Annotated in this window: 47 protein-coding genes, 1 tRNA gene and 1 riboswitch (2 of these 49 running past the window's edge); of the genes, 28 read left to right on the forward strand and 20 right to left on the reverse strand. The window is 65.5% G+C overall.

Annotated elements, in window-relative coordinates; translation table 11 throughout:
• Positions 1-112, reverse strand: partial view of a C45 family autoproteolytic acyltransferase/hydrolase gene (locus AC07X5_RS19145; protein ID WP_494771417.1) — the 5' end (the start) only. The gene continues 1,049 nt to the left of window position 1, outside the view; 112 of the gene's 1,161 nt are visible here — the first part of the coding sequence; its start codon is at positions 110-112; the stop codon falls past the left edge of the window.
• Between the two features lie 81 nt (positions 113-193).
• On the opposite strand from AC07X5_RS19145, the gene AC07X5_RS19150 reads away from it, so the two are divergent.
• The 3 genes from AC07X5_RS19150 (at position 194) to AC07X5_RS19160 (ending at position 3,938) form a co-directional block, all read left to right on the forward strand.
• Positions 194-1,069 (forward strand): GntR family transcriptional regulator, encoded by an 876-nt coding sequence (locus AC07X5_RS19150; RefSeq protein WP_494771418.1) that lies wholly within the window; start codon positions 194-196, stop codon positions 1,067-1,069.
• 64 nt (positions 1,070-1,133) lie between these two features.
• Complete coding sequence (aptA, locus tag AC07X5_RS19155; protein WP_494771419.1) at positions 1,134-2,492, forward strand: omega-aminotransferase AptA; 1,359 nt, start codon at positions 1,134-1,136, stop codon at positions 2,490-2,492.
• Positions 2,493-2,501: 9 nt separating this feature from the next.
• Positions 2,502-3,938: an aldehyde dehydrogenase family protein gene (locus tag AC07X5_RS19160; protein WP_494771420.1), complete on the forward strand. Its 1,437-nt coding sequence runs from the start codon at positions 2,502-2,504 to the stop codon at positions 3,936-3,938.
• Positions 3,939-4,192: 254 nt separating this feature from the next.
• Here the strand turns inward: AC07X5_RS19160 and AC07X5_RS19165 are convergent, their stop codons facing one another.
• The 4 genes from AC07X5_RS19165 to AC07X5_RS19180 all read right to left on the reverse strand — a co-directional run bounded on the left by AC07X5_RS19165 (position 4,193) and on the right by AC07X5_RS19180 (position 11,290).
• Positions 4,193-5,830, reverse strand: coding sequence for a SpoVR family protein (locus AC07X5_RS19165; protein ID WP_494771421.1), 1,638 nt, complete (start codon positions 5,828-5,830; stop codon positions 4,193-4,195).
• Positions 5,827-7,098 (reverse strand): YeaH/YhbH family protein, encoded by a 1,272-nt coding sequence (locus AC07X5_RS19170; protein WP_409960613.1) that lies wholly within the window; start codon positions 7,096-7,098, stop codon positions 5,827-5,829. Before AC07X5_RS19170 ends, AC07X5_RS19165 begins: the two co-directional genes overlap by 4 nt.
• 79 nt (positions 7,099-7,177) lie before the next feature.
• A complete protein-coding gene (locus tag AC07X5_RS19175; protein WP_409960614.1) occupies positions 7,178-9,100 on the reverse strand; it encodes a PrkA family serine protein kinase in 1,923 nt (640 codons plus the stop codon).
• A 333-nt stretch (positions 9,101-9,433) separates the two neighbouring features.
• Entirely contained in the window at positions 9,434-11,290 is a 1,857-nt protein-coding gene (locus AC07X5_RS19180) for a M48 family metallopeptidase (RefSeq protein ID WP_494771422.1), read from the reverse strand.
• Positions 11,291-11,592: 302 nt separating this feature from the next.
• Between AC07X5_RS19180 and AC07X5_RS19185 the strand changes: the two genes are divergently transcribed.
• Positions 11,593-14,490 (forward strand): valine--tRNA ligase, encoded by a 2,898-nt coding sequence (locus tag AC07X5_RS19185; protein WP_494771423.1) that lies wholly within the window; start codon positions 11,593-11,595, stop codon positions 14,488-14,490.
• Positions 14,491-14,571: 81 nt separating this feature from the next.
• Positions 14,572-15,459: a UTP--glucose-1-phosphate uridylyltransferase GalU gene (gene galU, locus AC07X5_RS19190; RefSeq protein WP_494771424.1), complete on the forward strand. Its 888-nt coding sequence runs from the start codon at positions 14,572-14,574 to the stop codon at positions 15,457-15,459.
• Positions 15,460-15,584: 125 nt separating this feature from the next.
• Here the strand turns inward: galU and AC07X5_RS19195 are convergent, their stop codons facing one another.
• The 3 genes from AC07X5_RS19195 to cysM form a co-directional block, all read right to left on the reverse strand.
• The gene (locus AC07X5_RS19195) at positions 15,585-15,824 is read right to left on the reverse strand and encodes a sulfurtransferase TusA family protein (RefSeq protein ID WP_409956413.1); all 240 of its coding nucleotides are present in this window, start codon (positions 15,822-15,824) and stop codon (positions 15,585-15,587) included.
• 5 nt (positions 15,825-15,829) lie between these two features.
• Entirely contained in the window at positions 15,830-16,396 is a 567-nt protein-coding gene (locus AC07X5_RS19200; RefSeq protein ID WP_494771425.1) for an NUDIX hydrolase, read from the reverse strand.
• A gap of 90 nt (positions 16,397-16,486) precedes the next feature.
• Positions 16,487-17,389: a cysteine synthase CysM gene (gene cysM, locus AC07X5_RS19205; protein WP_494771426.1), complete on the reverse strand. Its 903-nt coding sequence runs from the start codon at positions 17,387-17,389 to the stop codon at positions 16,487-16,489.
• 41 nt (positions 17,390-17,430) lie between these two features.
• On the opposite strand from cysM, the gene AC07X5_RS19210 reads away from it, so the two are divergent.
• The 7 genes from AC07X5_RS19210 to AC07X5_RS19240 all read left to right on the forward strand — a co-directional run bounded on the left by AC07X5_RS19210 (position 17,431) and on the right by AC07X5_RS19240 (position 27,842).
• Positions 17,431-17,515 (forward strand) — tRNA-Leu (locus AC07X5_RS19210).
• A 294-nt stretch (positions 17,516-17,809) separates the two neighbouring features.
• Positions 17,810-20,269, forward strand: a complete 2,460-nt coding sequence (locus AC07X5_RS19215) for a type I restriction-modification system subunit M (RefSeq protein ID WP_494771427.1) — start codon at positions 17,810-17,812, stop codon at positions 20,267-20,269.
• Complete coding sequence (locus tag AC07X5_RS19220; protein ID WP_494771428.1) at positions 20,262-21,476, forward strand: restriction endonuclease subunit S; 1,215 nt, start codon at positions 20,262-20,264, stop codon at positions 21,474-21,476. Before AC07X5_RS19215 ends, AC07X5_RS19220 begins: the two co-directional genes overlap by 8 nt.
• Positions 21,473-23,149, forward strand: a complete 1,677-nt coding sequence (locus tag AC07X5_RS19225; protein WP_494771429.1) for a DNA glycosylase AlkZ-like family protein — start codon at positions 21,473-21,475, stop codon at positions 23,147-23,149. Before AC07X5_RS19220 ends, AC07X5_RS19225 begins: the two co-directional genes overlap by 4 nt.
• Before the next feature lie 261 nt (positions 23,150-23,410).
• The gene (locus tag AC07X5_RS19230; protein WP_494771430.1) at positions 23,411-26,710 is read left to right on the forward strand and encodes a type I restriction endonuclease subunit R; all 3,300 of its coding nucleotides are present in this window, start codon (positions 23,411-23,413) and stop codon (positions 26,708-26,710) included.
• Entirely contained in the window at positions 26,707-27,402 is a 696-nt protein-coding gene (locus AC07X5_RS19235; RefSeq protein WP_494771431.1) for a M48 family metallopeptidase, read from the forward strand. The genes AC07X5_RS19230 and AC07X5_RS19235 overlap by 4 nt, the downstream gene beginning before the upstream one ends.
• A gap of 215 nt (positions 27,403-27,617) precedes the next feature.
• Positions 27,618-27,842, forward strand: coding sequence for a hypothetical protein (locus tag AC07X5_RS19240; RefSeq protein ID WP_494771432.1), 225 nt, complete (start codon positions 27,618-27,620; stop codon positions 27,840-27,842).
• 12 nt (positions 27,843-27,854) lie between these two features.
• Here the strand turns inward: AC07X5_RS19240 and AC07X5_RS19245 are convergent, their stop codons facing one another.
• A complete protein-coding gene (locus tag AC07X5_RS19245) occupies positions 27,855-28,526 on the reverse strand; it encodes a GntR family transcriptional regulator (protein WP_494771433.1) in 672 nt (223 codons plus the stop codon).
• 175 nt (positions 28,527-28,701) lie between these two features.
• Between AC07X5_RS19245 and pcaC the strand changes: the two genes are divergently transcribed.
• Positions 28,702-29,100, forward strand: coding sequence for a 4-carboxymuconolactone decarboxylase (gene pcaC, locus AC07X5_RS19250; protein ID WP_184856678.1), 399 nt, complete (start codon positions 28,702-28,704; stop codon positions 29,098-29,100).
• A 33-nt stretch (positions 29,101-29,133) separates the two neighbouring features.
• Here pcaC and AC07X5_RS19255 read toward each other — a convergent pair whose 3' ends face one another.
• The 3 genes from AC07X5_RS19255 to AC07X5_RS19265 form a co-directional block, all read right to left on the reverse strand.
• Positions 29,134-29,340 (reverse strand): hypothetical protein, encoded by a 207-nt coding sequence (locus AC07X5_RS19255; RefSeq protein ID WP_409955174.1) that lies wholly within the window; start codon positions 29,338-29,340, stop codon positions 29,134-29,136.
• 121 nt (positions 29,341-29,461) lie between these two features.
• A complete protein-coding gene (locus AC07X5_RS19260) occupies positions 29,462-29,695 on the reverse strand; it encodes a hypothetical protein (protein ID WP_409955175.1) in 234 nt (77 codons plus the stop codon).
• A 227-nt stretch (positions 29,696-29,922) separates the two neighbouring features.
• Entirely contained in the window at positions 29,923-30,849 is a 927-nt protein-coding gene (locus AC07X5_RS19265; protein ID WP_494771434.1) for a LysR family transcriptional regulator, read from the reverse strand.
• Between the two features lie 208 nt (positions 30,850-31,057).
• Between AC07X5_RS19265 and AC07X5_RS19270 the strand changes: the two genes are divergently transcribed.
• The 3 genes from AC07X5_RS19270 to AC07X5_RS19280 all read left to right on the forward strand — a co-directional run bounded on the left by AC07X5_RS19270 (position 31,058) and on the right by AC07X5_RS19280 (position 35,411).
• The gene (locus AC07X5_RS19270; protein WP_305745166.1) at positions 31,058-32,257 is read left to right on the forward strand and encodes an acyl-CoA dehydrogenase; all 1,200 of its coding nucleotides are present in this window, start codon (positions 31,058-31,060) and stop codon (positions 32,255-32,257) included.
• A gap of 105 nt (positions 32,258-32,362) precedes the next feature.
• Positions 32,363-33,616 (forward strand): CaiB/BaiF CoA transferase family protein, encoded by a 1,254-nt coding sequence (locus AC07X5_RS19275; protein WP_409955179.1) that lies wholly within the window; start codon positions 32,363-32,365, stop codon positions 33,614-33,616.
• Positions 33,617-33,818: 202 nt separating this feature from the next.
• Positions 33,819-35,411, forward strand: coding sequence for a methyl-accepting chemotaxis protein (locus AC07X5_RS19280; RefSeq protein WP_494771435.1), 1,593 nt, complete (start codon positions 33,819-33,821; stop codon positions 35,409-35,411).
• Between the two features lie 46 nt (positions 35,412-35,457).
• Here AC07X5_RS19280 and AC07X5_RS19285 read toward each other — a convergent pair whose 3' ends face one another.
• The 3 genes from AC07X5_RS19285 to AC07X5_RS19295 all read right to left on the reverse strand — a co-directional run bounded on the left by AC07X5_RS19285 (position 35,458) and on the right by AC07X5_RS19295 (position 37,983).
• Positions 35,458-35,955, reverse strand: a complete 498-nt coding sequence (locus AC07X5_RS19285) for a 6,7-dimethyl-8-ribityllumazine synthase (protein WP_494771436.1) — start codon at positions 35,953-35,955, stop codon at positions 35,458-35,460.
• 182 nt (positions 35,956-36,137) lie between these two features.
• Positions 36,138-36,311, reverse strand: a riboswitch (FMN riboswitch).
• 83 nt (positions 36,312-36,394) lie between these two features.
• Entirely contained in the window at positions 36,395-36,880 is a 486-nt protein-coding gene (locus AC07X5_RS19290) for a hypothetical protein (protein ID WP_494771437.1), read from the reverse strand.
• Between the two features lie 125 nt (positions 36,881-37,005).
• The gene (locus AC07X5_RS19295) at positions 37,006-37,983 is read right to left on the reverse strand and encodes a LysR family transcriptional regulator (protein ID WP_494771438.1); all 978 of its coding nucleotides are present in this window, start codon (positions 37,981-37,983) and stop codon (positions 37,006-37,008) included.
• Between the two features lie 146 nt (positions 37,984-38,129).
• Between AC07X5_RS19295 and AC07X5_RS19300 the strand changes: the two genes are divergently transcribed.
• The 6 genes from AC07X5_RS19300 to AC07X5_RS19325 all read left to right on the forward strand — a co-directional run bounded on the left by AC07X5_RS19300 (position 38,130) and on the right by AC07X5_RS19325 (position 44,565).
• The gene (locus AC07X5_RS19300) at positions 38,130-39,140 is read left to right on the forward strand and encodes a TRAP transporter substrate-binding protein (protein ID WP_494771439.1); all 1,011 of its coding nucleotides are present in this window, start codon (positions 38,130-38,132) and stop codon (positions 39,138-39,140) included.
• 56 nt (positions 39,141-39,196) lie between these two features.
• Positions 39,197-40,978 carry an IlvD/Edd family dehydratase gene (locus AC07X5_RS19305; RefSeq protein ID WP_494771440.1) on the forward strand — a complete coding sequence of 594 codons (1,782 nt, stop codon included), beginning with the start codon at positions 39,197-39,199 and terminating at the stop codon, positions 40,976-40,978.
• A gap of 52 nt (positions 40,979-41,030) precedes the next feature.
• Positions 41,031-42,245: a fumarylacetoacetate hydrolase family protein gene (locus AC07X5_RS19310; protein WP_494771441.1), complete on the forward strand. Its 1,215-nt coding sequence runs from the start codon at positions 41,031-41,033 to the stop codon at positions 42,243-42,245.
• 24 nt (positions 42,246-42,269) lie between these two features.
• Complete coding sequence (locus AC07X5_RS19315) at positions 42,270-42,854, forward strand: TRAP transporter small permease (protein ID WP_494771442.1); 585 nt, start codon at positions 42,270-42,272, stop codon at positions 42,852-42,854.
• The gene (locus tag AC07X5_RS19320; protein ID WP_494771443.1) at positions 42,851-44,131 is read left to right on the forward strand and encodes a TRAP transporter large permease subunit; all 1,281 of its coding nucleotides are present in this window, start codon (positions 42,851-42,853) and stop codon (positions 44,129-44,131) included. The genes AC07X5_RS19315 and AC07X5_RS19320 overlap by 4 nt, the downstream gene beginning before the upstream one ends.
• 113 nt (positions 44,132-44,244) lie before the next feature.
• Positions 44,245-44,565, forward strand: a complete 321-nt coding sequence (locus AC07X5_RS19325) for a hypothetical protein (protein ID WP_409959417.1) — start codon at positions 44,245-44,247, stop codon at positions 44,563-44,565.
• Between the two features lie 2 nt (positions 44,566-44,567).
• Here AC07X5_RS19325 and AC07X5_RS19330 read toward each other — a convergent pair whose 3' ends face one another.
• Positions 44,568-45,515, reverse strand: a complete 948-nt coding sequence (locus AC07X5_RS19330) for a class I SAM-dependent methyltransferase (RefSeq protein WP_494771444.1) — start codon at positions 45,513-45,515, stop codon at positions 44,568-44,570.
• Between AC07X5_RS19330 and AC07X5_RS19335 the strand changes: the two genes are divergently transcribed.
• The gene (locus AC07X5_RS19335; RefSeq protein WP_494771499.1) at positions 45,493-46,428 is read left to right on the forward strand and encodes a CPBP family intramembrane glutamic endopeptidase; all 936 of its coding nucleotides are present in this window, start codon (positions 45,493-45,495) and stop codon (positions 46,426-46,428) included. The genes AC07X5_RS19330 and AC07X5_RS19335 overlap by 23 nt on opposite strands.
• Before the next feature lie 199 nt (positions 46,429-46,627).
• On the opposite strand, the gene AC07X5_RS19340 is transcribed toward AC07X5_RS19335, so the two are convergent.
• Genes AC07X5_RS19340 through AC07X5_RS19355 form a run of 4 tightly spaced genes read right to left on the reverse strand, consistent with a single transcriptional unit; the run spans position 46,628 to position 51,955 of the window.
• Positions 46,628-48,370, reverse strand: a complete 1,743-nt coding sequence (locus AC07X5_RS19340; protein WP_494771445.1) for a carboxylesterase/lipase family protein — start codon at positions 48,368-48,370, stop codon at positions 46,628-46,630.
• A 7-nt stretch (positions 48,371-48,377) separates the two neighbouring features.
• Positions 48,378-49,397, reverse strand: a complete 1,020-nt coding sequence (locus AC07X5_RS19345) for a Bug family tripartite tricarboxylate transporter substrate binding protein (protein WP_494771446.1) — start codon at positions 49,395-49,397, stop codon at positions 48,378-48,380.
• A gap of 39 nt (positions 49,398-49,436) precedes the next feature.
• On the reverse strand, positions 49,437-50,720 hold the full coding sequence (locus AC07X5_RS19350) for a DUF1254 domain-containing protein (protein ID WP_494771447.1): 1,284 nt from the start codon (positions 50,718-50,720) through the stop codon (positions 49,437-49,439).
• The gene (locus AC07X5_RS19355; protein ID WP_494771448.1) at positions 50,717-51,955 is read right to left on the reverse strand and encodes a CaiB/BaiF CoA transferase family protein; all 1,239 of its coding nucleotides are present in this window, start codon (positions 51,953-51,955) and stop codon (positions 50,717-50,719) included. Before AC07X5_RS19355 ends, AC07X5_RS19350 begins: the two co-directional genes overlap by 4 nt.
• Positions 51,956-52,035: 80 nt before the next feature.
• Here AC07X5_RS19355 and AC07X5_RS19360 point away from each other — a divergent pair, with 80 nt between their 5' ends.
• The 5 genes from AC07X5_RS19360 to AC07X5_RS19380 form a co-directional block, all read left to right on the forward strand.
• Entirely contained in the window at positions 52,036-53,001 is a 966-nt protein-coding gene (locus AC07X5_RS19360) for a LysR family transcriptional regulator (RefSeq protein ID WP_494771449.1), read from the forward strand.
• A gap of 186 nt (positions 53,002-53,187) precedes the next feature.
• Positions 53,188-53,853, forward strand: a complete 666-nt coding sequence (locus AC07X5_RS19365; RefSeq protein WP_409959431.1) for a GntR family transcriptional regulator — start codon at positions 53,188-53,190, stop codon at positions 53,851-53,853.
• 37 nt (positions 53,854-53,890) lie between these two features.
• Entirely contained in the window at positions 53,891-55,612 is a 1,722-nt protein-coding gene (ilvD, locus tag AC07X5_RS19370; protein ID WP_494771500.1) for a dihydroxy-acid dehydratase, read from the forward strand.
• Positions 55,609-56,484: an NAD(P)-dependent oxidoreductase gene (locus AC07X5_RS19375; protein WP_494771450.1), complete on the forward strand. Its 876-nt coding sequence runs from the start codon at positions 55,609-55,611 to the stop codon at positions 56,482-56,484. The genes ilvD and AC07X5_RS19375 overlap by 4 nt, the downstream gene beginning before the upstream one ends.
• Positions 56,481-57,133, forward strand: partial view of a hydroxypyruvate isomerase family protein gene (locus AC07X5_RS19380; protein WP_494771451.1) — the 5' portion only. Its footprint extends 154 nt past the window's final position; only the first 653 of its 807 coding nucleotides appear in the window; it begins with the start codon at positions 56,481-56,483; the stop codon falls past the right edge of the window. Before AC07X5_RS19375 ends, AC07X5_RS19380 begins: the two co-directional genes overlap by 4 nt.

A 57,133-nucleotide genomic window follows, 5' to 3' on the forward strand; every position in this document is an offset into this window, starting at 1 on the left:
CCTTGGCCTGTTCGCCATACTGGCGGCCGCGCTCGCGCGGCGCGCCGCTGATCTCGACCAGGGGGCAGGAAGGAAGGGGCTGGTCGGAGCCCCAAGGGAATGTCTGGTCCATGGCGTTGGTTGGAGTGAGCAATCGGTGATCGATGATTTAAATTGTATTTTGTAAAATAAAAAACATCAACCATTTCAAACCATGGCTTCTACATCTTTGCACCTGGAGCTGGCGGACCGCATCAGCCGCCTCATCCACGAAGACGGCCTGGCGGCGGGCGCGCGCCTCAACGAGAACCAGCTTGCAGAGCGCTTGGGCGTCTCGCGCACCCCCGTGCGTGCCGCGCTCGACCACCTGGCGCAGCAGGGCTTTGCCGAGCGCAAGCCGCACCGCGGGGTGGAACTGCTGCGCCTGCCGCCCCTGCCCTCGGCCGCCCGCGAGGCGCCCGACGACAGCGACCAGTTGCTGCGGCGCATCGCCTACGACCGCCAGCACGGCAACCTGGGCGAGTACGTGTCGGAAAAAGAGCTGATGGAGGCCTACGACCTGGGCCGCCCTGCCATCCGCAACGCGCTGGAGCGCCTGGCCGACCTGGGCGCCATCGAGCCCAAGCTGGGCTATGGCTGGCGCTTCGCCACCGGGGCCTGGGACGCCAACGTGCGCAACGAGAGCTACCGCTACCGCATGGTGATCGAACCCGCGGCCATCCGCGAGCCCGGCTTTGCCCTGCCTGCCGCCTGGGCCCAGGACATGCGCCAGCAGCACGAAGCCTTCCTGCGCACGCTGTCGGAGGATTCGTCCAGCATCGCCTTCTTCGAGATGAATGCAGCCTTCCACGAAGGCGTCGCCGCCGCCTCGGGCAACCGCTTCTTCCACATGGACATCCAGCGCCAGAACCGCCTGCGCCGCCTGTCCAACTACGACTGGAAGTACGGCCGTGAGCGCATGGAGGTGAACTGCCGCGAGCACCTGGAAATGCTGGACCGCATGCAGGCGGGCGACCAGGAACTGGCCGCGCTGCTGATGTTGCGCCACTTGGACGTGGCCAGCCGCCTCAGACCACCGGCGAAGACCTGAGACCGGGAACCGCCGCTTTCGCGGGTTGCACGGTAATTTGATTTTTGTTTAAACAAAAAACATAATGACGAAGATTGCAGCCCTCACCGAAAGCCCCATGACCTCTGCCGCCCCCTCCAGCGCCCCCAACGACTCCGCCTTCTGGCTCCCCTTCACCGCCCAGCGCCAGTTCCACCAGCAGCCCATGCTGTTCACCGCCGCGCAGGGCATGCACTACACCACCGAGGACGGCCGCCAGGTGCTCGATGCCATGGCCGGCCTGTGGTGTTGCAATGCAGGCCACGGCCAGCCGCGCATCACCGAGGCGATCCGCGAGGCCGCGGGCCGCCTGGATTTCGTCTCCTCGTTCAAGATGAGCCACCCGGCCGCCTTCACGCTGGCCCAGCGCATTGCGGCGCTGGCACCCGAAGGCATGGACCATGTGTTCTTCACCAACTCGGGCTCCGAAGCGGTGGACACGGCGCTCAAGATCGCCCGCGCCTACCACCAGGCCCGTGGCGATGCGCGCCGCACCCTCTTGGTGGGCCGCGCCAAGGGCTACCACGGCATGGGCTTCGGCGGCCTGTCGGTGGCCGGCCTGGGCCGTCACAAGCGCGACTTCGGGCCGCTGCTGCCCGACACCGCCCACCTGCCCCTGCCCTATGATGCCGACGCCCGCTTCTCGCACGGCCAGCCGGCCACCGGCGCGCACTACGCGAATGCGCTGGAGCAGCTGTTCGTGGTGCACGACCCGGCCACCATCGCGGCGGTGATCGTCGAGCCCGTGACCGGCTCGGGCGGCGTGTACCCGCCGCCCGTGGGCTACCTGCAGCGCCTGCGCGAGCTGTGCACGCAGCACGGCATCCTCCTGGTCTTCGACGAGGTGATCACCGGCTTTTCGCGTGTGGGCGCGCCGTTCGCGGCCCAGGCCTTCGGCGTCGCGCCGGACCTGATCTGCTGCGCCAAGGGCATGACCAACGGCGCCGTGCCCATGGGCGGCGTGCTCGTGGGCAACAGCGTGTACGAGGCCTTCATGCAGGGCTCGGCCAACGTGATCGAGCTGTTCCACGGCTACACCTACTCGGCCCACCCGCTGGCCTGCGCAGCCGGCCTGGCCACGCTGGACGTGCATGAGGAACTCAATCTGGCCGCGCGCGTGCAGGCCATCGCCCCGGTGTGGGAGGCCGCGCTGCACGCGCTGCGCGATGCCCCGCATGTGGTGGACGTGCGCAACATCGGCCTGTTGGGTGCCGTGGACCTGGCGCCGCGCCCGGGTGCTGCCGGTGCACGCGCCCAGGCCGTGCACATCGCCTGCTTCGAGGCGGGTGTGCTGGTGCGCAACTCGGGCGACACGCTGGTGCTCTCGCCCCCGCTGGTGATCAGCGAGGCCCAGATCGACGAAATGGCGCACAGCATCCGCACGGCCCTGCAGCACATCGCCTGAGCACCCGCCATGCAGGAACATTTGAATTTCTACATCGACGGCGCCTGGGTGCCCGCCCAGAGCACGCGCACGCAGGACGTGATCGACCCGTTCACCGAGCAGCCCGTGGCACGCATCGCCCTGGGCGATGCACGCGACCTCGACCGGGCCGTGGCCGCAGCCCGCCGCGCCTTCCCGGCCTGGGCCGCGCAAAGCCGGGAGCAGCGCCTGGCCGTGCTGCAGGCCGTGATCGCCGCCTACGAGACCCGCATGGACGCCATCGCCATGGCGGTGTCGCTGGAGATGGGTGCGCCGCTCACGCTGGCGCGCCAGGCGCATGCCGTGGCCGGCCTGTCGCACCTGAAGCAGGCCGCCCAGGTGCTGGCCGGCTATGCCTTCGACGAAGTGGTCAACCGCACCCGCATCACGCGCGAGCCCATTGGCGTGTGCGGCCTGATCACGCCCTGGAACTGGCCCCTGAACCAGATCGCCTGCAAGGTGGCCCCCGCCCTGGCCGCGGGCTGCACCGTGGTGCTCAAGCCCAGCGAGACGGCGCCGCTGTCGGCCCTGCTGTTCGCCCAGGTGCTGCACGAAGCGGGCGTGCCGCCCGGCGTATTCAACCTGGTCAACGGCGACGGCCCCGGCGTGGGCGCGGCCATGGCCGCGCATGCGGACATCGACATGCTGTCCTTCACCGGCTCCACGCGGGCCGGTGTGGCCGTGGCCAAGGCAGCGGCCGACACCGTCAAGCGCGTGGCGCAGGAGCTGGGCGGCAAGTCACCCCACATCGTGGTGGACGGCGTGGACCTGCCGGCCACCGTGCGCCAGGCGGCGCTGCAGTGCTTTCGCAACAGCGGCCAGTCGTGCAACGCACCCACGCGCCTCCTGGTGCCCGCGCACCTGCACGATGCCGCCACGGCCATCGCGGTGCAAGCAGCGCAGTCACTGCGCCCAGGCGACCCGCGCGATGCCGCCACCACCCTCGGGCCCGTGGCCAATGCCGTGCAATACGCCAAGGTGCGCGAATGCATCGCCACCGGCCTGCGCGAGGGCGCACAGCTCGCCACGGGCGGGCTGGAACGGCCCGAGGGGCTGGCCCGGGGCTACTTCGTGCTGCCCACCGTGTTTGCCAACGTGGCCAACACCATGGCGATTGCGCGCGAAGAGATCTTCGGGCCCGTGCTCTGCATCCTGCCCTATGGCAGCGAGGAAGAAGCCATCGCCATGGCCAACGACACGGTCTATGGCCTGTCGGCCTATGTGAGCGCGCCCGACCTGGACCACGCCCGCCGCATCGCCCGGCGGCTGCGGGCCGGCATGGTGCACCTCAACGGCGCACGCGCCGACCATGCGGCGCCGTTCGGCGGCTACCGGCAGTCGGGCAACGGGCGCGAGTGGGGCCGCATGGGTTTCGAGGAGTATCTGGAGACCAAGTCCATGTTCGGGTACGAGGAGCCTGAGGCATAAACGCAGCGGCGTCTTTCACACGGGGGTTTGCGCTTCCCCTTGGCGCATGCAACTGGCACGGCCCAGGCCAGCGCCCCCGCGCAAGGGCCGCCCCGCCGCGCTAGGGGCGTCCCCCTCCCGACTCGCGCAGCGAGTCGAGAGAGGGGCTGAGGGCCGCGGCTCCAAGCCTGCCTGCGCAGGCTTGGACGTGCCCAAAGAGTGGCCGCCTCTGGCGGACACACCGAGGCGCGAAGCGACTCAGGGGGTGCTTCCATCTATTCGGTGGGCGCAGGCACCGAGTGCAGCAGCACCGGGTGGTTGCCATAGGCATCCACGCTCTCGATCTGCACGCCGAAGCCCCACAGTCGCGCCACGTGGCGCAGCACCTCCTGCGTGTCCTCGCCCAGCGGGCGGCCCCGGTACTGGGTGTGGCGCAGGGTCAGGCTGCGGTCGCCGCGCAGGTTCACGTTCCAGACCTGGATGTTGGGCTCGCGCGTGCCCAGGTCGTACTGCTGCGACAGCATCTGGCGCAGGCTGCGGTAGCCGTTTTCGTCATGGATCTCGCTGACCACCAGCTCGCTCAGGGCCGGGTCGTCGTGCAGGGCGAACAGGCGCATCTCGCGCATCAGGTTGGGGCTCAGGTACTGGCCGATGAAGCTCTCGTCCTTGAAGTTGCGCATGGCATGGTCCAGCGTGGGCAGCCAGGGCGCACCGGCGAAGTCGGGGAACCAGCGTTTGTCTTCGGGCGTAGGGTTCTGGCAGATGCGCTGGATGTCGCGGTACATGGCAAAGCCCAGCGCATAGGGGTTGATGCCGCTGTAGGCGCGGTGCCCCACGGGGGGTTGGAAGATCACGTTGGTGTGCGAGCCCAGCCACTCGACCATCACCCCGTCGCTCAGGTGGCCCTCGTCGTACAGGGTGCTCAGCAAGGTGTAATGCCAGAAGGTGGCCCAGCCCTCGTTCATGACCTGGCTCTGGCGCTGCGGGTAGAAGTACTGCGCGATCTTGCGCACGATGCGCACCACCTCGCGCTGCCAGGGTTCCAGCAGCGGCGCGTTCTTTTCGATGAAGTACAGGATGTTCTCCTGCGGCTCCTTGGGAAAGCGGTTGTTCTCCTGCGCCGCACCCTCCTTGCCGGGGCGCGTGGGCAGGGTGCGCCACAGCTCGTTGACCTGCTGCTGCGCGTAGGACTCGCGCTGCTCACGCTCCTGGCGCTCGCGCGCCAGGTTTTTCTTGGAGGGGCGGCGGTAGCGGTCCACACCGAAGTTGGCCAGCGCGTGGCACGAGTCCATGAGCCGCTCCACCTCGTCGAATCCGTAGCGCTCCTCGCACTGGGCCACGTAGTCCTTGGCATAGACCAGGTAGTCGATGATGGAGGAGGCATCCGTCCACATGCGGAACAGGTAATTGCCCTTGAAGAAGCTGTTGTGCCCGTAGGCTGCATGGGCGATCACCAGCGCCTGCATGGCGGTGGTGTTCTCCTCCATCAGGTAGCTGATGCAGGGGTTGGAGTTGATCACGATCTCGTACGCCAGGCCCATGTGGCCGCGCCGGTAGCGCCGCTCGGTGGCCAAAAACTCCTTGCCGTAGCTCCAGTGGCGGTAATTCACCGGCATGCCCACACTGGAGTAGGCGTCCATCATCTGCTCGGCGGTGATGACCTCGAGCTGGTTGGGGTAGGTGTCAAGCCCGAACCGCTCGGCCGTGGCGGCGATGGCGGCGTGGTAGCGCTCGATCAGCTCGAAGGTCCAGTCGCTCGGGTCGGGCAAGGGCTCGGCGGGCCTTGCCCCGGCGGGCAGGGGCTGCTCGGGCACGGTGCGGTGGCGGCGCTCGCCGACGATGGCGGTCTTCCAGGGGTTGTCGCGCATGCGGCGCTCCAGCACCGGGTACTGGGCCATGTTGTGGTTGTTCATACCTGTACCCCTTCCTTCTTGAAGAGGTCGCGGAACACGGGGTAGATATCCCCCTGCTCGGACACCTTGCGCATGGCGAAGTGGGGATACAGCGGCAGCAGCTGGCTGTACTCCTCCCACAGGTTCTGTTCTTCCTGGGCCACCTGCACGTAGGCGAAGTAGCGCGCCAGCGGCAGGATGCGGTCCACCAGCAGGTTGCGGCAGTTGCCGCTGTCGTTGGTGAAGTTGTCGCCATCGCTGGCCTGGGCCACGTAGATGTTCCAGTCCCCTGCGGGGTAGCGCGCGCGGATGATCTGGTCGAGCAGCACCAGCGCGCTGCTGACCACCGTGCCACCGCTCTCTGTGGAGTGGAAGAACTGCTCCTCGTTCACCTCGGCGGCCTGGGTGTGGTGGCGGATGAAGACGATGTCGATCTTCTCGTAGTGCCGCGTGAGGAACAGGTACAGCAGGATGAAGAAGCGCTTGGCCAGGTCCTTGCGCGCCTGGTCCATGGAGCCCGAGACATCCATCAGGCAGAACATCACCGCCTGGCTGTTGGGCACGGGCACCTGCACGCGGGAGCGAAAGCGCAGGTCGATGGGGTCCAGGTAAGGGATGCGGCCGGTGCGCGCCCTGAGCTCGTCGATGCGCAGCCGCAGCGCAGCCGCCTCGTCGCTGCTGCCCTCGCCCGCGTCTTCCAGGGCCTGGAGCTGCGCCTGCAGCGCCGCCAGTTCGCGGTGCGCGGACTGGCCCAGCGCGATGCGCCGCCCCAGCGCCCCGCGCATGGTGCGCAGCACCGCCAGGTTGTTGGGAATGCCGTTCTGGCTGTAGCCGGCGCGGCGCGGCTTGTACTTGGGCGTCTCGCCGATGTGCGTGCGCAGCAGGTTGGGCAGGGCCAGGTCCTCGAAGAAGAGCTGCATGAACTCCTCCTTGGTCAGCGTGAAGGTGAAGTCGTCCTCGCCCTCGCCGCTGTCGCTGGCCTGCGAACCACCGCCGCCGCCCCCGCCGCCCTGGGGCCGCTGGATGCGGTCGCCGCGCACATGCTCGGCATTGCCCGGGTGCACCCGGTCATGGATGCCGCCGCGGCCATGGTGGAACACGGGCTCGCCGATGTCCTTCTTCGGAATGGTGATGTTCTCGGCCTGCTCGATGTCGCGGATGCCGCGCTGCGATACCGCACGGCGCACGCCCTCGGCGATCTGCTCCTTGAAGCGTCGCACGAAGCGTTCGCGGTTGCCCACCGACTTGTTCTTGCCGGCGAGCCTGCGGTCGATGATTTGCAATGCCATCCCTTGCCCCCATCATGGGCCAGCGCCCCGGTGGGATGCACTGGCAAAACCTTCAAGAGCGTGTGCGTTTGCGGCCGAGCTAGCTGCTCTTGCGCACGCGCAGGTACCACTCGCACAGCAGGCGCACCTGCTTGGGCGTGTAGCCCTTTTCCACCATGCGGGTGACGAAGTCCTCGTGCTTGCGCGCCTCCTCGGCGCTGCCCTTGGCGTTGAAGCTGATCACGGGCAGCAGCTCTTCGGTGTTGGAGAACATCTTCTTCTCGATCACCAGGCGCAGCTTCTCGTAGCTGGTCCAGCTCGGGTTGTTGCCCTGGTTGTTGGCGCGCGCGCGCAGCACGAAGTTGACGATCTCATTGCGGAAATCCTTGGGGTTGGCAATGCCCGCGGGTTTCTCGATCTTCTCGAGCTCGGCGTTGAGCGCGCTGCGGTCGAACACCTCGCCGGTGTCGGTGTCGCGGTACTCGTTGTCCTGGATCCAGTAGTCGGCGTAGGTGACGTAGCGGTCGAAGATGTTCTGGCCGTACTCGCTGTAGCTCTCAAGGTACGCGGTCTGGATCTCCTTGCCGATGAATTCGGCATAGCGTGGCGAGAGGAATTCCTTGATGTAGCTGGTGTACTTGGTTTCCAGTTCGGCGGGGAACTGCTCGCGCTCGATCTGCTGCTCCAGTACATACATCAGGTGCACCGGGTTGGCCGCCACCTCGGCACTGTCGAAGTTGAACACCTTGGACAGGATCTTGAACGCAAAGCGCGTGGAGATGCCGGTCATGCCCTCGTCCACGCCACCGTAGTCGCGGTACTCCTGGTAGCTCTTGGCGCGCGGGTCGGTGTCCTTGAGGCTCTCGCCGTCGTACACCTGCATCTTGCTGAAGATGCTGGAGTTCTCGGGCTCCTTGAGCCGCGTGAGGATGGCGAACTGCGACATCATCTTGAGCGTGCCCGGCGCGCACACGGCGTTGCCCAGCGAGGATTCGCGGATCAGCTTGTCGTAGATGCGGATCTCCTCGCTCACGCGCAGGCAGTACGGCACCTTGACGATGTAGATGCGGTCCAGGAAGGCTTCGTTGTTCTTGTTGTTGCGAAACGCCTTCCACTCGCTTTCGTTGCTGTGGGCCAGCACCACGCCATCGAACGGTATGGCGCCAAAGCCTTCCGTGCCCTTGTAGTTGCCCTCCTGCGTGGCGGTGAGCAGGGGGTGCAGCACCTTGATCGGCGCCTTGAACATTTCCACGAATTCGAGCAGGCCCTGGTTGGCCAGGCACAGGCCGCCGCTGTAGCTGTAGGCGTCGGTATCGTCCTGGGCAAAGGTCTCGAGCTTGCGGATGTCGACCTTGCCCACCAGGCTCGATATGTCCTGGTTGTTCTCGTCGCCCGGCTCAGTCTTGGCGATGCCCACCTGCTTGAGGATGCTGGGATAGCGCTTGACCACCTTGAACTGGCGGATGTCGCCGCCGAACTCCTCCAGCCGCTTGACCGCCCATGGCGAGAGCACGCGCTGCAGGTAGCGCCGCGGGATGCCGAACTGTTCTTCGAGCACCGCGCCGTCTTCCACCGCGTCGAACAGGCCAAGAGGCGACTCGTTCACCGGCGAGCCCTTGAGCGCATAGAACGGCACCTTCTGCATCAGGTACTTGAGTCGCTCGGCGATGGAGCTCTTGCCGCCGCCCACGGGGCCCAGCAGGTAGAGGATCTGCTTGCGCTCCTCCAGCCCCTGCGCTGCATGGCGGAAGAAGCTCACCACCTGCTCGATGGCATCTTCCATGCCATAGAACTCGGCGAACGCGGGGTAGCGCTTGATCACCTTGTTGGCAAAGATGCGCGACAGGCGCGGGTCATTGCGCGTGTCCACCATCTCCGGCTCGCCAATGGCGGCCAGCATGCGCTGGGCCGCCGTGGCATAGACCATGGGGTCGCGCTTGCATTCGGCAAGGTACTCGTCGATCGACATTTCCTCTTCGCGGCTGCGGGCGTAGCGCGAGGCGAAGCTGCTGATGGCATCCATACGACCTCCTGTGGCGGCCCCCTGCGCATGGGGACCACGGTTTGCAGTGGGCATTGCTATCGGTTCGGTACTTTGTAGCACCACCGCCTGTCTTTGAACAGGGAATTCGTGTAGGCGCGCAACGCTTTTGCACGCGACCTGCACACGCTTCGGTAGAGCATGGCACACTGCAGAAAGTTCGCCGGCATTACAAATTAAGGAGCAGGAGGCCCAGAAGGCACCTGCCATGTGCGCGCGCCGCATTGTTTTGTGGCTGCGCCGGGTCCGGCTTTTCTTGTGCCCTGCGGCATTGCAGCAGATGCCTGGCCCGGGGCGCCATGCGCCCCACTGGCATCAGCCTTCGCTCTGGTGCGCGCGCATGATCTGGTGGCGCTGCCAGTAGTGGCCCACGGTGGCGTTGAAGTCGTCCTTTTCCTTCTTCAGGCCGGCCAGCTTGATCTTGCTGGTCTTGGCGCCCAGGCCCAGTGCATTCTTCTCGGGATGCGTCACGATGAGCGCGTTGCCAAAGCTGCTCTCCTTGAACTCCAGGCCTTTCACCGCGTCCCAGAACACGGTAGTGCCGTCGGCCGAGGTGCTGATGCCGTCGATGCTCACGGTCACCGTGTCGCTGCCCTTCAAGGCGAACTGCACCGGCGGAAAGTACTGCAGCACCAGCGCCCGCTCCTCGTCGGTGGCGGGCTCGTAGCGGTAGGCCAGGCTGCGCTCGTGGTCGGCGGCAAAGGCCTGTTCGTAGGTACCCCACAAGCGCTGCTCGATGGCGTCGGCCGTGAGGATCTGCTGGGCCCAGGTGCTTGCCGGCTGGCGCACGACAATGGCGCCGTAGGCGCTCTCGGGCAGGTTCACGCCCACGGCTTTCATGCGCTCGGTCATGGCCGGGTGCGAGTCGAACGGGTGCGGAACATTGGCCGTCTTCATCTCGGCCAGGAAATCGGCCGAGGCGGCATAGGGCGGCAGGCCCTGCGCCACGTAGCTGGCAATGCCCAGCGCGGCGCTGTCGTGCTTGCGGTCCTGGCCGAACAGCTGGTGCTCTATCTTGGACCGGTACTGCGCATAGGCAGCGATCTTGATCAGCGACTGCGCGATGGCGTCGGGCGAGATGAGCTTGGCCGCAATGCGGTCGGCCTTGAACTCGCGCTCGCGGCTTTCGCGTGCCAGCGCCACTTCGAAGATCATGCGGTACAGGTCCAGCAGCGGCGAGACCACGGCCGACAAGCCGCCCGTGCGCATGGCATGGCGGTAGTGGTCGTACTGGCTGATCTTGGGGCCCAGCAGGGCGCTGCTTTTCGTGTCGCCGCCGCGCAGGTGGGCCAGTTCGTGGCCCAGCACGGCATCGGCCTCCTGCTGGTCCAGCAGGCGCAAGAGCGGAATGCTCACGAACAGGGTGCGGCCCGTGAGCTGCTGGCTGCCCACGGTGAGCGGCGCCTCGGTCACGAAGAAATTGGCGTCGATGCCGGCCACGATGTGTTTGGGCGGCTCGGTCTTCAGGCGCTCGGCCATGTGGCGGATGCGTTTCCACAGGATGGGCGCATCGGCCTCGGCCACGAGTTCGCCGTCCACGCCGTTGTCCAGTTGCACGCGCGTGAAGATGCTCTTGATCGCCATGAGCACGCCGATGGCCACCGCGATGCCCACGAAGATGATGAGCTTGGGCGAGTACTTGTGGAAGAAGAAGGCCGTGACCCAGAACGACAGCCAGACCGCCAGGGCCCCCTGCACCACCAGCGCGGTGGCGCTGGCCCAGGTGGTCAGGTGCCAGCCGGTGACGAAGCTGGTGTACTGCATCTTGCGGTCCACGAAGGCCAGGGCACCGAGGCCCAGCACCGAGGCCAGCAGCAGTGCGCCAGCCACCAGGGTCCACAACGAGGCCTTGCGCACCAGGTTGAACTGCCACAGCTCGCCGTACTGCTCGCACACCGCCTCGCGGTAGTCCTGCACCTCGGGCGCCTTGTTGGTGCAGATGGTGGACGGCGGGTTGGCGCGGTAGAAATCCTTCTGTGCCTGCTTCTTGGCCGCGGGCATGGCCTTTTCGGCGTCGATGCGCTGGCCGATGCGGGCGAGGAACTGGGTGTCTTCGTCGCGCTGGGCATAGCCGGTGAACAGGTAGGCGGCCAGCGGGATCAGGAACAGCGACAGCAGCGAATAGCCGAAGACCTTGGCCAGGCCCAGGCGCAGGGCGGAGGAGATGTTCATACGGGAGCGGACGGTTGGAATGGTTTTGTGGAATCCGGCGAAGCAAAGGGGTCCAGGCACGCCCGCAGCGCGCCCTTTCCTCACCCCTTGGCGCGGATTATCGGAAAACACCCGTTTTGTGCCAGCCGTACAAGGTAACAATTGGATAAGTGGTGGCCGTGCCTGACCGAATGGCACACCAGCCCGGATGGATCACCGGGGAGCCAGGGCCTGCGGGCACCCGTGTCGCATAAAATGGTGGGTTCCACCCTCTCGACAGCAGAGGCGCCCCGCCAGGGTTGCCTCTCCACCCTGCCCCACCCATGAGCACGCCCCTGCAACAACCCGGCCTCGACAGCCTGTCCAAATCGTTTGAACCCGCCGCCCTGGAGGCCCACTGGGGCCCCGAATGGGAACGCCGGGGCTATGGCGTAGCGGGCTTTCGCGGCACCGGCACGGCGCAGGCGGGCGAGCCGGCCTTCTCCATCCAGCTGCCGCCGCCCAATGTGACCGGCACGCTGCACATGGGCCATGCGTTCAACCAGACGATCATGGACAGCCTGACGCGCTACCACCGCATGCGCGGCCACAACACGGCCTGGGTGCCCGGCACCGACCATGCCGGCATCGCCACGCAGATCGTGGTGGAGCGCCAGCTGCAGGAGCAGGGCATCAGCCGCTACGACATGGGCCCCACGCCGCCCGAGGCGCGCAAGAACTTCGTCGCCAAGGTCTGGGAGTGGAAGGAAAAGAGCGGCAACACCATCACCACGCAGATGCGCCGCATGGGCGACAGCGTGGACTGGAGCCGCGAGTACTTCACCATGGACGACAAGCTGTCCAAGGTGGTGACCGACACCTTCGTCAAGCTGTATGAACAGGGCCTTATCTACCGCGGCAAGCGCCTGGTGAACTGGGACCCTAAGCTGCAGTCCGCCGTGTCAGACCTCGAAGTCGAAAGCGAAGAGAAGGACGGCTCGCTCTGGCACATCGCCTACCCGCTGGCCGACGGATCGGGCAGCCTCACCGTGGCCACCACCCGCCCCGAGACCATGCTGGGCGACGTGGCGCTGATGGTGCACCCCGAGGACGCGCGCTACACCCACCTGATCGGCAAGAACGTGGTGCTGCCCCTGGTCGGCCGCGAGATCCCCATCATCGCCGACGACTATGTGGACAAGGAGTTCGGCACCGGCGTGGTCAAGGTCACGCCCGCGCACGACCCCAACGACTATGCCGTGGGCCAGCGCCACCAGTTGCCCATGATCGTGGTGCTCACGCTGCAGGCCACCGTCAACGACAACGCGCCCGAGAAGTACCGCGGCCTGGACCGCTTCGTGGCGCGCAAGGCCATCGTGGCCGACCTGGAAGCCTCGGGCGCCCTGGTGGAGACCAAGAAGCACAAGCTCATGGTGCCCATCTGCACCCGCACGGGCCAGGTGGTCGAGCCCATGCTCACGGACCAGTGGTTCGTGGCCATGAGCAAGGTGAGCGAGCAGGACCCCACGGGCAAGAGCATTGCGCAAAAGGCCATCGACGCCGTGGCCAGCGGCGAAGTGCAGTTCGTGCCCGAAAACTGGGTGAACACCTACAACCAGTGGATGAACAACATCCAGGACTGGTGCATCAGCCGCCAGCTGTGGTGGGGCCACCAGATCCCCGCCTGGTACGACGAAGACGGCAACGTGATCGTGGCCCGCAGCGAAGCCGAGGCCCAGGCCAAGGCCCCGGGCATGACCCTGCGCCGCGACGAGGACGTGCTGGACACGTGGTACTCGTCCGCCCTGGTGCCGTTCAGCACCATGGGCTGGCCCGAGCAGGGCGATGGCCCGACCGACGACTACAACCTGTACCTGCCCAGCACCGTGCTGGTGACGGGCTACGACATCATCTTCTTCTGGGTGGCCCGGATGATCATGATGACCACGCACTTCACGGGCCGCGTGCCGTTCAAGCACGTGTACATCCACGGCCTGGTGCGCGACGCGCAGGGCAAGAAGATGAGCAAGTCCGAAGGCAACGTGCTCGACCCGGTGGACCTGATCGACGGCATTGCGCTGGAGCCGCTGCTGGACAAGCGCACCACCGGCCTGCGCAAGCCCGAGACCGCGCCCACGGTGCGCAAGAACACGCAAAAGGAGTTCCCCGAGGGCATTCCCGCCTATGGCGCCGATGCGCTGCGCTTCACCTTTGCGGCGCTGGCCAGCCTGGGCCGCAGCATCAACTTCGACAGCAAGCGCTGCGAGGGCTACCGCAACTTCTGCAACAAGCTCTGGAACGCCAGCCGCTTCGTGCTGATGAACTGCGAGGGCCAGGACTGCGGCCTGAAGGAGCACACCAAGGAAGAGTGCCAGCCCGGCGGCCCCGCCCATGGCTACATGCACTTCAGCCAGGCGGACCGCTGGATCTCGTCGCTGCTGCAGAAGACCGAGGCCGAGGTGGCCAAGGGCTTTGCCGAGTACCGCCTGGACAACGTGGCCAACACGATCTACGACTTTGTCTGGAACGAGTTCTGCGACTGGTACCTGGAGATCGCCAAGGTACAGATCCAGACCGGCACCGAGGCCGAGCAGCGCGCCACGCGCCGCACGCTGATCCGCACGCTCGAAGCCATTCTGCGCCTGGCACACCCCATCATCCCGTTCATCACCGAAGCCCTGTGGCAGACGGTGGCGCCCGTGGCCGGTCTCAAGGGTGAATCGGTCAGCATCGCCCGCTACCCCGAAGCGCAGCCGAGCAAGATCGACGAAGCCGCCATTGCGCACATGGAGCGCGTCAAGGGCCTGGTGGATGCCTGCCGCACGCTGCGCGGCGAGATGAATGTCTCGCCATCGACCCGCCTGCCGCTGTACACCGTGGGCGACACGGACTTCATGCGCGGTGTGGCACCGGTGCTGCAGTCCCTGGCCAAGCTCAGCGAAGTCAAGGTGTTCGACGACGAAGCTGCCTGGGCGGCTGCGGCGCAGGCCGCGCCCGTGGTGGTGGTGGGCGAGGCGCGCATGTGCCTGCACATGGAAGTCGATGTGCCAGCGGAAAAAGCCCGCCTGTCGAAGGAAATCGCGCGTGTCGAGGGCGAAATAGCCAAGGCCGAGGCTAAGCTCTCCAACGAAGCCTTCGTGGCCAAGGCCCCGCCGGCGGTGATCGACGAGGCGAAGAAGCGCATCGCCGATTTCACGGCCATGCTGAGCCGATTGCGCGATCAGCTTACACGGCTGGGCTGAAACCGCCGCCATACTCAGGGGATGAGTGCCCGCGCAGGCGGGTACCGTCCCCTTTTTTCATTCCCTCTTGCAAGGAGCCCCATGACCGCTGCATCCGCCATCCGCAAAGCCGTTTTTCCCGTTGCCGGCCTGGGAACACGCTTTCTGCCGGCCACCAAGGCATCGCCCAAGGAGATGCTGCCCGTGGTGGACAAGCCGCTGATCCAGTACGCCGTGGAAGAGGCCTATGCCGCCGGCATCCGCCACATGATCTTCGTGACCGGCCGCAGCAAGCGCGCCATCGAAGACCATTTCGACACGGCCTACGAGTTGGAGAACGAACTCGAAGCCGCCGGCAAGGAAGAGCTGCTCAACCTGGTGCGCTCGGTGCAGCCCGACGACATGGACTGCGCCTTCGTGCGCCAGCCCCGTTCTCTGGGCCTGGGCCACGCCGTGCTGTGCGCCGAGCCCCTGGTGGGCAAGGAGCCGTTCGCCGTGCTGCTGGCCGATGACCTGATGGTCGGCCCCAAGGGCGGCCAGCCCGTGCTGGCGCAGATGGCGGCGGCCTTTCGCCAGCAGGGCCGCTCGGTCATCGCCGTGCAGGAGGTGCCCGAGGACCAGGTGCACAAGTACGGCATCGTGGCAGGCGAATCCGCCGGGGGCCCGCTGATCCGCATCGACCGCATCGTCGAGAAGCCCAAGGCCGACGTGGCCCCTTCGCGCATGGGCGTGGCCGGCCGCTACATCCTCACGCCCGGCGTGTTCGAGGAAATCCGCAACCAGCCGCGCGGCGTGGGCGGCGAGATCCAGCTCACCGACGGCATTGCCCGCCTGATGAACCATGAGGCCGTGTACGCCTTTCAGTACGAAGGCAAGCGCTACGACTGCGGCAGCAAGGAAGGGTTTCTGGAAGCCACGGTAGAGCTGGCGCTGCAGCACCCGCAAGTGGGCGCCTACTTCCGCGAATACCTCAAGGGGCTGAGCCTGTAAGGCGAATCCTCATGCCGTACCGGGTGCGGCAGGCCCACCAACAAAAAGTCCTCCCGCCGCGCACGCAGCGGGAGGACTTTTTGCTGTGGAGCCATAGACACCCTCGCTCCATCCGGCAATTGCCTTTACCTGCGGCGCAAGATGTGGATGAACTCCTTGGCGTCGTCCGCGCCTTCGCTCGTCTGCTCGACCAGCTCGTTGCCCGTCTGCTTGGCAAAGGCCTGGAAGTCGCGCACCGAGCCCACGTCGGTGGCCACCACCTTGAGCAACTGGCCGCTGGCCAGGTCGGCCAGGGCCTTCTTGGCCTTGAGGATGGGCAGGGGGCAGTTCAGGCCGCGTGTGTCGATTTCTTTGTGGATGTCCATGGTCGTCAGTCCTTTGGCGGCAGGTCCAGGCCGCGGCGCCGCTCTGCATTTTCCTCGGCGGTGAAGAACACCGGCTCGTGCCCGCGCGTGCGCAGCCAGTCGGCCAGCGCATAGCCAGTGCCGGCAGGCCAGCATTTGAGGTCCGCCAGGTCGACCATGCGGTAGTCCACCAGCTCGGGCGAGAGCTTCACCTCACCGTGCGCCACCACATGGTAGGCGATGATGACCTGGTTCATGCGCAGGAATTCGTACGCCCCCACCAGCGTGGTGGCGGTCACGTCGAGGTTCGTCTCTTCCTTGACCTCGCGGGCGATGCCTTCCTGGGGCGATTCGCCCGCCTCCATGAAGCCGGTGATCAGCGCGAACATCTTGCCCGGCCAGGCCGCGTTGCGGGCCAGCAGCACCTGCCCGTTCACTTCCACAATGGCGGCCAGAACCGGCGTGGGGTTGTTCCAGTGCGTCCAGCCGCAGGCCGGGCAGCGCAGGCGCTGCTTGTCGCCGCCATCCTCGGCCACGGTGATCAGGGCCAGCGGCGTGCCGCAATGGGTGCAGTAACGGGTTTCGTAGTGCATTTTGCTCTTTATTTTATAGCATCAGCCGCCAAGGCCGCAAGGCGGCTGGCGCGGGTGCTTCATCGTAAGGGAGAGGCCGCGCCGGCGCTGTCACGCAGGAAAGACGCCTGTGGACAGGTAGCGGTCGCCCCGGTCGCAGACCACGAAGACGATGGTCGCGTTGCTCACGCGCTGCGACAGCTGCAGCGCCGCCCAGCAGGCGCCCGCGGCCGAGATGCCGCCGAAGATGCCCTCTTCGCGCGCCAGGCGCCGAGCCATGTCCTCGGCATCGTCCTGGCTCACATTCACGGTTTCGTCCACGGCGCGCGGGTCGAAGATCTTGGGCAGGTATTCCTGCGGCCACTTGCGGATGCCGGGGATGCGCGAGCCCTCCTGCGGCTGCGCACCGATGATCTGGATGCTGGCGTTCTTTTCCTTCAAGAACCGCGACACACCCGTGATGGTGCCCGTGGTGCCCATGGCGCTCACGAAGTGGGTGATGCGCCCACTGGTCTGCTCCCACAGCTCGGGGCCCGTGGTCTCGTAGTGGATGCGCGGGTTGTCGGCATTGGCGAACTGGTCGAGCACCTTGCCCTCGCCGCGCTTTTGCATGGCCTCGGCCAGGTCGCGCGCATGCTCCATGCCGCCGCTCTTGGGCGTGAGCACCAGGTCGGCGCCAAAGGCCTTCATGGTCTGCGCGCGCTCCACCGACAGGTCTTCGGGCATCACCAGCACCATGCGGTAGCCCTTGATCGCCGCCGCCATCGCCAGCGCGATACCAGTGTTGCCCGAGGTCGCCTCGATCAGCGTGTCGCCGGGGCGGATGTCGCCGCGCTCTTCGGCGCGGCGGATCATCGACAGCGCCGGCCGGTCTTTCACCGAGCCCGCCGGGTTGTTGCCTTCGAGCTTGCCCAGAATCACGTTGCCCCGCGCAGTGCTGTCTGCCGCCCCAATGCGCTGCAGCGCCACCAGCGGCGTCTTGCCAATCGCGTCTTCAATCGTCGGATATTTCATGCGCCCTACTGTGCCATAATTTGAGTCTTCACGAATTCCCTGCCCGGGTGGTGAAATTGGTAGACGCAGGGGACTCAAAATCCCCCGCCGCAAGGCGTGCCGGTTCGATTCCGGCCCCGGGCACCATCGAATGCACTTATGCATCCAGATGAATCTAACCCGCTGCACCGCCAAGGTGAAGCGGGTTTTTCTTTGCCTTGCCCCGTGTTACTGGCTTCCATGACCTGCATGAAGCACCCCAATAACATGACACCGGTGCGGCGGACAGGGCAGGCAGCACGCGTAAATAACCTGAAACTGTAGCTCCACTCAGGCGGCCCCCAAGCAAGGCCGCTTGGGCGACCGTGTAAGGTAACCTATTGCCAGCACATGGTTTTTGCCTTCGAAGTTTGAAGCGCCAGACCTCCCGACAAGCCCCCAATGCCCCTCACCCTCCCCCAGTTAGAACGCCACCTTTTCAAAGCTGCAGACATTTTGCGCGGCAAGATGGATGCCTCGGAGTTCAAGGAATACATCTTTGGCATGCTGTTCCTCAAACGCTGCTCCGATGTCTTCGACCAGCGCCGCGAGGAAGTCATCGCCCAGGAGACAGCGGCCGGAAGCAGCCAGGTGGACGCCATCATGAGCGCCGAAACCCGGCGCTGGTATGGCCAGTCGTTTTATGTGCCCCCTGATTCCCGTTGGGAGTATCTGGTCAACGACGCGCATGTCGATGTTGGCGGTTTTCTGAACCGGGCACTGGGTGGCCTGGAAAGCAACAACTCCAGCCTGAGTGAGGTGCTGGAGCACATCGACTTTTCGCGCAAGGTGGGCCAAAGCAAGATACCTGACATCAAGCTGCGCCAGCTCATCAGCCACTTCAGCACCTACCGCCTGCGCAACGAGGATTTTGAGTTCCCGGACCTGCTGGGCGCCGCCTACGAGTACCTGATCGGCGAGTTCGCTGATTCGGCCGGCAAGAAGGGTGGAGAGTTCTACACCCCGCGCTCGGTGGTGCGCATGATGGTGCGGCTGGTCAAGCCCGAGCAGCGGCACAGCATCTACGACCCATGCGTGGGCTCGGGTGGCATGCTGATCCTGGCCAAGGAATACATCGACGAACACGGTGGCGACGGGCGCCGGGCCGACCTGTGCGGGCAGGAGGCCAACGGCACCGTCTGGTCCATCGCCAAGATGAACATGCTGCTGCACGACATCAGCACGGCCGACCTGCGCAACGAAGACACCCTGGCCGAACCGCAGCATGTGGAAGATCGCGAACTGATGCGCTTTGACAGGGTGCTGTCGAACCCGCCGTTTTCCATCAACTGGGGCAGCACCGACAGCGACCGCACGGGCCAGTCCACCTGGGCGCCCAAGTTCCGCGCCGAGCGGTTCAAGTATGGCGAGGTATCGCTGGGCAGCAAGAAGGCCGACCTGATGTTCCTTCAGCACATGGTGGCTGTGCTGCGCGAGGGCGGCATGCTGGCCACCGTGATGCCGCACGGCGTGCTGTTTCGCGGCGGTGAAGAACGGGCCATCCGCTCCGCCATGATCGAGGCCGACCTGCTGGAAGCCGTGATCGGCCTGCCCGCCAACCTGTTCTACGGCACCGGCATCCCCGGCTGCGTGCTGGTGATGCGCCAGCGCCAGGGCAACGCCAGCGGCAAACCGGCCGAGCGCCAGGGCAAGGTGCTGTTCATCAACGCCGACCGCGAATACTTCGAGGGCCGGGCGCAAAACCACCTGCTGCCCGAGCACATCGAGAAGATCGTCAATACCTTCGATTCGTTTGCCGAGGTGCCGGGCTTTTCGGCCATCGTCTCGACCGCCACGCTGCGCGAGAACGACTTCAACCTCAACATCCGCCGCTACGCCGACAACGCGCCACCGCCCGAACCCCACGACGTGCGCGCCCACCTGTTGGGCGGCGTGCCCAAGGCCGAAGTGCAAGCCAAGGCCGCATTGTTCGCCGCACATGGCGTGGACCCGCTGGCAGTGTTTGCAGAGCGCGACGCCCACTACTTCGACTTCCGCGCCGAGCTGGACCAGCGGCCGGCCATCAAGCCAGCGGTCGAGGCCAACCCCGGCCTGATGGCCCGCGAGCAGGCGGTGCGGGACGCGTTTGATGCCTGGTGGCGGGAACACAGCCCGCGCATCACCGCGCTGTCAGGTGCATCGGGCTTGGTGGGCCTGCGCAACGACCTGCTGTACAGCTTCGCCGCCGCACTGGAGCCGGTCGGGGTGCTCGGGCGGTTTCAGGTGCGCGGCATCGTGGCCGGCTTCTGGGACGATGCCAAGTACGAGTTCATGACCTTGATGGCGCGCGGCGCCCACGGCGTGGTAGATGCCTGGCGCACCAGCATCCTGACCGCGCTGGACGACGAAAAAGCCAAGGACAACCCGCTGGACCACAAGCTGGTGAAGTTTCTGATGGCGGAGTTTGTCGAGGCGTTGGCCGAGCTCGAAGCACGCAAGGCTGCGCTGGACAGCCAGATCAAGGCGGCGACACCGGACAAGGCGACTGGCAAGGATGGCGATGAATCTGAGCCCACTGACGAGGAGACCGTAGTCGACGAGGCGCAGCTCAAGGAATGGAAGAAGCAGCTCGCCGCGTTGAAAAAGGAGATGAAGATCCAGGAGCAGACTTTCGCCCAGCAGCTCAATGCGGCGGTCAATGCCCTGGACGAAGCCAGTGCGGCCACGTTGTTGTTGGCCATCCTGCGCAACGACATGCAGGTGATCTTGGATCGATATATCAATGCGCAACGGCATCAAATCACCGCCGCTTTCGAGAACTGGTGGGACAAATACCGGATAACTTTGGCCTCCATCGAGCAGGATCGAGACACATCCGCCCGAGCACTGCGTTCATTTGTTCACGGGCTCGGCTATGTCTGACTTCGTGCGGCTCGGCGATCACGTCACGATAGCCAAAGGCAAAACACCAGCTAAGGTCCCATTTGATGGCACAGACGCATTGCCATATCTCACGCCTGAGTACTTGCGTGGACGTAAGGAGGTTCTGACGGCCAAGCCCGGTATGGATGCAGTCGTGGTCGCGAACGGGGATGCTGTGCTGCTGTGGGATGGATCAAACGCCGGTGAGTTTTTCCACGGAAAAGCAGGCCTCGCAGCGTCAACTATGGCACTCCTGCGCGCCGACGGAACCTTCGACCGCAGCTATTTTGTGCATGCACTGAAGCATCTGGAGCCGAGGTTAAAGAGCCAAACCAATGGCACTGGCATTCCTCACGTTGATCGAGAAGTGCTGGAAGGCTTAAGCGTATTCCGCCCAACTGCACCTGAGCAAGGCCTGATCGCGGAAATCCTCGACACCCTCGACACCACCATCCACCAGACCGAGGCAATCATCGAGAAACTCAAGCAGGTCAAGCAGGGGCTACTGCACGACCTGCTGACCTGCGGCATCGATGCCAACGGCGAACTGCGCCCGCCGCAGAGCGAGGCACCTCATCTTTACAAGGAGTCGGCGCTGGGGTGGATTCCGAGGCAATGGGAAGCTCGTACTTTCTCAGAATTAGCTGACTTTGCAAACGGAAACTCGTTCGATGCGGGATTGTGGACTGACTATGGCCTTCCTATCATCCGAATTCAAAATCTCAACGGTTCTCGCGAATTCAACCATTACGCTGGACCGATAAATTCAAAGTGGCATGTCTTTCCTGGCGATCTTCTGTTCGCATGGTCAGGGCAAAAGGGTGTCTCATTTGGCCCTCGCATATGGAATGGGCCAGAAGGCGTTCTCAACCAGCATATTTTTAAAGTGTTGGAGCGGTCGGCATTGGTAAACCGCTCCTATCTCTTTGAAGTTCTTCGGTTTCGACAGCGAGCCATTGAAGACACTGCCCACGGTTTCAAGGACTCCTTCCTCCATGTGAAGCGCGGTGAGCTTGGTGGCGTCTACGCCGGAGTTCCCGTGGTGAGTGAGCAAGCCGCGATTGTTTCTAAAATTAAGGCGCTCGAACATCGGATTAGCAAAGAGTGCGCTTACCTTAAAAAGAACACGTTAGTGAAGTTCGGCCTCATGGACGACCTCCTCACCGGCCGCGTCCGCGTCACTTCGCTGCTCGACCCCGCTCCATGAACAGCACCCCGCCCTCACTGCCCGCCCGCGAGTCGCTGACGGTCGAGTTCAAGAGCGACCGCAAGCGCCTGTCGGACACCGACCTGGTGGAGGCCGTGGTCTGCCTGGCCAATGCCGAAGGTGGCGAGTTGTGGCTGGGCGTGGAAGACGATGGCACGCCCACCGGCCTGCACACCGAACATTTGCAGCTGGCAGGCCTGGGTGGGCTGGTGGCGGCGCGCACCTCGCCGTCGGTGGCGGTCACCGTCACGCCGGTCTGCCTGAACGGCGTGAATGTTGCCCACATTGCCGTGCCCAAGGGCAGTGCCGAGGTGTCCACCAGCGGCGGCGTCTACCTGCGCCGCCGCATCAAGCACGACGGCACGCCCGAATGTGCGCCCATGCTGCCGCACGACCGCGCCAGCCGCACAGCGCACTTCGGCCTGGCCGATGCATCGGCCCTGCCGGTGGCGGGCGCCACCCTGGCCGATCTGGACCCCCTGGAGCGCGAACGCCTGCGCCAGTGCGTGCAGCAGTATGGCGGCGACCGTGTGCTGCTGGACCTGGACGACGAGGCGCTGGACGGCGCGCTGGGCCTGACGGCACGCCAGGCCCATGGCACGCGTGCGCCCACGCTGACCGGCCTGCTCCTGGTGGGCCGTGAACAGGCGCTGCGCGACCTGGTGCCCACGCACGAGTTCGCGTTTCAGGTGCTGGCGCGCGAGGCGGTGGGCTTCAACGAGTTCCGCCGCTTCCCCTTGCTCAAGGCGCTCGATTGGCTGGAGACCAACTTCCGCCCCTACAACCCCGAGCATGAAATTCAGGTCGGTCTGTTCCGGGTGCCTGTGCCGCGGGTGGACTTCGGCGCCTTTCGCGAAGCAGTGGCCAACGCGCTGGTGCACCGCGACTACCACCGCCTGGGCGCCGTGCACGTGCGCCTGGACGATGAGGGCCTGACCATCAGCAACCCAGGCGGCCTCGTGGACGGAGTGACGCTGGCCAATCTGCTGACCACCGAGCCGCGACCGCGCAACCGGGCACTGGCCGATGCCATGAAGCGCGTGGGCATCGTCGAGCGCTCAGGCCGGGGCGTGGACAAGATCTACCGGGGCATGCTGCGCTTTGGCCGGCCAGAGCCTGACTATCGGCGCACCGACTCGCAGAACGTGGTGTTGCGGCTGGCCACGGTGGACGCGGACGAGGCGTTTCTGAAACTGGTGGTGGCCGAAGAAGGCCGGCTTGGCGCAGCCCTGCCCATTGACAGCCTGATCGCACTGGCGGCCTTGCGCGAGCTGAAGCGACTGACCTCCGAAGACCTTGCCGCGCACATCCAACGCGACATCGCACAGGCCAAGCGCACCCTGGAAACACTGCTGGAGGCGGGCCTGGTGCAGGCGCATGGCGCGACCAAGGGCCGCACCTACACGCTGTCGCCGGGGGTGTATATGGCAGACGGCAACAAGGCGGCCTACACACGGCAGGCAGGTTTCAGCGCTTTGCAGCACGAACAGCTGGTACTGAACTACGCACGGCAACACGGCAGTATTCGGCGCAGCGAGGTTGTGGAGCTGTGCCGGCTGACCGCCCCGCAGGCGCGCGACCTGCTAAAGCGTTTGAAGGTGGCCGGGCGGCTGGTGCAGCATGGCGAGCGCCGTGGGGCCTACTACACCCTGGCTGAACCTGCCCAGGGCTGAATAGCCGTGGTGCACGAATATGGACGGATATGGACGGATATGGACGGATATGGACGCCTGCACCGCGCGTGAAAGCCCGCACATCCAGCATTCGGCCCAAGCCGGGGCGCCATTTGGGCTGAGAAATGGATGGGCTGTTGAACGGCTGGCGCACGTGCAAGGCCGATTTTCATAAGTCGTTGATTTATATGAGTCAATGCTGTTTGATGGCTGTTTGATCGGCGCGCAGCGCCTTGGTGATCACCGAACCTGGGGATGTATATGGGTTGGGAATTGGACGAGGTCGAGCGACCTTTTGTCGAGCAACTGCAGACCCTGGGCTGGAAGCATGTGGCCGGCCACCTGGACAGCCCGGACACCACGGGCCGGGCCAGCTTTGCCGAGGTGATCCAGCAGGCGACGCTGCGCCGCCAGCTCCTCGCGCTGAACCTGCGCGACGGCCAGCCCTGGCTCGATGCCGAGCGCCTGTCACAGGCCGTGGGCGCCATCACCCGCCTTCCGGCCCATCGGCTGATGGAGGCCAACCGCGCCGCCACCGAGTTGCTGCTGGGCGGCATCACGGTCGAAGGCCTGCCGGGGTGGGACGGTGGGCGCAACCAGACCATCCATTTCATTGACTGGGAGCACCCCGAGCGCAACGAGTTCATGGTGGTCAGCCAGTATCGGGTGGACTGCCTGCCGGGCTACACACGCGGCAAGGCCTTCATCGTGCCCGACCTGGTGCTGCTGGTGAACGGCATCCCCCTGGTGGTGGTCGAGTGCAAGAGCCCCAGTGTGCCCGAGCCGCTGGCCGATGCCGTGGACCAACTGCGCCGCTACAGCAACCAGCGCCACGCCAGCGGCGAGGTGGCCGACAACGAAGGCAATGAACCGCTGTTCCACACCAACCAATTGCTGATTGCAACGAGCTTCGACGAGGCCCGTGTGGGCACCGTGGGTGCGGCCTTTCGCCACTATGCTGCCTGGAAAACGGTAGTGGGCGCCGATGGCCAGGGCACGGAGGCCGATGTGGCTGCGGCATTGGGCAAGCAGCACCTTTCCGAGCAGGAGCGCCTGGTGGCCGGCTTGTTGCGACCAGCCAACTTGCTGGACGTGGTGCGGCACTTCACCCTGTTCATGGCAGTAGAGGGCCTGACCGTGAAGGCGGTGTGCCGCTACCAGCAATACCGCGCCGTGGGCCGTGCCGTAATGCGCTTGCGCACCGGCAAGACCCGGGCACAAGACGGCGAACACGACCGGCGCGGCGGCATCGTCTGGCACACGCAGGGTTCGGGCAAGAGCCTGACCATGGTGTTCCTGATGCGCAAGCTGCGCACCGACCCGGCTTTGCGCCGCTTCAAGGTGGTGGTGGTGACCGACCGCACCGACCTGGAAGAGCAGCTTTCTGCGACTGCCACACTCACAGGGCAGAACGTCCTGCGCGCTACCTCGGCCGAAGATCTGAAGCGCCACCTGCGCCGCCAGGGGCCTGACATTGTTTTTGGCATGATCCAGAAGCAACGCAGCGGCGATGCGGCCGGTGAGCCCGGCCTGAAGGCAGCAGATTTTACCAAAGCCGGCACGCGCGAGCCGTCGCCTGGCGCCTACCTCTCCGATGTGCTGAACGCGGACGAGCACATCCTGGTTCTTGTGGACGAGGCGCACCGCAGCCAGGCCGGTGATCTGCAGGCGGCACTGCAGGTGGGCCTGCCCAACTGCGCACGCATCGGCTTCACTGGCACCCCGATCCTGATGGGCGACAAGAAGCGCACCCACGAGATCTTCGGCGAGTTCATTGACCGCTACACCATCCGCGAAGCCGAGGCCGACGGTGCCATCGTGCCCATCCTCTACGAGGGCCGCACGGCCAATGGTGCGCTGAAAGACGGCGCCAGCATGGACGACTTGTTCGAGGATTTGTTCCGCGAGCACACGGCCGAAGAACTGGAGGCGATCAAGAAGAAGTACGCCACCAAGGGGCAGATTTTCGAGGCGCCGGACATGATTCGTGACAAGGCGCGCGACATGCTGCGCCACTACGTCACCAACATCTTGCCCAATGGCTTCAAGGCCCAGGTGGTGGCCTACAGCCGATTGGCGGCGGTGCGCTACCTGGACGCCTTAATTGCAGCGCGCGACGAGTTGCTGGCCCAGGCCGGGGCCCTGAGCCCCGACGACAAGGCGATGGACGATGAAACCCTTTGCCAGCGGCCGCCGGCCGTGCAGGCACAGGTGCAGGCCTGGCGCTACCGCGAGTTGCTGGGCCGGATTGAGTTTGCACCCATTATCTCGGGCAGCAACAACGATGACCCGGTGTGGAAGCACTGGACCGATAGCGCAGCACAGGAGCAGCGCATCAAGCGCTTCAAGCAGCCGCTGCTGCACAAGGAGCCGGCCAAGGCCGATCCCCTGGCCTTCTTGATCGTGAAGTCCATGCTGCTCACGGGCTTTGACGCGCCGATCGAGGGCGTGATGTACCTGGACCGGCCGATACGCGAAGCGGAACTGCTGCAAACCATTGCGCGGGTCAATCGCACGGGCCACGGCAAGAAGTTCGGCATCGTGGTGGACTACTTCGGGCTGGCCCACCACCTGAAGGAGGCGCTGAACGTCTATGCCGACGAAGATGTCGACGGTGCGTTGCAGAGCCTGAAGGACGAGGTGCCTGTGCTGCGTGACCGCCACCTGCGGGTGGTGGACCTGTTGCGCAGCCGCGGCGTGGAGAATCTGACCGACGTGGAGACCTGTGTCGAGTTGCTGGCCAACGAACGGCTGCGCGCCGAGTTCACGGTCAAGCTCAAGGCCTTTCTGGACACCCTGGACGTGGTGCTGCCGCGCCCCGAAGGCCTGCCGTTTTCACCCGACGCCAAGCTGCTTGCCTTCATCTACGCCCGGGCTCGCAACCGCTACCGCGACACACCGGTGCTTGGCAAGGATGTGGGTGCCAAGGTGCGCAAGCTGATCGACGATCATGTGGTTTCGATGGGTGTGGACCCGAAGATCCCGCCCATCTCGCTGACCGATGCCGACTTTGGCAACCAAGTGGCTCGCGAGCCCAACGACCGGGCCAAGGCTTCGGAGATGGAGCACGCCATCCGGGCACACATCCGGGAGCATCTGGACCAGGACCCGGTGGCCTTTCGCAAGCTGAGTGAGCGCCTGCGTGAGTTGCTCCACCAGCTTGGCGAGCAATGGGATGAGCTGACCAAGGCCTTGCAGGTGCTGATAGACGATATCCACACGGGGCACGCCGTGCACGATGAGCGCCTGCCGGACATGCCCGCGCAGTATGGGCCGTTCCTGCGGTTGGTGGTCGATGCTGCGGCTGGCGACCGTGCCATCACGCAGGCCGAGCAAAAGAAGCTGGTGGACCTGACCGTGGAGGTGGTAGACACCATGGTGTCGGAGCTGACAGACAACTTCTGGCGGCCGAACCGGCAACCGGCACAGGACGCGCTCGGCACGCGGATCTTTGAAATCCTGATGAAGTCGCGCCTGATGCCGACGCCTCATATCGAAGCACTGGTCGACAAGCTGATGGAGCTGGCGCGGGCAAACCACGACCGGCTGCTGAAAGCATGAGCACGCTGAGCGTCAACGACCTGCGTTTCGAGGTACGGCGCAGCAACCTGCGGCGCGCGCTGGAGATTACCGTGGACCGGGGTGGTGAACTGATCCTGTCAGCACCGCCCGAGGTGCCAGACGCTGCACTGCGCGACTTCGTGCAGCGCAAGCGCATGTGGGTCTACAAGCAGATGGCACGCAGGGAGTTACTAGCAAACGAGCCACCGCACAAGGTCTTCACCGATGGCGAGGGCTTCGCCTACCTGGGCCGCAACTACCGCTTGCGCCTGGTGCCCGAATCGGACGCCGCAGTAAAGCTGGTCAGCGGGCGTTTCGTGATGCCCAAGGCGCTGGCGCAAGATGGCCGAGAACACCTGATCCGCTGGTACTGCGAACGGGCCCGGCCCTGGCTAAAGAGCAAGGTGCAGGACTTTTCGGCCAGAATGGAGGTGGAAGCGGCTGGCGTGCGCGTTCAGGATTTGGGCTACCGCTGGGGTTCATGCGGCAAGGGCAGCCTGCTGTATTTCCACTGGAAAACCATCTTGCTGCCAGCACGCATTGCCGAGTATGTTGTGGTGCACGAGATGGCCCACCTTCACGAGCCGCATCACAACCCCGAGTTCTGGCGCCGCGTAGAACGCGCCATGCCGGACTACGAGCGGCGCAAGGTGTGGCTCGCCGAGCGCGGGATGGAAGTCGAAGGTTTGTGAGATTTGCTGGCCGACGCTGCAAGCCTTGAGATGATTTTTTGCAGAGATCCCAATGGGGTGCGCTTGTTGCGCATCACGCCGCCTCAAACACGCTACAAAGGTGTGTCTCTTGTCTTTTGGACGGTATTTTCAAAAAAGCGGGTTTTCGAGACGTTTTCCCCTTCCTGACTTGAACGCGGCGGTGGCGCCGCGACAACGGCAAACGGAGGTTACTCATGTTCGATACAGGCCGATGGAATGTGACCGACCCGTCCGGGCGACAGGTGGGTGTGGTCGATGGCGACGAGTTCGTGCGCGATGGCGAACACCTGCTCTACCGCATCGATGGCAATGAACTCTACTCCGCCGGCCCCGAGGGGCGGCTGTACGGCTTCATCGAGGGCGATCTGGTGATCGCGCCCGCGACCAGCGCGCTGCTGCTGCGCTTCATCCAGGAATAAGCCAGCGCCCTGCTACCCCTTGTGCTCCATGCTCTGGAGCACGTTCTCCCCCGCCTTCTGCACATGCGCGGCCGACAGCCGCGCTGCCGCCTCGCCATCGCCGCGCTCGATGGCCGACACGATGGCGTTCAACTCCTGCAGCGTATGGGGCAGCCGCTCGGGCTGGGCCATGGAGATGCGGCGCAGCACCGTCACGCGGTTGTTCAGCTGGCGCAGCATCTGGCCGGCGACCAAGTTGCCGCAGCCGTCGACAAGGATCTCGTAGAACTGGTTTTTCACCTGGAGCAGCCGGGCCCGGTCTTGCGCGAGGGCGGGTTTGGCCAGTTCGTTGAGCTTGGCGCGCAGCGCGCGCACCTGCTCGGGCGAGGCCCGGAGGGCAAAGGCCTTGGCGGCCAGGCTTTCGAGGTGGGCGCGCACTTCGTAGATGTCGCGCACCTCACTGGGCGAGATGGTGCTCACTTCTGGCCCGCGGTGCGGAACGATGGTGATGAGCCCCTCGGCCTGCAGGTGCTGCAGGGATTCGCGCACGCAGGAGCGGCTGACCTCCAGGCTTTCGCACAGTTCGCGCTCCGAGAGCTTCTGGCCGGGCGAGAACACTCCGTCGAGGATGGCCTGGCGAAGCGCGCTGGTGGCGCGCTCGCGCAGGGAGGTCTCTTCACGGGGCACACGGAGCATGGCGGTCATGGCTTGATCCTAGCGGATCCCTCCTGCAAACAGATTGTCGGACACACAGACGAAGCTTGCCACCAACCTCGGATGCATCATATGATTGTCTGACAATCTTATTGTATTTTAATCGCAGTGCACTGCTGCACCGTTTTCCAGCCGACCTTTACCTAACTACCCACCAGGAGCTTTCATGACCCGCGCCTTAGCCCCCAAGAACCCTGCCCTGTTCGACCAGGGCCTGTCCACCCGCCGCGAGGTGCTGGGCGCCGAGTACGTCGATGCCGCAGTGCGCAACGCGACCGATTTCAACATCGACATGCAGGAGATGGTGACCCAGTACTGCTGGGGCGATGTGTGGAACCGGCCGGGGCTGGACCGCAAGACGCGCTCGTTCCTGAACCTGGCCATGCTGACGGCGCTGAACCGGCCGCACGAGCTGAAGCTGCACGTGCGCGGCGCCATCAACAACGGCCTGACGCGCGACGAGATCAAGGAGGTGTTTTTGCAGACTGCGATCTACTGCGGCGTGCCGGCAGCCATCGACTCCTTCCGCACGGCTGCGGAAGTGTTCAAGGAAATGGACGCCTGAGCCCCGGCCAGGGCGTAGGCGCAAGGCAGTAGGTCAAGGCTTGCGCGCGCCCGAGGCGATCTCGTCCAATGCCTGCATGGCCTCTTCGCGGGTGTCCCAGCCGTTGTGGGTCACGGGCGTGTTGTGGCCATCGACCACGAGGTTGTTGCAGTAGAAGCGGCCCGACTGCTCGCGTAGCGTGGCCGAATAGGTGGAACCGTCGTGTTCACCGAAAACGTTCTCTTCCTGCGGGTCTTGCATCGGGGTGCGCCTCCTTGTGCAGGCACATTGTGCACAAACCCGCCGGGCTGGCGTGTAGGCGCAGCGCGCAGGCAGTACACCGACCTGTGCGGCCGATGCCCTTGCCCGCAGCGGTGGCCGATCAGTTGTTTTGTCGCCGCACCAGATGCCGGCCGGTCTCTGTGATGGACAGCTGGCCCGAAGCGTTCTTTGCGATGTAGCCATGCTCGTACAAGCGCCCGGACATGTGCTCCTTCATCGCGGATATCACGCTGATGTTCTCGATTTCGAGGTGCTTGAGGGTGGCGAGTTCGTCCACCGTGGGCTCGAAAATGGGGGCATGGTAGGTGGCGTTGTAGTTGGCATTCAACAGCATGGCGGCTCCTTGGTGAAATAGTGAAGGTATGAGGTGCCTGCAAATCCTCCAGGGCTGCTGCCTTGGGGGCTTGCACTGGGTATGACTCTGCGGCACCGCAGTTGTTCCGTTCCACTTTTCTCTTCGGGCTGTAGGACCAGGCTGCACGCCTTGCTGGATCGACCGCCCGTACCACCAGCGTAGACCTGTCCGCCTGCGGGCGCAAGCGGGTGCGCCCTCGCCAACGCTCAAGGCGCCTGCGCCGCCTCGAGCAGCCATTGCGAAAACGCTGCCAGCACCGGCGACTGCACATGCGCCGGGCTCACCAGGTAGTAGGCGCGTTCGCCCTGCAGCGGCCGGTTGCAGGCCACCACCAGTTCGCCGCGCGCCAGCTCGGCCTCGATCAGCAGGGGCGGGATCAGCGCCACGCCCAGGCCGCAGGTGGCGGCCACGGCCAGCATGGAGAACAGCTCGTAGCGCGGGCCGTCGAGCGCATGGGGTGCGTCCACGCCCATGGCCTCGAACCACTGGCGCCAGCCGTAGGGGCGCGTGCTTTGCTGCAGCAGAGGCAATTCGGTCAGCACCTGGGGGGCCACCGGCTGGTAGGCACGGCCCAGTCCGCGCTGGGCTGCCGCTTCGAGCAAGCGCGGGCTGCACACGGGCACCACGTCCTCGGTCATGAGCAATTGGGCGGTGATGCCGGGCCAGTTGGCCACCTGCTCGGCCGTGCCGGCGTACAGGGCGGCGTCGAAGGGCGCGTCGGCAAACAAGAAGGGGCGGGTCTGCGTCTCGATGTGGACCACGATGTCGGGGTGCTGCTGGGCCAGTTGCGGCAGGCGCGGTATCAGCCAGCGCGTGGCGAAGGTGGGCACCGCCGCCAGCGACAGCGTGCCGCCCTGGCCCTGGTGGGCCATCACGTCCAGGGTGTCGCGCTCCAGCCCCTGCAGCCAGCGCGCTACCTGGCGGCCATAGTGCGCGCCCGCCGGGGTGAGCACCACGCCGTGGCGTGTGCGCCGGAACAGGGCCACGCCGAGGAACTCCTCCAGCGCCTGGATCTGGCGCGATACGGCGCTTTGCGTGAGCGACAGCTCCTGCGCGGCACGGGTATAGCTTTCGTGCCGGGCGGCAACTTCGAAACAGGCCAGGGCCTGGGTGGATGGGATGTTACGGCGCATGCTGAAAAGGAACTTTTGAACACCTCATGGGCAGCTCCACCAAGAGCATTTCCAGGGCATCAGTATTCCATACATTCCCAAAATGCATTTCTGGATGAAAAGAACTCGCTTGCTGGCAGCCGGCGGCGGGCCTACGATGGCACCCATTCGCAGCACGGCCCCGTACCGTGCCCCCTCTTTCATCTGCATCTTCACGGAGACACGCACCATGGCCAAAAACGCCGCCTTCCATTGGGACGACCCCTTTCTTCTCGACCAGCAACTGAGCGACGACGAGCGCATGATCCGCGACGCGGCAGCCGCCTACTGCCAGGACAAGCTGGCACCGCGCGTGCTGGACGCCTTCCGCCACGAGAAGATGGACGTGAGCATCTTCCGCGAGATGGGCGAAGTGGGCCTCTTGGGCCCCACCATCCCCGAGCAGTACGGCGGCCCCGGCCTGAACTATGTGGCCTACGGCCTGATCGCTCGCGAAGTCGAGCGCGTGGACTCGGGCTACCGCTCCATGGCCAGCGTGCAGAGCTCGCTGGTGATGGTGCCGATCTATGAATTCGGCACCGAAGCCCAGCGCCAGAAGTATTTGCCCAAGCTGGCCAGCGGCGAGTGGATCGGCTGCTTCGGCCTGACCGAGCCCGACCACGGCTCCGACCCCGGCAGCATGGCCACGCGCGCCTACAAGGTGGACGGCGGCTACAAGCTCAAGGGCAGCAAGATGTGGATCACCAACAGCCCCGTGGCCGACGTTTTCGTGGTCTGGGCCAAGGAAGTCTCCGAAGGCGGCGCCGTGGGCCCGATCCGCGGCTTCGTGCTGGAAAAGGGCATGAAGGGCCTGACGGCCCCGGCCATCCACGGCAAGGTGGGCCTGCGCGCCAGCGTGACGGGCGAGATCGTGATGGACGACGTGTTCGTGCCCGAAGAAAACGCCTTCCCCGAAGTGCAGGGCTTGAAGGGCCCCTTCACCTGCCTGAACAGCGCGCGCTACGGCATCGCCTGGGGCGCCCTGGGCGCAGCCGAGTTCTGCTGGCACACCTCGCGCCAGTACACGCTGGACCGCAAGCAGTTCGGCCGCCCCCTGGCGGCCAACCAGCTGATCCAGAAGAAGCTGGCCGACATGCAGACCGAGATTGCCATCGGCCTGCAGGCCTGCCTGCGCCTGGGCCGCATGAAGGACGAAGGCACCGCTGCCGTGGAAGCCACCTCCATCATCAAGCGCAACAGCTGCGGCAAGGCGCTGGACATCGCCCGCTTGGCGCGCGACATGATGGGCGGCAACGGCATCAGCGACGAGTTCGGGGTGGCCCGCCACCTGGTGAACCTGGAAGTGGTGAACACCTATGAAGGCACGCACGATGTGCATGCGCTGATCCTGGGCCGCGCCCAGACAGGCATCGCTGCTTTCAGCAACTAAAACAGACAAGGGCGCCCCGCGCGCCTTGCCCCTTTTGCGGCCGCTGCTCCATGCACCATGGTGCAGCGGCCGTCTGTCCTTTCACGATCTGCCGTTTCTGACCTTATGACCACATCTCCTGTCGGCGCCCTCGATGGCATCAAAGTCCTGGACCTCTCGCGCGTGCTGGCGGGCCCGTGGTGCACGCAGATCCTGGCGGACCTGGGGGCCGACGTGGTCAAGGTGGAGCGCCCCGGCGCGGGCGACGACACGCGCCACTGGGGCCCTCCCTTCCTCAAGGACGCCGAGGGCAATGACACGAACCAGGCGAGCTACTTCACCGCCTGCAATCGCAACAAGCGCTCGGTCACCATCGACATGGCCACGCCCGAGGGGCAGCAACTGATCCGCGACATGGCGCTGCAGAGCGACATCGTGGTGGAGAACTTCAAGGTCGGGGGTCTCAAGCAATACGGGCTGGACCATGCCAGCCTGCGCGCGCTGAACCCGCGCCTGATCTACTGCTCGGTCACGGGTTTCGGGCAGGACGGGCCGTATGCCGAGCGCGCGGGCTACGACCTGATGATCCAGGCCATGACCGGCATGATGAGCATCACCGGCAAGGCCGACAGCGAACCCGGCGGCGGCCCGCTGCGCGTGGGCGTGGCGCTGACCGACCTGTTCACCGGCGTGTACGCGAGCACGGCCATCGTCGCCGCGCTCAACGTGCGCCACCGCACGGGCGAGGGCCAGCACATCGACATGTCGCTGCTGGATGTGGGCATGGCCATTCTGGCCAACCAGGCCGCGGGCTTCCTGGCCACGGGCAATGCGCCCACGCGCCAGGGCAATACCCACCCCAGCCTGGCGCCCTACCAGGACTTCCCCACGGCGGACGGCTCCATGCTGCTGGCCATCGGCAACGACGGTCAGTTCGCGCGCTTTTGCGCCGCTGCCGGCCAGCCCCAGTGGGCCACCGATGAGCGCTTTGCCAGCAACACGCTGCGCGTGAAGCACCGCGCCGCGCTGATCCCCGCGATGGAGGCAGTGACCCGCACGCGCACCACGGCCGACTGGGTCACCCTGCTCGAAGACAAGGCCGTGCCCTGCGGCCCCATCAACACCATTGCCCAGGCTTTCGATGATGCACAGGTGAAGGCACGCGGCCTGGCCGTGGCCCTGCCGCGCTGGAAGGACGGCGAGGCCGGCGATGGCGTCACCCATATCACCGGTGTGGCCAGCCCGCTGCGCCTGTCGGCCAACCCGCCCACCTTGCGCAATGCACCGCCGGCCCTGGGGCAGCACACCGACGAGGTGCTGGCCGAACTGGGGTTGGATGCGGCGCGCATCGCGCAACTGCGCGCTTCTGGGGTGCTCTGAGCGTTCGTCTGTCTGGTGCGGGCAACCCGCGCCGCGCCCGCACGATTTGTGTAACACCCATGCTGCAACGCAGCAAAATGCGCACACAAATTCTTACAAGACCCATAATGAAGACCAGAGCCGGGTGCTGACGCCCGCACCGGGGACGCGCCGGGCTCCACCCCCACCGACAAGGTGGCCCGTGGCATGCAAGGAGCCCTGCATGAAGCTCAGTCTCAAACTCCCCCTGGCCTTCACGGCCGCCCTGCTGCTGCTGTTTGCAGCTGCGCTGTTCGGCATCGGCCGCCTGAACCAGGCGCTCAATACCTATGAAACCACCGTGGCGCAGAGCCACGAGCACGAGCGCATGGTGTCGGACGTGCTCAACGGTTTCAAGGTGCAGGTGCAGGAATGGAAGAACGTGCTGATCCGCGGCAAGGACCCGGCCCAGCTCACGCGCTACTGGGCGGCCTTTGAAAAGCAGGAAAAATCCGTCAGCGACCAGGCGCAGAAGCTGCTGGCCGCCCTGCCAGCGGGCGAGGGCCGCGAGCATGTGGCGAAATTCGCCCAGGCGCATGAGCGCATGGGCGCGGCCTACCGCAAGGGCTTCGAGGCCTTCAAGGCCGCAGGGCATGACGTGGAAGCCGGTGACAAGGCCGTGCAGGGCATGGACCGCGAACCCGCGCAATTGCTCGACCAGGCCGGAGAGCTGATCGGCAAGGCCAGCAGCGAAGTGGCCGACCGCGCAGCAACCACCGCATCACGCGCCACCACCATCAGCCTGGCGGTGATGGTGGTGGTGTGCGCGCTGGGCATCGGCGGCGCCATCGCGTTCAGCCGCACCGTGACACAGCCGCTGGGCAATGCCGTGCTGGTGTCGCAGGCCGTGGCCGGTGGCGACCTCACGGTGGCGACCACCGTGAACGGCAAGGATGAAATCGCCCAGTTGCTCAACGCGCTGCACGCCATGCAGGACAGCCTGTCGCATGTGGTGAGCGACGTGCGCACGAATGCCCACAGCGTGGCCCTGGCCAGCGCAGAAATCGCCCAGGGCAACAACGACCTGTCGGCGCGCACCGAACAGCAGGCCAGCGCGCTCGAAGAGACCTCGGCCTCGATGGAGGAACTCAACTCCACCGTGCAGGCCAATGCCGACAATGCCCGCCAGGCCAACCAGCTGGCGATGAGCGCGTCGACCGTGGCGGTTCAGGGCGGCGACGTGGTGTCCGAAGTGGTGAAGACCATGAAGGGTATCAACGACAGCAGCAAGAAGATCGCCGACATCATCTCGGTCATCGACGGAATCGCCTTCCAGACCAACATCCTGGCGCTCAATGCGGCCGTGGAAGCGGCACGCGCCGGCGAACAGGGCCGGGGCTTTGCCGTGGTGGCCAGCGAGGTGCGCAGCCTGGCCGGGCGCAGCGCCGAGGCCGCCAAGGAGATCAAGAGCCTGATCCACGCCAGCGTGGAACGCGTGGAGCAGGGCACGACCCTGGTCGACAAGGCGGGAGCCACCATGACCGAGGTGGTGGCCTCGATCCGGCGCGTGACCGACATCGTGGGCGAAATCAGTGCGGCCAGCACGGAGCAGAGCCTGGGCGTATCCCAGGTGGGCGAAGCCATCACGCAGATGGACCAGGCCACACAGCAGAACGCCGCCCTGGTGGAAGAAAGCGCTGCGGCGGCGGACAGCCTCAAGCACCAGGCGCAACAGCTGGTGGATGCGGTGGCCGTGTTTCGGCTCAGCGGTGGCGAGCAGGCAGCACGGCCAGCGGCGGCCAGTACAGCGCGGGTGCCGCGGCTGGCCGCCGCGTGATGTTCAAAAGGAGCGGCGCGGCAACGCCCTCCCCGCCCTCTTCAGTTCAATAGGCGCGCAGGTGCGCCATGGTGGCCAGGCAGGCCTGGGCCACTTCGGCCCCCTTCTTCACGAAGTGCTCGCGGAAGAAGCGCACATGTTCCTCGTGCTCATGGAAATCGCGCGGCGTGAGCACGGCCGACATCACCGGCACCTCGGTGTCGAGCTGCACGCGCATCAGGCCGTCGATGACGGCCGTGGTCACGAACTCATGGCGGTAGATGCCGCCGTTGACCACCAGGGCGCAGGCCACGATGGCGTCGTAGCGCCCGGTTTGCGCCAGCTTCTTGGCCAGCAGGGGGATCTCGAACGCGCCGGGCACGTCGAAATGCTCGACCTGGTCGGCTGCCAGGCCGCCGCGGCCGAATTCCGCCACGGCCGCATCGCGGGCCTGGTGGACGATGTCCCGGTGCCAGCTGGCGCAGATCACCGCAACGCGTTCGCCGCGAGGCGCACCGCTGCCGGCAATGGCTGTGACTGCTTGGGGAGGGAGAGGCTGATTCATGGTTTTCTCGTATCGAAGAAAGGTTGACCAGAATCAGGGCGCGCGCGAACAGACAGGCGGCTGCACACGGCGCTGCGCACGCGCAGGATCACGATCCACGGCACCGTCGACCCGCAGGCCGAGCGCACCAAGGCGGCAATGCATCCACGCGGGCGCCCACACCGGCGGCAGGGCCCATGGCTTCGCGATCTCTTTCATCCGGACTGTGACCGTCGGCTCTGGCATCGCACCAGATCTGCTGACCCCGCAGCGGCATTGGCCGCAGCGGGCGCTCGCGGGCTCCTGCGCCGCGCCGGATGGCCCAGCACTGCACAGATACCGCCGGTGGGGAATTGCACCCCGCCCTGAGAACGCTATCGGACCGAAGGTCTTCAGTCCGACAGAATCATTCTAGGGCAAACCCTGAGAGCTTGCAGTCGCCTGCAAGACGCCGACACCGTCAGCGTGGCTTCTCGAAACCTGCGTCGACCCAGGCCGTGGCGCTGCCCACGGTGAGCTTGAAGCCGGGCGACACCGGCACGCGCGCGATCTCCTTGCCCAGCTCGTCCTCGGCGCGCAGCGTGGCCGTGGCGCCTTCCTCGTCAGGCACGATGGCAAGGGCCACGCGCAGGCGCTGGCCCTCTGCCGTGGTGATGGTGACGTTCTTGTTGAGCTGGGCGTGCAGCTGCTGCTCGTGGCGGCGCAGCACCTCGCTGGCCGTCTTCACCAAGGTGTTGAAGGCCGAGACGTCAAGGGGCTTGGGGTTTTTCTTGTCGCGCCCCATGGTCCAGGGCCCCACCAGCGCTGGCTCGGCCTCGCCGTGCAGTGTCATGGACACGGCCCAGCCATCGTCGTCTTCGTTCTTGATGACGCGCGCCATCCAGCGCTCGTCGCTCCACAGACGCGCTTCGTTGATGGGTTCGGGGATGTCCTGGTCGTCTGGCATGGGGGAAGTCCCGCAAGGATTCAATGGGAGAAAGGGCGCAGAGCATACCTACCGGCGGCAGCGTCTGTTTTCCAATAACCTTGTGCGATCGATGGAGCGCCTGGGGCAGTGCAGGCGGCTCGCGCTCACGGCGCAGCCTCGGCGGGCGGCGTGGAAACGGCGCGCAGCACGTCGATGAAGGCCTGCGCGGCCGGCGTGGGCGGCTCGCCCAGCCGGGTGATGAGGCCGTAGTCCGGCATGCGGTCGGGCAGCTCCACGGGGATGCGCGCCAGCAGCCCCTTCTGGATGTAGCGCTCCACCAGGGCCGAGGGCTGCAGCGAGAGCATGTCGGTGGCCTGCATCATCTCCAACGCGAACAGGAACGAGGGGGTCTCGACCACGCCCGAGGCGAGTGCCAGGCCGTTGCGCCCGAAGATGTCGTCGGACACCTTGCGCAGGGCCGTGGAGGCGGGGTACAGAATCCAGGGCCAGTGGGACAGCTCCGCCATGCCCAGTTCGCGCACGCCACGCAGCGGGTGGCGCACGCCCGCCACCACCTGCAGCGGCTCACTGGACAGGCGCTCGTACTGGAACTGCGTTCTCTGCGCGTCGTCGGTGAAGCGCCCGATCATGAGGTCGATCTTGCGTTCGGCCAGCCAGTCGATGAGCTGGTCGCTGCTCTGCTCCAGCACCTTGAGCACCAGCAGCGGGCGCAACCGCTGGATCTCTGCCACGGAGGCGATCAGCACATGGGCCGCGGACCCGGTGATGGCGCCTATCGTGAGGTGGCCGTGCCCGCCCTGCTTGAGCGCATTGAATTCTTCGACGAATTTGCGGTGCCCGGCCAGCGAGGCGGCCGCATAGCGCAAGGTGAACAGGCCCAGCTCGTTGGGCCGCATGCCGCGCGACAGGCGCTCGAACAGGCGGGACTCCAGGATCTCCTCGATGTCCATCAGGATCTTGGTGGCCGCCGGCTGCGTGATGTGCATCTGCTCGGCCGTCAGGCGCAGGTTGCGCGTCTGGCCCAGGATGTCCAGAAACTGCAGGTGCCGAAAGCGCAGCCGTGCACAGGCCTGGGCCAGGGACAGGGGTTTACCCGGAAAAGGACCTGAAGTCATAAGCATCTGGAATGGATGCTAGCAAAAAAGTGAGTGGACCAGGAGCGGTCCGAAACCTAATCTCTGCCTGCGTTCACGAGGATCCTCCAGAGATCCGAGGGCGCCGACGGGTCCGCCCGGCGTGTCCAGCCATTCCATATTTGGAGACAAACATGACATTCAAAGCACTGGCCCTGGCGGCCACGATCCTGGCCGCCGTGGCCGCCCCGGCTTCGGCCCAGATCAAGGAGCATGTGTTCAAGGTCGGCATCGGCCTCAACGACGACCATCCCCAGGCACTGGCCGTCAAGCACTTTGCCGAGCAGCTCGCGGCCAAGAGTGGCGGCAAGCTGGTAGCCAAGCTGTATGCGAGCGGCGCCTTGGGCAACGACGTGACCATGACCTCGGCGCTGCGCGGCGGCACCCTGGAGATGACGATTCCCGACAGCTCGACCCTGATGTCGCTGATCAAGCCCTTCGGCGTGCTGAACCTGCCCCTGACCTTCAACACCGAGCAGGAGGCCGATGCGGTGCTGGACGGCCCTTTCGGCCAGAAGCTGCTGGCCAAGCTGCCCGAAAAAGGCCTGGTGGGCCTGGGCTTCTGGGAGAACGGCTTTCGCCACGTCACCAACTCGCGCCGGCCGATCACCAAGGCCGATGACCTGGCCGGCCTGAAGCTGCGCGTGATCCAGAGCCCCCTGTTCCTGGACACCTTCAACGCCCTGGGCGCCAACGCCACGCCCATGCCCTTCACCGAGCTGTACTCTGCCATGGAGCAGGCCGCCGTGGACGGCCAGGAGAACCCGCCCGCCACCATCCTGTCGAGCAAGTTCTACGAGGTGCAAAAGCACCTGGTGCTGTCGCGCCACATGTACAGCGCCTGGGTGCTGCTGATGTCCAAGAAGGCCTGGGATGGCCTCTCGGCCCAGGAGCAGAAGATCGTGCAGGAGGCTGCGCGCGAGGCCACGCTGTTCGAGCGCAAGACCATCCGCGCATTCAGCGAGACGGCACTGGGCGAGCTCAAGAAGGTGGGCATGCAGGTGACCGAGCTGCCGCCGGCAGAGCAGGCCCGCATGCGCGCCAAGCTGCAGCCGGTGCTGGCCAAGTACGGCAAGGAATTTGGGGAAGAGACCACCGGCGAGTTGAACGCCGAACTGGCCAAGGTGCGCGGCACCGCCAAGTGACACCGGCCGGCGCGGACGCCGCGCCGGCCTCTTTCTCTTTTTGCTGAATGCACCCCATGGACAAGACACCCCGCCGCCCGTTCCGGTCGCGCGACTGGTTCGCCGACCCCGAGCGCTCGGACATGACCGCGCTGTATCTCGAACGCTTCATGAACTACGGGCTCACGCCCGAGGAGCTGCGCTCGGGCCGCCCCATCATCGGCATTGCGCAGACCGGCAGCGACCTTTCGCCGTGCAACCGCATCCATGTGGACCTGGCGCGGCGCGTGCGCGACGGCATTCGCGACGCCGGGGGCATTCCGATGGAGTTCCCGGTGCACCCGATCTTCGAGAACTGCCGCCGCCCCACGGCAGCGCTGGACCGCAACCTGGCCTACCTGGGCCTGGTCGAGATCCTCTACGGCTACCCCATCGATGCCGTGGTGCTCACCACCGGCTGCGACAAGACCACGCCGGCTGGGATCATGGCCGCCTCCACGGTGGACATACCGGCCATCGTGCTCTCGGGCGGCCCCATGCTGGATGGCTGGCACGACGGCGAGCTCGTGGGCTCGGGCACCGTGATCTGGCGCAGCCGCCGCCAGCTGGCGGCCGGCGAGATCGGCGAAGAGGAATTTCTGCAGCGCGCCTGCAGCAGCGCCCCGTCGGCAGGCCACTGCAACACCATGGGCACGGCCTCCACCATGAACGCGGTGGCCGAGGCACTGGGCCTGTCGCTGCCGGGGTGTGCCGCCATCCCCGCGCCCTACCGCGAACGCGGCCAGATGGCCTACGAGACCGGGCGGCGCATCGTCGAGATGGCGTTCGAGGACCTGCGCCCGTCGCGCATCCTGACGCGCGAGAGCTTTCTGAACGCCCTGTCGGTGGTCAGCGTGGCCGGCGGCTCCAGCAACGCGCAGGTGCACATCATGGCCATGGCGCGGCATGCCGGCGTGGACCTGCGCCCCGAGGACTGGACCACGCACGCCTACGACCTGCCGCTGCTGCTCAACATGCAGCCGGCCGGCAAATTCCTGGGCGAGCGCTTCTTTCGCGCCGGGGGCGTGCCGGCGCTGATGTGGGAGCTGCAGCAGGCAGGACGCCTGCGCGGCGACTGCCTGAGCGTGACGGGCATGACCGTTGCCGAGAACGTGCAGGGCCGTGAGACGCGGGACCGCGAGGTGATCTTCCCGTTCGCAGCGCCCTTGATGCACAAGGCGGGCTTCCTGGTGCTCCACGGCAATCTGTTCGACTTCGGAATCATGAAGACCTCGGTGATCTCCGAAGCCTTTCGCCAGCGCTACCTGAGCCGGCCCGGGGCCGAAGGCGTCTTCGAGGCGCGCGCCGTGGTGTTCGATGGTGCCGACGACTACCACGCGCGCATCAACGACCCGGCGCTGGACATCGACGAAGGCTGCATCCTGGTGATGCGCGGCGCCGGGCCCATCGGCTGGCCGGGCTCGGCCGAGGTGGTCAACATGCAGCCGCCCGACGCCCTGATCCGGCGGGGCATCACCACACTGCCCACCCTGGGCGATGGCCGCCAGTCAGGCACGGCCGACAGCCCCTCGATCCTCAACGCCTCGCCCGAGAGCGCGGTGGGCGGCGGCCTGTGCTGGCTGCAGAGCGGCGACACCATCCGCATCGACCTTGGAGCAGGCCGCTGCGATGCACTGGTGGCGCCCGAAGAGATCGCACGCCGCCGCCGCGAGCTGCCCGCGCCCCCGGTACCCCGCAGCCAGTCGCCCTGGGAGGCGCTGTACCGCGAGAAGACCGGCCAGTTGGCCGATGGCGCGACGCTGGACTTTGCCCTCGACTACCGCCGCATCGCCGAGAACACGCCGCGCCACAACCACTGAGCCAGCCCTGCAGGCTGGTCAGCACCCATTTCGAACCTTCAAGGATTTTCCGATGAGTGACACAACAGCGGCCACGGTGGCCGGTGCGCAGACGCACGCCCAGATCCTGCCCCACGATGGCCTGGCCGGCACCCTGGTGGGCCGCGCATGGGTGGGCGGCAGCCCCCCGGGGCCTACCGTGGTGGCACTGCGCGCCGACGGCGTCTACGACCTGAGCCAACGCTACCCCACCATGAGCACCCTGCTGGACATGACCGACCCCGCCGAGGCGGCGCGGGCCACCCCGGGCCAGTACCTGTGCAGCGTGCCCGACCTGCTGGCCAACAGCCAGCTCGGCCAACGTGACACGGCACGCCCCTGGCTGCTGGCCCCGTGCGACCTGCAGGTGGTGAAGGCGGCGGGCGTGACCTTTGCGGCAAGCCTGATCGAGCGGGTGATCGAAGAGCAGGCACGGGGCGACGCCAGCCGGGCCCAGGGCCTGCGCAGCCAGGTGGTCGGCCTGATCGGCGACAGCCTGGCCGACATCCGGCCCGGCTCGGACCAGGCCATGGCCTTGAAGGCCCTGCTGCAGCAACAGGGCCTGTGGTCGCAGTACCTCGAAGTGGGCATCGGCCCCGATGCCGAGGTCTTCACCAAGGCACCGGTGCTGGCCTCGGTGGGCACGGGCGAAGCCATCGGCATCCGCGCCGACTCGGCCTGGAACAACCCCGAGCCCGAGGTGGTGCTGGCGGTCAACAGCCGCGGCGAGATCGTGGGCGCGGCCCTGGGCAACGATGTGAACCTGCGCGACATCGAGGGCCGCAGCGCGCTGCTGCTGGGCAAGGCCAAGGACAACAACGCCTCCTGCGCCATCGGCCCGTTCATCCGCCTGTTCGATGCCAGCTTCGGCCTGGACCAGGTGCGCAGCGAGACCGTGCACCTGCGCGTGGCGGGGGCAGACGGCTTCGCGCTGCGCGGCATCAACACCATGGCCAGCATCAGCCGCGACCCGGTCGACCTGGTGGCCCAGACCCTGGCGGCGCACCAGTACCCCGATGGCTTCATGCTGTTCCTGGGCACCCTGTTCGCCCCCATCGAGGACCGCGACCAGCCGGGCGGCGGCTTCACCCACCACCTGGGCGACGTGGTCACCATCCACAGCGCGTGGCTCGGCGCCCTGCACAACACCGTGACCCACAGCGAGACGGCACCGCCGTGGCGCTTCGGGATCCGGGCCTTCATCGCCAACCTGGCGGCGCGCGGACTGCTGCACGAAGCGCAACTCTGACGACCAGCCAACAAGGAGCCAAGCATGCTCGACAGCTTCATCGACCGCTGCGTGCGGGCCATCAACCTGCTCATCGCGCTGGCGCTTGCCGTGATGGTGGTGCTGGTCTTCGGCAACGTGGTGCTGCGCTACGTCTTCAACTCCGGCATCACGGTCAGTGAAGAGTTGTCGCGCTGGCTCTTCATCTGGATCACCTTCCTGGGTGCGGTGGCGGCCCTCAAGGAAAACGCCCACCTGGGCACGGACATGCTGGTGTCCCGGCTGCCCGTGAAGGGCAAGAAGGTCTGCATGGTGCTCGGACAGGTGCTGATGCTCTACCTCACCTGGCTCTTCCTGGCCGGCAGCTACAAGCAGATGCTCATCAACTGGGACGTGGAGGCCCCGGTCACCGGGGCCTCGATGGCCTTCTTCTACGCCTCGGGCGTGGTGTTCTCGGTCTGCGCCGGCTTTTTGCTGGTGCTGCAGCTCGTGCGCGTGCTGACCGGCGCGGTCCGAGAGGAGGAGCTGGTGATGGTCAAGGAATCCGAGGAACAGGCCGAGCTCGAAGCCCTGCAGGCCCAGCTCGCGCGCGAGGACGCCGCCGCCAGGAAGCAGGAGGTACGACCATGACCGTGCTGATCTTCCTGGGCGGCCTGCTGGGCGCCATGGCCCTGGGCATTCCCATCGCCTACGCGCTGCTGGCGGCGGGCGTGGGCCTGATGTGGCACCTGGACCTGTTCGATGCCCAGATCCTGGCGCAGAACTTCATCAACGGCGCGGACAGCTTTCCGCTATTGGCGGTGCCCTTCTTCATGCTGGCCGGCGAGATCATGAACGTGGGCGGCCTGTCGCAACGCATCGTGAACTTCGCGCTGGCCCTGGTAGGGCACGTCAAGGGCGGCCTGGGCTACGTGGTGATCCTGGCAGCGTGCCTGCTGTCCTCACTGTCGGGCTCGGCCGTGGCCGACGCTGCGGCCTTGACCGCGCTGCTGCTGCCCATGATGGTCAAGGCCGGGCACAAGAAGGAGGTGTCGGGCGGGTTGATCGCGGCCTCGGGTGTCATCGGCCCCATCATCCCACCGAGCATCGGCTTCGTGATCTTCGGTGTGGCGGCCAATGTGTCGATCAGCAAGCTGTTCATCGCCGGCATCTTTCCAGGGATCATGATCGGCATGGGTCTGGCGGTCACCTGGTGGTGGGTGGGGCGCAAGGAGGCATTGGCCCTGCCCGAAAAGAAGAGCGCGGCCGAGATCTGGCGCGCGGCCCGCGAATCGGTCTGGGCGCTGACGCTGCCGGTGTTCATCCTGGTGGGGCTGCGCATGGGGGTCTTCACGCCGACCGAAGCCGCCGTGGTGGCGGCCGTGTACTCGCTGTTCGTGGCCAGCGTCATCTACCGCGAGCTGCCGCTGTCCGCACTGCTGCCGATCTTCACCACCGCCGCCAAGACCACCGCCGTGGTGATGTTCCTCGTGGCCGCGGCCATGGTGTCGTCGTGGCTGATCACGGTGGCCAACCTGCCGGCCCAGATGGTCGAGTTGCTCAAGCCTTTGATGGGCAACCAGACCCTGCTGCTGATCGCGATCATGGTGCTGGTGATGCTGGTGGGCACCGCGATGGACATGACGCCCACCATCCTGATCCTGACCCCGGTGCTGATGCCCGTGGTCAAGGCGTCGGGGATCGACCCGGTCTACTTCGGCGTGCTGTTCATCATCAACAACTCGATCGGCCTGGTCACCCCGCCGGTGGGCACCATCCTGAACGTGGTGGCGGGCGTGGGGCGCATGAAGATGGACGAGGTGACCCGGGGCGTACTGCCCTTCATGGCGGCCGAGTTCGCGGTGATGTTCATCATGGTGCTGTTTCCGCAGACGGTGCTGGCGCCGCTGCGCTGGCTTACGGGCTGACCCGCAGGCGCGTGGTCCGGGGCAGGAGATCGCCAGATTTTTCTGGATCGGGAGCGGCTTTTGGCGTGCAATCTCTTCTTCTGCCGCAGCCAACCCACCTGGAGATATGCGCCATGCCCGATTTCTACATGCCCCTGTCCGGCCCCGTGAACCAGGCTTTCCAGTACTGGACGAAGATGACGATGGGCCAGGTGGGCCTCATCAACATCAACATGGGCAAATCCTCGGACCCCGCGCTGGAGCAGAAGATCATCGAAGACGTGGGCAGCTATGGGCGCCAGATCGGGCAGCTGAGCGATGCGCTCATGGCGGTGCTGCAGCACATGAAGACCGAGTCCTGGGACCCCGAGTGCAAGGAGGCCGTGGAGAAGTTCAAGCTGCAGGCGAAGGAGGTGGCGAAGCTCAAGGAGCGCCATGAGCGCGCCAGCCGGTAGGCCTATGCGGGCGCCAATTCGGGCAGCCGGTACACCAGCACCTTGAGCGAGCGCTCCTCGGACACATCGGCAAACACCGTCGGATTGGCCACGCGTTCCACGAACTCCAGCTCGGGCGCAATCTCGCGCATCTGGTCCTTGAGAAATGCCGTGTCCAGCTCGGGTGCATTCAGGCACAGCAGGGCATGGCCGCCCGGGGCCAGCAGGTCGGGCAGGCGGCGCATGAGGCGGGCATAGTCCTTGGTGGCCACGAAGCTGCCGCGCTGGAAGCTGGGCGGGTCCACGATCACCAGGCCGTAGGGTCCGCCACGCGTGATCTTGCCCCAGGTGGAGAAGATGTCGTGCGCGAGGAAGCTCGCGCCGGTGGTGATGCCGTTGAGCTGGTGGTTCTGCTGGCCGATGGCGATGGCGCCCTGCGCCATGTCCACGTTGACCACCTGTTTGGCGCCCGCCTGCAGGGCCACCACCGAGAAGGCGCAGGTGTAGGCAAACAGATTGAGCACCTTGAGGCCGTAGCGGTCAGTGCTGCGCGCCGCCGCGTAGTCGCGCACCCAGCGGCGGCCCTCGGCCATGTCGAGGAACAGGCCATGGTTCTGGCCGCGGGCCACGTGCACCCGGTAGCGCGCGCCCTGCTCGGTCACCACATGCGGGTCGGGCACGCTGCCGGCCATCAGCCGGGTCTCGCTGCGGCCCTCGTGCCGGGTCTGGAAGACCCAGTTCAGCGGCACGCCGGGGTGCAGTTGCTCCCAGCGCGCGCTCAAGGCGGAGCCGACGGTGGCCAGTTCCTCTTCGGCCACGGGCTGGAAGCTGGTGAGCACCCAGACGGGCGGAAACACGTCCAGCACCCAGTGCTCGCAGCCCGGGTACAGGCCGCCGCGGCCATGGAAGATGCGCTGGGCGTCGGTGGGCAGGGGGGCCATCGTGGCAATGGCGTTCAACAGGGCTTGCATGGGGATGGAGTGGGTACGAAGTCTGAAAAGGAAGCAGGGAGCACATGCAGCCGGCAACCTGGAGTGTATGCACGCCGCATCCGCGACTTTGTTCACGACAGGGCTGCCGCATGCGCGCCCATGCCTGGCGGAAGGCAGGAAGATGGTGGTTCCGTACCCAGGCGGCAACGATGAGCGCCTGCGCTCGCGTCGTACCTTGCCGCGCAAGTCTCTGCCGGAGAAGCCTTTGCCACCCGCCTTAGCCCGCCAGGCCCGCCTCGAACCGCGCCAGCAATGGGTTGTTGCCTGCGCCTTGCTGCCCGTTCTGGCGGTCTGGCAAGCCAATGGCGTGTACCTGCCCGCACTCGCACAGAAGGGGGCGCACCTGTTCTGGATGGCGGATCTGTGCCAATGGGTGGTCCTGCCCATGGCATTGCTGGGTCTGCTGGCACACACGGTCTCGCTGCGCCCCAGCCACTATGGCCTCGGCATACCGGGCACGGGTTGGCGAACCCTGGCCTGGCAGGCAGCGGCGGTCTTCGTGACCGCTGGGCTGGCATTTCTGGTGGCGCGCAACCTGGCCTGGGTGGTACTGCGGCCACCGGCAAGCCCATGGCCATTTATGTTTCCGGGTGGAATGGCCGGCGCAGCCGTGCGCACCTATGCGGCCTTGAGTGCGGGGCTGGTGGAGAGCATCTTCTTCATCGGGCTGCCCTGGCTGCTGTACCGCAGCGCCCGCGCAAAGCCCTCCCGGCGATGGTTCACGCTGCTCGTGTCGGCCATCTTCGCGTCTGCCCACTGGGAGCAAGGCAGCCACCTTGTCGCCGCCGCATTCTTCGCCCACCTGGTGCTGTGCGCCTGGTTCTTTCACTGGAGAACGCTGTGGCCGGTGGTGTTCGGCCACAGCCTGGTGGACCTGGCGGGCTTTGCCTGACTGACCCCAGATCCCGTGGAATGACATTTCCGCAAATTAGTGCCGTAAACCATAGGCCGCTTTGCCGCGAACGCCCTTCAGTGCAGCAGACCCTATCAAATGACACCACGACTACAGGCTTGACGAAGACAATTTCCGGGTCATATCGAACGGCGGGTCTGCGAGCGAGGCTGTGATGTTTTGCTGCACATGTCCAGGTTCATTCCACCGCCAGCCGGGCCGCTTCGAGGCTCGAATCAAAAACCAGCGAACGGGGCCACGCAGGCCAGGCAGAGCCCAGACTTGTGCTGTTGGGGTCTCCGTCGTGTGCAAAGCTGCCGATGCCTTGGATCATCTTTGCTGACAAGTCGAGCCGGCCAGCCTTGTTCGCCCGATTGAACGAGATGTTCGAATAGAGCGAGGGCCCGAAATTGCCGAAGATGAACGGCAGGTCAAAGCTGTGTGCCGCGCCATAGACTTTGTCAAAAGGTGGCGGCAGTTCATCCCAGTCAAAACGGTAGTGCCAAACATCGGGTTGGCGAGACTTGAGCGCATTGAGCACGTCATCCCGAAATGCAAAGAACCAGTGGCGGTCCAGCTCCGCTATGCGCGCGTTCAGCCCTGTCGTCGGTGCGTCCACCGGCAGGTATTGCGCAGGCACCCAGTCCTCGATGCGGCTGGCGGGTGGGGCGTCGGGCTGGTAGCCATGGACCAGCTTGAACACCGCGGCGTCATCGAGCAGGCGGCCGCTGGTGCCGCCAAAGGCCGGTCGGGTTGCCAGTAGAGCGGGAAAAAGTTTGCTTTCGTCGCGCGTATTCCCCGCCAACACCGGCACCTTGACGTAACGGCCAGCGCGGATTGCAGCGATGGGATCCGCAGGCACGACGTATCCGTCGGGGATCGGGTTGGCAGCCGACAGTCCCAGCGGTGCAAGCCGCCTGAGCACGGTGGTCAAGATGGCGTCGGGTGATAGCCCGCGCAGGTAGGCGGCCAGCTGCTGGGGCGTGCGCGAAGCAATGTGTGCCTCTGCTGCAGGCCGATCAGCGACGGCACCGTCGGCCACGAGGGAATGAGTCAGCAAGGCATTGCCTCGCGTCGCCCATACGCTGCGGGGCAGGATGGTCGCGAAGGAGCCCGGTGGAAGCGTGGCGGCCGATGAAATACCGCCGCTGAGCGCCACCAACCGGTGAAACAGGGGCGAAGGCCTGGAGACCACCATGGGCGAGGTAAGCAGCGCATACACGTTGACCGCCCCCGCGGACTCACCCATCAACGTGACCCGGCCAGGGTCGCCGCCAAAGGCGCCGATATTGCGCTGGACAAATTCCAGCGACTTCACGATGTCGAGCAGCGCGAAGTTGCCCGAGTCGGTCGCAGCGTCACCCGTCTTCAAGGGTGCAAGCTCCAGAAAACCGAACACGCCAAGCCGGTAGGCGACCGATACCACGACCGAGCCGGTCGCGTTTGCCAGCGTGGCGCCGTCGTACACCGGGTCCGCGGTGTAACCGGTGATATTGCTGCCGCCGTGGACCCAGACGATGACGGGCCTCGGAGTCGTGGCGGAAGCGGTGGGCGCCCAGATGTTGAGGTAGAGGCAGTCCTCCGAGCCCAATGTCTGTCCCAGCGCGCTGCCGATGGTGGCGTCGTATCGATTGTTCAGGCCCGGCCCATACAGCCGGCCGGTCTGCACGCATGCGGCCGCAAACGAGGTCGCCGCACGTGGCTGCGTCCATGCGGGCGGATCCTCAGGCGCTCTCCAGCGGCGCTGCCCCACTGGCGCGGCCGCATAGGGGATGCCTTTCCAGCTGTAGACGCCGCCAACCGATGCGTCTTCGGCGCCGACCACCGGACCAAATGCCGTGGGTCGCTGTAGGCCCGTGTTCACGGCGGGCTTGTGGGTGCAGGCGTTGAGCATCACCAGTGCGCCGATGGCGAAAGCCCAGCAAGTCGAGGAGGATTTCATCGTGCGCTCAGTCGATCTTGATGTTGGCATCGCGGATCACATTGGTCCACTTGCGTGTCTGGTCGTCGATGTATGTCGCAAACTTGGCTCCGGGCGCGCCGCTGGCCTCCAGACCCATGTCGAGCAGCTTCTGTTTGATGGTGGAGTCGTCCAGTGCCCGCAAGATGGCGGCTTGCAGCTTCGCCACGACCTCTTTGGGCGTGGCGGAGGGCACCATAAAGCCGTACCAACCGGACGCGACCACCCCAGGAAAGCCCTGTTCGCGAATCGTAGGTGCGGCTGGATATAGCGCACTGCGTTTTTCGGAGGCCACGCCCAGCACCCGCAGCTTGCCGGCCGAGATATGGGGCAACGCCGAACTGATCGCCGTCAGGGTGGCATCGAGGCGCCCCCCCAATAACTCGGAGTAGGCGACGGAATCGCCTTTCATGTGGACGTTGATGCCCTCCATGCCGGCTTCACGCAACAGCAGTTCGCCAGCCAAGTGGGGCTGCGATCCTGCGCCAGGCGTGCCGATGTTGATGCCCCCAGGGCGGGTTTTGGAAAACGCGACCAGATCGCGCACGCTTTTGATTTGAGTCTGCGCATTGACGATCAGGAACAAGGGCGCGTGCATGGCCATCGCGATGGGGCGCAACTGCTCGCGCTGGTAGCTCAGGCCCTTTCCGTAAAGCGCTTCGGCCGTTGCATAGGGCGCCGCCACGTAGAGCACGGTATAGCCATCGGCGGGCGCGCGCGCCACGAACTCGGTCCCGAGCCGAGTGCCCGCCCCGGGCTTGTTCTCGACGACGAACTGCTGTCCCAAGACCTTGGCAAGGTACTCGCCCAGCACACGGGCCGAGAGGTCACTGGCCCCACCCGCCGCGTAAGGCGAGATCAACTTGACCGGCCGCGTGGGCCAGTCCGCCTGTGCATGCGCCAGCAGGCCGGTGCCCGACGCCAAGCCGGCGGCCATCGTGGCGAGCACGGTGCGGCGCTGGAGCCGCGTTGATGCAAGGGTGTTCAACGCCCGATGGTGCAAGGTCATGTCTGTCTCCTGTTGTGATTGTGTCGAAGGGCGGCCGTGCTACAGACGGCGCAAGGGCGGGTAGGGAAACCGGAACTCGAGATGCCGACGCCTGGGCTGATAGAGACGGAGAACAAGGAAGAACTCGTCTCCGGGTGGGGCGGGCAGCCAGTTGTGCGCCGGGCCCGGGTCCTTGGCCTGAACCCGGATGGAAAGGCCTCCGTCCGCCCCCCTCAGCAGACCAGGCAGGCGATCGCCGACCGAGTAACGGTGCGCCGGGTTGGCCACCAGCAGGCAGTCGCTTCGCCGGTACAGCGTGAGCGACCAGAAGGCGTCCACCTCCGGCACAGCGCCTGGCTCGAAGTGCAGCTCATAGGCGTGCGACCCGTTGAGTAGCGCGCCGTCGGCGTCCACCTCGGCCGTGGGGTACATGGCCTCCTCGATGCCCAGTGCACCAATGAAGTTGCGCGCGACTCGCGCTCGCATCGCTATGTCTGCGCCCCAGTGCGTGCGCACCGCGACGGGCAGCGCCCAGCCCTGCCCCAGTGCGTGTGGCTGGGCCTTCTGGCGAAGCTCCTCGTACACCAGCGGCAATGCGTGCGCAAGAGCTCCGTAATCCACTGGCCAACACAGGCTCTCCCCTGTCGGCACCGGGTTGCGGGCCAGGGCCTCGTCGACCATGGCACGGTAGAGCGCGGCATCCGGCGCATGCCCCGCGCGGCCATCGAAACGCGTGTCCACCCGAAAGGCCGCCTCCCCGCCGTCCAGCCGGTGCGTGGAGATGCCGCGTTGCAGCGCGGCAGCCTGCTCCAGGTCACCCAGACGATCGTCCACAAGGAGGCGTCCGATCACCCAGACATCCTCGCCCGGCGCGGCGATCACGTTGTCCACGCCATCGGGCACCGGGCCCTGCCACGCGGGCCCATGAACCAGCGTGCGCTGACGCCGGTTTCCGGTGGTACGGCGCCCAACGTAGGCAAACGGGTTGGTCCATGCGTCGAGCAATCCCAAAGTCCAGTAACGCTCACCCATGTCTGGGGTGTCGATGAGCACGGGCCCTCGGGACAGATCCAGCCACGCATTGCTGAAGACCGTGTCATTGTTGGGACTGACCACTTCACGGTCTTCTGGCCCGATTCGGCGATGGGTGTGGGTGAAATGGTTGACCCAGCGCATGTGCGAGGCCCGGTCGTCGCTCGCGAAACCCAGAACGGGATGGCGCCGCGCCGTGGTGGCAGCGCGCATGCGCATCATCTCGAACAGCGGCAGAGTCTGCTGCACCGCAGCACGTGCGTTGCCATGCGATGGCGTGTCGGTAGTGGGGAAGGCAGGGGCCATGTTCATGCCACCACCCCGGATTCACGGAACGTGGCAATGTCGTGCGCCGAGTAACCTAACTCGGCGAGCAGGTCGGCGCTGTCCGCCCCGCATTCTGGCGCCGCGGTGGGAGCGGGTCTGCGGCCAGTGCCCATGCGGTACGGAAGTCCCAGGGCCCGATATCGCCCGCCGTCGCTCGACGCGGCGTCCACGAAGATCCCGGTGGCGATCACGTCCGCGTTGGTCAGTACATCGCGGTAAGGGCGCACTGCTCCGGCAACAATCTGGTGCTGGCTGAGCATCTCGACGGCCGCGTCGCTGGTGTAGGCAGAGAGGCATTCACCCAGCACCTGGCGCAGTTCGGCACGGTGGGCAACGCGATGGTCGTTGGTGGAGAAGCGCGGGTCGTGCACCAGTTCTTCCCGACCCAGGGCCCGGCAAAGGCGCTTCCAATGATCCTCAACGTAGGCGGACAGCACGATGTTGCCATCTCGCGTGGCCACGACATCGGCTGCGGGCGCGTTGTTGGGCTGCCCATGTCCGATCCGTGTGGGCTCTGGCCCGCCACCCAGGTACTCGCACCAGGTGGCCGCCTGAAGGTGGAGGGCTGTCTCCAGCAGCGATACCTCCAGCGTCTCGCCTACGCCGCTGCGTTCGCGTCCGTAGAGGGCTGCCAGGACGGCCTGGGCCCCCAGGTCCGCTGCCGCAGCATCGATGATCGGCACCCCCACCTTCTGCGGCGGGCGACCGGCCTCACCCGTGACGGACATGAGGCCGCTCTCCGCCTGCGCTGCAATGTCGTAGCCGGGGCGTTCGCGCGACGGCCCCTCGCTGCCAAAACCCGTGATCGACAGGTAGATGACCCGAGGATGGCGAGCACGCACCTGCGAAGGGCCCAGGCCGAGCTTCTCGACTGCGCCCGGGCGCAGGTTTTGCACCACCACGTCGCATTGGGCAATGAGCCGCCAGGCAACCTCCCGGCCCGACTCGCTCTTGAGGTCCAAGGCGATGGAGCGCTTGCCCCGGTTGTAAGCCCTCACCATGGCCTCGCCATATCGCCCCACATGGCGTGCCTGATCGCCTGTGATCGGCTCGACCTTGATCACCGTGGCCCCCAAATCCGCCAGCGCCATCGCGGCGCCGGGGCCTGCAATGTATTGGCCCAGATCAATGACGGAAACACCGGACAGGGGCGCTGCGCGAGACGTTGGAATTTTTTCTCGGGAATGAGTCATGGCCGCAACGATAGTCGCGGTCAACATTCCTGAAAAATCCATAATCCTGATTACGCGATCACTTTCAGTGATCACTACCCATTGGCGGCCATTCGCGGAGACGCTCCATGTCTTTCCAATCCGACTACCTGGTGCGGCGTCTGCGCATGCGGCATCTGCAGCTGCTGGTGGCCCTTGCCGATGCGGGCTCAATGCGCGCTGCCGCAACGCAACTGAGCTTGAGCCAGCCAGCTCTGAGCAAGATGCTGGGTGAAATCGAAGCGGGCTTCGATGCCCGCCTGTTCGAGCGCACAGCGCATGGACTTGTGGCCAACGCGGCGGGGAACGCGGCGATCTATCGCGCCCGGGTCATCCTGGGCGAGCTTTCGCGCAGCAAGGATGAAGTGGATGCGATGCGAGACGGCGCAGAAGGTCTGCTGCGATTGGGCACCCTCTCCGTGACCGCCACCGTGCCTCAAGCGGTCATCGAGCTACGCAGGCGATTGCCGCTCGCCAAAGTACAAGTTCAAGAAGGCAGGGTTCGCGAGCTGATCCAGCGGCTCTTGAACGGCGAACTCGACTGCGTTTTCGGCGCCGTCACACCCGAGCTGCTGACAAGCGCACAACTCTCGCTGCTGAAGCCGGAGTTGCTGGTGGATGACGAGTTGTGCGTGCTGTGTGCGAAAGGGCACTCTCTTTCGCGCAAGCGCCGATTGACCTGGGGCGATGTTCACGTTCAGCCGTGGGTCGCTCCCCCAAAGGACACGCTGGTTCGACAGGCATTGATGACCGCGTTTCTCAACGCCGGCCTGGAGCCGCCAGAGCCCGCCATTGAAGTGCTTTCGTCAGTCACCCTCGGCAGCGTTTTGCGCCTTGATGGGAACGTGCTCGGGGCGGTGCGTTTTGAACAGGCGCGAGACGAACTGGCGCGCGGGGGCATCGTTCGTCTGCCCATCACACCGCCTGTGCCGCTTCCATCACTAGGTCTTTACACGCGGCGAGCGGCAGAAGGGCCTCCCCCGATCGTGCAGGCGTTCGCAGATGCCATCCGTTTGGTGAGCACGCGTGTCAGGGTACAGAAGCCATCAGGCTAGCCAATGGAAAAGTACAGATGATTGCGTTGCATTTATCGATGTGTCCGTGGAATCCAGAAGCTGACAGTTGACGCTTTGGGCTACTGGCAAAGACTCGCAAGGGTATTTCCTTATGTAACAAAGCGGCACGCCAGTGGTAGCCTGTATTCGTATCTTTGATCAAACATCAATGATTGCAGGCAATCCATGCACCCCAAAACCCCGGTTTCCATCAACGAAGCGGTTTACCGAATGCTGCGAGACCGTCTCATGCGCGGGGAATTCGCGGCGGGCCAGGTGCTGGGGATCGAGGAGCTGGCGCAAACGATGCATACGAGCACCATGCCCGTACGTTCTGCCCTGCAGCGCCTGGCGGAGCAGCGTGCCGTGGAACGCAACAAGAGCCGGAACATGCAGGTTCCGCTGCTCAGCATCGAACGGCTGGAAGACATACGGCGCAGCCGGCTGCTGGTGGAGGGTGCCCTCATCGAATGGGCAACGCCAAGGCTTGAGCGGGCCCAGATGGACCACCTGCGCTTGCTGGTGGACAAGATCGCGAATGCACTCGAAGAACCAGAAAAGCTGGACGAGGGCTTGACCAACAACCAGACCTTTCATTTCACCATCTACCAGGCGGCGAACTCGCCCACCATGCTGTCCATGGCGGAGAGTCTGTGGCTGCAGTCCGGCCCGTACCTGCGTGCGGCGCGCAATCTCATGCACACGGCTCCTAGGCCGGACCTGCATGAAAAGATCCTGAAAGCCATGGAACGCAGGGACGGGGTCGCCGCCCGCCTTGCAATGTGCCAGGACATCGCCTGGGCATTCGACCGCTTGAGCGAGGTGCCTCAAGCCCTTTCGCGGGCCGCATGACCCGTTCCTCCCCGACTTTCCCCACCCCACCTTGACCATGACCTCGCGTCCATCCCTGCACAAACACCGTTCAAGCGCCGTGACCGACGGTGTTGCGCGTGCTCCCCACCGGGCATTCCTGCGTGCCACCGGTTTCGATGACGCCGCATTCACACGGTCGATCATCGGCATCGTCAGCACCCAGGGCGAAAACACGCCGTGTTCCATGTCCCTCGGCCCGCAAGCGGATCGCGCGCGCCTGGGCGTGGCACGAGGCGGCGGTGTGCCGGTTTCCTTTTCGACAATCTCGGTGTCCGACGGTACCTCCATGAACCATGCCGGCATGCGGATGAGCCTGGTATCGAGGGAGGTCATTGCCGACAGCGTGGAGGTGGCGGTGAGGGCCCATGCCTACGATGGCCTGGTGGCTGTCGCAGGATGCGACAAGACCTTGCCGGGGATGATGATGGCTGTCGCGCGCCTCAACGTTCCTGCCGTGTTTCTGTACGGCGGAGCCACCTTGCCCGGCAGGGTGCGAGGCCAGCAGGCCACCATCCTCACGGCCATCGAAGCCGTCGGGGCGGTGCAGACCGGCAGCCTTTCGCCAGAAGGGCTGGCCGAGATCGAGCGCCATTGCACTCCCACCGTCGGCTCCTGCCCGGGCCAGTTCACGGCCAATACCATGGCCATGGTCGCAGAGACTCTGGGCCTGTCGCCGCTGGGCACGGCCATGATTCCGGCGGTCTACAGCGAGCGGCTGGCGATTGCGGAGCGGGCTGGCGAGACGGTGATGCACACATTGCAGCGCGGCTGGCCGCTGCCACGCGACCTGATCACCCGCAAGAGCCTGGAGAATGCCTGCGCCGCGGTGGCAGCGACGGGCGGGTCCACAAATGCTGCACTGCACATTCCCGCCATTGCGCACGAGGCGGGGATCGAATTCACGCTGGAGGATGTGGCGTCCGTGTTTCAACGCACCCCTCTGATCGCCGATCTGCAGCCAGGCGGAACCTACCTCGCGCGTGACCTGCACGAGGTGGGCGGAGTGCCCGCTGTGCTCAAGAGCCTGTTGAAGTCAGGGCACCTGCATGGGGACGTGCCGACCTTGGACGGCCGTACCTTGCAAGAGGCGCTGGCCGAAGCTCCAGACGCAGACGGCACCATCGTGCGGTCTGCCGAACAAGCCTTGCAGCCCACCGGAGGCGTCACCGTGTTGCGGGGAAACCTCAGCCCCGAAGGAGCCCTGCTGAAGGTGGCAGGCTTGCGCGCCTTGACGTTCACGGGACCGGCGAGGGTCTTCGAAAGCGAAGAAGACTGCATGAAGGCGGTGTCTGGCCGCCAATATCAGGAAGGCGACGTGCTGGTGATTCGCAATGAAGGGCCTCGCGGAGGCCCCGGCATGCGAGAAATGCTGAGTGTCACGGCCGCCTTGTATGGGCAGGGCATGGGAGAGGCCGTGGCGCTGCTGACCGATGGGCGCTTTTCCGGCGCAACCCGAGGCATGTGCATCGGCTATGCAGGCCCGGAAGCCGCAGTGGGCGGGCCCATTGCCCTGGTCCGTAACGGTGACCTGATCCACATAGATGCCACGACCGGCACCCTGGAGATGCGGGTTACCGACGAGGAGTTGGCTGCACGCAGACAACAGTGGAAACCACCACAGGCCCAGCGGCTGGGCGGGGTGCTGGAGAAGTACGCGCTGGTGGTGCGGCCAGCGCGTTTGGGCGCGGTCACGCACTCCGGGGCCATGGCCTGGCCCTACGAAGGCGAAGAAGCATGACTTCACAATCCACCGTGGGTTTCTGCGGCCTTGGGCTGATGGGTGCGGCCATGGTGTCAAGGCTTTTGAGAGCCGGGCACTGCGTGCACGTTTGGAACCGCTCCACAGAAAAGGCCCAGGCCCTGGTGCAGTTGGGCGCCGTGGCAGTCGAGAGCCCCGCAGACATGGCGAAGCATTGCGAGCTTGTCATCCTGTGCCTGACCGACGAGGCTGCGGTTTCGGACGTGGTTCTGGGCCCTCATGGTTTGCTGAAAAGCGGGGCTGTACGGGTGGTGCTGGACCATTCAAGCATCTCTCCTGAAGCTACCTCGCGCATTGCCAGCCAGGTGAAAAGCGTCGCAGACATCGATTGGCTGGATGCCCCGGTCTCCGGCGGCGTGCGCGGCGCAGACAGCGGCACACTCGCCGTCATGCTGGGCGGAGATCCCGAGGCCATGGCCAGTGCGATGCCGTACATGCAGGCTTACTCCCGCCACGTCACGCACATGGGAGGGTCCGGTGCGGGCCAGTGGGCCAAATTGTGCAACCAGACGATTGTGGCCACTGCGCTGTGCGCCATCGCCGAAGCGGTCCATCTGGCGCAGCGTGCTGGAATCGATGCTGAAAAATTGCCGCAGGCTCTTGCCGGAGGATGGGCAGACTCCGTGCTCCTGCAGACTTTTGTGCCGCGCATGCTGGCACCGCCAGACAAAAGCATCGGTTCTGTTGCCACCATGCTCAAGGACGTGGACAACATCGCGGGAGCGGCCAATACTGTCCATGCCTATGTTCCGGTGCTCGCTGCCGTGCGCCAGCGCTTTGACAACGCGCGCCGGCAGGGCTTGGCAGACCAGGATCTGTCGCAAATCCATCGCGTAGCGAGACCGGCATGAAGCTCGCGGCAAATATCGGCTTTCTCTACGCAGACGTGCCCCTCATGGATCGCATCGACTGCGCTGCGCGAGACGGACTGGACGGAATCGAATGTCCCTTTCCTTATGACTTGCCTCCTTCCGTGCTGGCCCAGCGGCTGCGCGCAGCGGGTTTGCCGCTTGTGCTGATCAACACGCCTCAGGGGCCTGGCGGTGAGCCCGGGTTTGCCGCAGTGAACGGGCAGCAGGAGTACTTCCGGGCCGGGATCGAACAAGCGCTGGAGATGGCGCACTACACGGCCTGTGCCCGGGTTCACGTGATGGCGGGCCGACCGTGGACTGAAGGTCGGTGCGAGCAGTCGGTCCTGGCGACTTTGCAGGAGAACCTCGGTTGGGCCGAATGGCAGGCACGCAGGGCGGGGGTTGTCTTGCTGCTGGAGCCCCTGAACCGCCTGGACATGCCTGGCTACGCATACCACCGGCCGGCACAGGTGATTCAAGTGCTCGAGCACTTGAATTTGCCGAATCTGAGACTGCAGTTCGATAGGTTCCATGCGGCCCGAGAGAATCTGGACGTCCTGGAGAGCCTGCTGGCCTGCGCCGCCTGGATTGCACATGTGCAGATTGCAGAGGCCCCCCATCGAACAGCACCCGATTTGAGCAGGCCCGA

The organism is Acidovorax sp. GW458-11-26-14-TSB4 (assembly GCF_059423865.1).

Bases quoted from the DNA above. Each gene is read 5' to 3' on its own strand.
- AC07X5_RS19255 (WP_409955174.1), bottom strand. From the start codon at position 29,340: ATGCAAGACCCGCAGGAAGAGAACGTTTTCGGTGAACACGACGGTTCC.
- AC07X5_RS19375 (WP_494771450.1), top strand. From the start codon at position 55,609: ATGACTTCACAATCCACCGTGGGTTTCTGCGGCCTTGGGCTGATGGGT.
- AC07X5_RS19180 (WP_494771422.1), bottom strand. From the start codon at position 11,290: ATGAACATCTCCTCCGCCCTGCGCCTGGGCCTGGCCAAGGTCTTCGGC.
- AC07X5_RS19225 (WP_494771429.1), top strand. From the start codon at position 21,473: ATGAACAGCACCCCGCCCTCACTGCCCGCCCGCGAGTCGCTGACGGTC.
- AC07X5_RS19335 (WP_494771499.1), top strand. From the start codon at position 45,493: ATGGCGTTCAACAGGGCTTGCATGGGGATGGAGTGGGTACGAAGTCTG.
- galU (WP_494771424.1), top strand. From the start codon at position 14,572: ATGACCGCTGCATCCGCCATCCGCAAAGCCGTTTTTCCCGTTGCCGGC.
- AC07X5_RS19345 (WP_494771446.1), bottom strand. From the start codon at position 49,397: ATGACCTTGCACCATCGGGCGTTGAACACCCTTGCATCAACGCGGCTC.
- AC07X5_RS19365 (WP_409959431.1), top strand. From the start codon at position 53,188: ATGCACCCCAAAACCCCGGTTTCCATCAACGAAGCGGTTTACCGAATG.
- AC07X5_RS19290 (WP_494771437.1), bottom strand. From the start codon at position 36,880: ATGCCAGACGACCAGGACATCCCCGAACCCATCAACGAAGCGCGTCTG.
- AC07X5_RS19295 (WP_494771438.1), bottom strand. From the start codon at position 37,983: ATGCTTATGACTTCAGGTCCTTTTCCGGGTAAACCCCTGTCCCTGGCC.
- AC07X5_RS19280 (WP_494771435.1), top strand. From the start codon at position 33,819: ATGAAGCTCAGTCTCAAACTCCCCCTGGCCTTCACGGCCGCCCTGCTG.
- AC07X5_RS19165 (WP_494771421.1), bottom strand. From the start codon at position 5,830: ATGAACAACCACAACATGGCCCAGTACCCGGTGCTGGAGCGCCGCATG.
- AC07X5_RS19220 (WP_494771428.1), top strand. From the start codon at position 20,262: ATGTCTGACTTCGTGCGGCTCGGCGATCACGTCACGATAGCCAAAGGC.
- AC07X5_RS19270 (WP_305745166.1), top strand. From the start codon at position 31,058: ATGGCCAAAAACGCCGCCTTCCATTGGGACGACCCCTTTCTTCTCGAC.
- AC07X5_RS19240 (WP_494771432.1), top strand. From the start codon at position 27,618: ATGTTCGATACAGGCCGATGGAATGTGACCGACCCGTCCGGGCGACAG.
- cysM (WP_494771426.1), bottom strand. From the start codon at position 17,389: ATGAAATATCCGACGATTGAAGACGCGATTGGCAAGACGCCGCTGGTG.
- AC07X5_RS19355 (WP_494771448.1), bottom strand. From the start codon at position 51,955: ATGTTGACCGCGACTATCGTTGCGGCCATGACTCATTCCCGAGAAAAA.
- ilvD (WP_494771500.1), top strand. From the start codon at position 53,891: ATGACCTCGCGTCCATCCCTGCACAAACACCGTTCAAGCGCCGTGACC.
- AC07X5_RS19325 (WP_409959417.1), top strand. From the start codon at position 44,245: ATGCCCGATTTCTACATGCCCCTGTCCGGCCCCGTGAACCAGGCTTTC.
- AC07X5_RS19215 (WP_494771427.1), top strand. From the start codon at position 17,810: ATGCCCCTCACCCTCCCCCAGTTAGAACGCCACCTTTTCAAAGCTGCA.
- pcaC (WP_184856678.1), top strand. From the start codon at position 28,702: ATGACCCGCGCCTTAGCCCCCAAGAACCCTGCCCTGTTCGACCAGGGC.
- AC07X5_RS19150 (WP_494771418.1), top strand. From the start codon at position 194: ATGGCTTCTACATCTTTGCACCTGGAGCTGGCGGACCGCATCAGCCGC.
- AC07X5_RS19160 (WP_494771420.1), top strand. From the start codon at position 2,502: ATGCAGGAACATTTGAATTTCTACATCGACGGCGCCTGGGTGCCCGCC.
- AC07X5_RS19235 (WP_494771431.1), top strand. From the start codon at position 26,707: ATGAGCACGCTGAGCGTCAACGACCTGCGTTTCGAGGTACGGCGCAGC.
- AC07X5_RS19275 (WP_409955179.1), top strand. From the start codon at position 32,363: ATGACCACATCTCCTGTCGGCGCCCTCGATGGCATCAAAGTCCTGGAC.
- AC07X5_RS19195 (WP_409956413.1), bottom strand. From the start codon at position 15,824: ATGGACATCCACAAAGAAATCGACACACGCGGCCTGAACTGCCCCCTG.
- AC07X5_RS19315 (WP_494771442.1), top strand. From the start codon at position 42,270: ATGCTCGACAGCTTCATCGACCGCTGCGTGCGGGCCATCAACCTGCTC.
- AC07X5_RS19350 (WP_494771447.1), bottom strand. From the start codon at position 50,720: ATGAACATGGCCCCTGCCTTCCCCACTACCGACACGCCATCGCATGGC.
- AC07X5_RS19260 (WP_409955175.1), bottom strand. From the start codon at position 29,695: ATGCTGTTGAATGCCAACTACAACGCCACCTACCATGCCCCCATTTTC.
- AC07X5_RS19330 (WP_494771444.1), bottom strand. From the start codon at position 45,515: ATGCAAGCCCTGTTGAACGCCATTGCCACGATGGCCCCCCTGCCCACC.
- AC07X5_RS19245 (WP_494771433.1), bottom strand. From the start codon at position 28,526: ATGACCGCCATGCTCCGTGTGCCCCGTGAAGAGACCTCCCTGCGCGAG.
- AC07X5_RS19175 (WP_409960614.1), bottom strand. From the start codon at position 9,100: ATGGATGCCATCAGCAGCTTCGCCTCGCGCTACGCCCGCAGCCGCGAA.
- AC07X5_RS19200 (WP_494771425.1), bottom strand. From the start codon at position 16,396: ATGCACTACGAAACCCGTTACTGCACCCATTGCGGCACGCCGCTGGCC.
- AC07X5_RS19360 (WP_494771449.1), top strand. From the start codon at position 52,036: ATGTCTTTCCAATCCGACTACCTGGTGCGGCGTCTGCGCATGCGGCAT.
- AC07X5_RS19340 (WP_494771445.1), bottom strand. From the start codon at position 48,370: ATGAAATCCTCCTCGACTTGCTGGGCTTTCGCCATCGGCGCACTGGTG.
- AC07X5_RS19170 (WP_409960613.1), bottom strand. From the start codon at position 7,098: ATGGCATTGCAAATCATCGACCGCAGGCTCGCCGGCAAGAACAAGTCG.
- AC07X5_RS19300 (WP_494771439.1), top strand. From the start codon at position 38,130: ATGACATTCAAAGCACTGGCCCTGGCGGCCACGATCCTGGCCGCCGTG.
- AC07X5_RS19285 (WP_494771436.1), bottom strand. From the start codon at position 35,955: ATGAATCAGCCTCTCCCTCCCCAAGCAGTCACAGCCATTGCCGGCAGC.
- AC07X5_RS19305 (WP_494771440.1), top strand. From the start codon at position 39,197: ATGGACAAGACACCCCGCCGCCCGTTCCGGTCGCGCGACTGGTTCGCC.
- AC07X5_RS19310 (WP_494771441.1), top strand. From the start codon at position 41,031: ATGAGTGACACAACAGCGGCCACGGTGGCCGGTGCGCAGACGCACGCC.
- AC07X5_RS19320 (WP_494771443.1), top strand. From the start codon at position 42,851: ATGACCGTGCTGATCTTCCTGGGCGGCCTGCTGGGCGCCATGGCCCTG.
- aptA (WP_494771419.1), top strand. From the start codon at position 1,134: ATGACGAAGATTGCAGCCCTCACCGAAAGCCCCATGACCTCTGCCGCC.
- AC07X5_RS19265 (WP_494771434.1), bottom strand. From the start codon at position 30,849: ATGCGCCGTAACATCCCATCCACCCAGGCCCTGGCCTGTTTCGAAGTT.
- AC07X5_RS19230 (WP_494771430.1), top strand. From the start codon at position 23,411: ATGGGTTGGGAATTGGACGAGGTCGAGCGACCTTTTGTCGAGCAACTG.
- AC07X5_RS19185 (WP_494771423.1), top strand. From the start codon at position 11,593: ATGAGCACGCCCCTGCAACAACCCGGCCTCGACAGCCTGTCCAAATCG.